The sequence below is a fragment of the Georgenia sp. H159 genome, from assembly GCF_035607575.1.
Lineage (GTDB): Bacteria > Actinomycetota > Actinomycetes > Actinomycetales > Actinomycetaceae > Oceanitalea.
Genome location: NZ_JAYDZY010000009.1, coordinates 1 through 57,166, shown reverse-complemented (window position 1 = coordinate 57,166; position 57,166 = coordinate 1). Strand labels below are relative to the sequence as shown.

Here is a 57,166-nt window from a genome sequence, read left to right as displayed (position 1 = left end):
GCGCTGGCCGAGGAGCTCGTGGCCGCCGACCCCGCTCGCGCCGACGTGCTCGCCGCCGCGGGGCTCAGCGCCCTCGTGCAGGCGGGCGCCGCCGGTCTCGACGGCGCGGCCCGTGCCGTGCGGGCGATCGTCCCGGGTGAGGACGTCGTCGCCCGGGTGGCCCGTGACCTCGAGGAGACGGCCACCGCCGTGGTCCGCGAGGAGGTCGGCCCCTACCTCGACCGCCTCGCGGCCCTCGGGCTCCGCGCCGACGCCGGCGCCGGGCTCCGCCTGCGGGCCAGCGAGCTGAAGGGACACCGATGAGCCACGCGTCAGTGCCCGACCTCGACGAGGAGCGGCTCGCCGCGCGCGTCGAGGCCATCGCCACCGGCCTGGAGCGCGCCGGTGACGAGGTCGACCCCGAGCTCGTCCGGTCCGCGCACACGGACATCGCCCGGGTCGAGGAGCGGCTGGCGCTCGGCGTGGACTGGACCGTCGTCGCCCTCGTCGGTGGCACCGGCTCGGGCAAGTCCTCGCTGTTCAACGCCATCTCGGGGCTGCGTTTCGCCGACGTCGGGGCGATCCGTCCGACGACCGACCGCGCCGCCGCGTGCGTGTGGGGCGGCACGGCCACCGAGCTGCTCGACTTCCTCGCCGTCGCCGAGAAGCGGCGCATCGAGCGGGAGAGCGTGCTCGACGCCGACGACGAGCGTGCCCTGCACGGGCTCGTGCTCCTCGACATGCCCGACCACGACTCCGTCGCGGAGACCCACGCCGACCAGGTGGACCGGCTGCTGCCGCTCGTTGACCTCCTCGTCTGGGTGGTCGACCCACAGAAGTACGCCGACAACGCCCTCCACGCCCGGTACCTCCGGGGGCTCGCGGGCCGGCAGGACGCGATGCTCGTGCTCGTCAACCAGGTGGACACCATCCCGCGTTCGGCCGTCCCGCGGGTGCTGGACTCGGTCCGCGACCTGCTCCGCGCGGACGGGCTGCCCGGCGTCGAGGTCATCACGACCTCGACCGTCACCGGTGACGGCATCGACGACGTCCGTGAGGTGCTCGCCCGCGCCGTCGCCCGCCGCTCCATCGCGGCGAGCACCGCCGAGGCCGAGATCGAGGCGGTCGCCGGGCGGCTGCGCGTGGCGGTCGCGGACCGTGAGCCACCGGTGGGTGAGGCCGAGGTCGGCGCCGCGACCGAGGAGCTTGTCCGCGCGGCCGGCATCGGCGCCGTCGCCGACTCGGTACGCGCGGCCGCTGCTCGCGTCCGCCGGGGAGCGCTGGCACGCCCCGAACCGCCGGCGGCCGGGACCGTCGAGGCGGTCCGCGGACGCTGGCTGGCCGCCTCGACCGCCGGGCTCCCCGAGCGGTGGCGGCACGCGGTCGACCATGACGTCGCCTCCGGGGAGGACCTGCGCGCCTCCGCCAGGGCCGCAGTGGACCGCGTGCCCCTGCCGGAGGTCGCGCAGCGTGGCGCCGTGGCGCTGCACGTCGCCGGACTCGTCCTCGCCGGCCTGGGGATCGTGGCACTGGTCCTGGGGCTGGTCGGACTGCTCGGTGGCGGCGACCTCCCGGGCGCGCCGTTGCTCGGTGTCGGCGGGGGGCTCCTCGCGCTGGGGGCCGCAGGGGTGCTCGCCGCGCGTTCCTGGCGCCGGTCGCGCGCGGATGACCTGTCGGCGGGGTACCGGAAGGACGTCACGGAGGAGGTGCGAGAGGTCGTGGTCCGCGGGCTCGGCGCGCCGACCGCCGCGGTGCTCGACCGGCACCGGGCGCTGCGTGAGGCGCTCGCCGGTGCCGCACAGCACGCCTGAACGGGTCACCTCTCCACAGTCCTGCCGGGCGGCGCCGACGCATGACGGTGCGGACCGGCATCGTCGTGCTCGACCGCCGGCACCCCGCCGGCGTCGAGCAAGGGACGTGCGAGATGAGCGACAGCAACCAGATCACCGTGCGGGGGAGGGTCGGGACCGACCCCGACGTCCTCGTCACCGGTAACGACAGGCAGATGACGAAGTTCCGCCTCGGCTCCACCCGCGGCTACCGGGACACGGCGACGGGGGAGTGGCGGGAGACCGGGACGGAGTGGTTCACCGTCAAGACGTGGGGGGCGGGCGGTGCGGCCGTCATCCAGTCGATCAGGCGGGGCATGCCCGTCATCGTCCAGGGCTTCCTCAGCTCCGAGGAGTGGGACTCGGGCGAGCGGCGCCACCACACCAACGTCATCACCGCCACGGCCATCGGCGTGGACGTCAAGTACGGCCTGGTCACCTACGCCAAGGTGCTGCGCCGGGCGCCCGCCGAGGCGGACCCGGCGGGCACCGGGCAGGGCGGGCACGGCCAGGCGCGGCGGGAGACCGGCCTGGCGGAGGCGGACGCGCCGGACGAGGACGGCCTCGAGCCCGAGGAGGACGCCGGCGGTTCCGACGCCGTGGCCGACCCGCAGCTCGCTCCCGACCCGGTCGACCCCAGGTCGTGGGAGAAGGTGGTGACCACCTGAGCCGCCGCGGGCGGGGAGCTCAGGACGCCGTCGCGCTGAGGTAGCGCTGGAGGTACAGCGGCCAGCCGTGCTGCGCCGAGACGCCGTCCCGGACGGACTGCCAGCCCCCACCGTGACCCCGCGATCGCCGCGAGCGAAGGGGCACCGGCGACGGACGCCGCGCGCGTGACCTACCCTGGAGGACGCAAGCGGCCGGGCACCCGGCGGCACCCTCGAGCACTTGGGAGAGTTGTGGCCGAGTACATCTACTCGATGGTCAAGGCACGCAAGGCGCACGGCGACAAGGTCATCCTCGACGACGTCACCATGGCCTTCCTGCCCGGCGCCAAGATCGGCATGGTCGGCCCGAACGGGGCCGGCAAGTCGACGATCCTCAAGATCATGGCGGGCCTGGAGCAGCCCTCGAACGGCGAGGCGCGGCTGAGCCCCGGCTACACCGTCGGCATCCTCCTGCAGGAGCCGCCGCTGGACGAGACCAAGACCGTGCTGGAGAACGTCCAGGAGGGCGTCGCCGGCATCAAGGGCAAGCTCGACCGCTTCAACGCCATCGGCGAGGAGATGGCCAACCCGGACGCCGACTTCGACGCGCTGATGGCCGAGATGGGAACGCTGCAGACCGAGATCGACGCGGCCAACGCGTGGGACCTCGACTCCCAGCTCGAGCAGGCGATGGACGCGCTGCGCCTGCCCCCGCCGGACGCCGACGTCAGCGTGCTCTCCGGTGGTGAGCGCCGCCGCGTCGCGCTGTGCAAGCTGCTCCTCGAGGCGCCGGACCTGCTGCTCCTCGACGAGCCCACCAACCACCTCGACGCCGAGTCGGTGCAGTGGCTCGAGCAGCACCTGGCCAAGTACGCCGGCGCCGTCATCGCCATCACCCACGACCGGTACTTCCTCGACCACGTCGCCGAGTGGATCGCCGAGGTGGACCGCGGCCGCCTCTACCCCTACGAGGGCAACTACTCCACCTACCTGGAGAAGAAGTCGGCCCGCCTGCAGGTGCAGGGCAAGAAGGACGCCAAGCTGCAGAAGCGCCTCAAGGACGAGCTCGAGTGGGTGCGCTCGAGCGCCAAGGGCCGCCAGGCCAAGTCCAAGGCACGCCTCGCGCGCTACGAGGAGATGGCCGCGGAGGCCGAGCGCACGCGCAAGCTCGACTTCGAGGAGATCCAGATCCCGCCCGGCCCGCGCCTGGGCTCGGTCGTCATCGAGGCCAAGGACCTGGAGAAGGGGTTCGACGGGCGCACGCTCATCGACGGGCTGTCCTTCTCGCTGCCACCCAACGGCATCGTCGGCGTCATCGGCCCCAACGGTGTCGGCAAGACGACGCTGTTCAAGACGATCGTCGGCCTCGAGCCCCTCGACGACGGCGAGCTCAAGATCGGTGAGACGGTCAAGATCTCCTACGTCGACCAGAGCCGCGGTGGGCTCGACCCGAAGAAGACCCTGTGGGAGGTCGTCTCCGAGGGACTGGACTTCATCCAGGTCGGCAACGTGGAGATCCCCTCGCGGGCCTACGTCTCCCAGTTCGGCTTCAAGGGCCCCGACCAGCAGAAGCCGGCTGGGGTCCTGTCCGGTGGTGAGCGCAACCGTCTCAACCTCGCGCTGACCCTCAAGCAGGGCGGGAACCTGCTGCTGCTGGACGAGCCCACCAACGACCTCGACGTCGAGACCCTCGGCTCGCTGGAGAACGCGCTGCTCAACTTCCCGGGCTGCGCCGTCGTCGTCTCCCACGACCGCTGGTTCCTCGACCGCGTGGCGACCCACATCCTGGCCTGGGAGGGCACCGAGGAGAACCCGTCCCAGTGGTACTGGTTCGAGGGGAACTTCGCCTCCTACGAGGAGAACAAGGTCGAGCGGCTCGGTCCCGACGCGGCTCGCCCGCACCGGATGACCTACCGCAAGCTCACCCGCGACTGATGGCCCGGCTGACCGTCCCCGTCAAGCTCCGCTGGTCGGACATCGACGGCTACGGGCACGTCAACAACGCCGCGATGCTCACCCTCCTCGAGGAGGCGCGCATCGCCGCGTTCTGGGCGGGTCCCGACGACGACGGCGTCACCGGCGGCAGGATCCTGGCCGCCGGTGACGGCGCCGACACGGCGACGTTCATCGCCCACCAGGAGATCGAGTACGCCGCGCCGCTCGCGTACTCGACGGCACCCCTCCAGGTGGAGATGTGGCTCGCCCGCATGGGCGGGGCGAGCATCGACGTGTGCTACGAGGTCCCCGGCCCCGACGGCGTCGCGGTCCGAGCGATGACGACGCTCGTCCTCGTCGACCCGGTGACCGGGCGCCCGCGCCGGATCACCGACGAGGAGCGCGCCGCCTGGAGCGAGCTCGTCGAGGCCCCGGTGAGCTTCCGCCGCAACCTGTCCCGCTGAGGGGCCGGCGCCACCCGCCGGGTCGGCGCACGAGATCAAGGAGCAGGAGATGGCGAGCACCCGCATCCCGTTCGACGAGGCCTACACCGTGGTCCGGAGCGCCACCGAGCGTCTCGGGATCACCGGTGACCGCGGCGACCTGTGCGCCCGCCTGTTCGTCGAGGCGACCCGCGACGGGGTGTACTCCCACGGGATGGAACGCTTCCCCACGTTCGCGCGCGCCGTCGCGGACGGGCTGGTCGACGTCACCGCGCGGCCGAGGCGCGTCTCGGGCGGTGGAGCCATCGAACGGTGGGACGGGTGCCGCGGGCCCGGGAACCTCAACGCCTGGTCCGCGATGGACCGGGCGATGGCCCTGGCGCGTGAGCACGGCGTGGGCGCGGTGTCCCTGGGGAACACCAACCACTGGATGCGGGGCGGCTCCTACGGCTGGCAGGCCGCCGACGCCGGCCTGCTCGCCCTGTGCTGGTCCAACACGCTGCCCAACACGTCCGCGGCGGGCGAGCCGCCCGCCGTCGGGAACAACCCGCTCGTCGTCGCCCTGCCCCGCTCCGCCGGGCCGCTCGTGCTCGACATGGCGCTGAGCCAGTTCTCCGTCGGGGTCATGACCGGCTACGCCCAGCGTGGTGAGCGGCTGCCGGTGCCGGGCGGCTTCACCGCGGCCGGTGAGCTCACCGACGTCGCCGCGGACGTCGTCGGCGGTGGGCACGGCGCGGCGATCGGCCGGTGGAAGGGCTTCGCGCTCGCCGTCGTGCTCGACGCGTGGGCGGCGATGCTCTCCGGCGGGCGGGCGACGCACGAGCTCGGCCAGGACCCTGCCCGGGAGAGCGGTCAGACCCAGTTCTTCCTGGCCGTCGACCCCGACGCCGTCGGTGCCCCGGGGGAGCGTGAGCAGATGGTCGACGGCATCGTCGCCGCGCTCAAGCAGGCGCCGGGCGCCGACGGCAGCGAGCTGCGGTACCCCGGTGAGGGGACCTTCCGCACCCGCGCCGAGAACCTCGCGCACGGGCTTCCCGTCCGCCGCGCGACGTGGGAGGCGCTGACGTCAGCCGGCGCGCCGCCGGCGCAGGGCACCGAGGACGGCGGCGCCCAGGGCCAGTAGGCCGGCGAGCGCGAACCACGTCCCCTCAGGGCTGAGCGTCCCCGCAGGGGGCGGCGCGCCGCCGGCGGCGCCCACCGTGGCCGCGTCCTCGCCCGCGCCGCCGTCGTCCACCGTCGGACCGCGCGGAGGCACCGGCATCGGCTCGTCGACCGAGGCCAGGGTCAGCACCGTGAGCGAGGCCGTCCACCCCAGGGTGGCGACGGCCGCCGGCTGCCCGGCGGGGTCGACCTTCTCCGGGAAGGCCCCGACCTCGGTGCGGTGCTCGTCCAGCCAGTCCACCAGCGCCGTCGCCCTGGCCTCCTGCCCGCCGTTGGCCCACGCGAGGGCGAAGAACATCGTCTCGGGCGTCCACGTCATGGCGTCGCCCCACCGCTCCCCGGGCTGGACACCGCCGGTGTCCTGGACGAGAGCGTCCCACGTGATGTCGAGCTCGGTGCGGACGCCCCTGTCCGCGGGGTTGAACGGCGGCGCCAGCCACGCCACGGCGGAGTCCTTGCCGCTGCCGCGGACGACGGTGCGCTGGTAGCCGATCGACCCGAAGGACATGTCGATGCCCCGCTGGAGGTGCGCGGCGGCGGAGAACCACCGCGCCGCGTCGTCGTCCTCACCCGCAGCCTCGGCGATCGCACCGGCCGAGCGCAGTCCCGCCAACAGCGGTGCCACGGTGCCGAGGTTCGTCGCCGGGTAGGAGCTCTCCCAGTAGTCCGGCCGCGCCGGTGGCAGCCCGTTCTCGTCCAGGCTCGCGGCGGCGAAGTCGGCGGCGGCGCGGACGGTGGGGTAGAGCTCGTCGAGGGCGGCCGCCCGCTGCTCGTCCGGGGCCACCTGGAGGTACTGCCAGGTGGCCCACGGGAACCAGCCGTTGGCGTCCAGCTGCCACGGCCGGCTGTCCGGGGGACCGGAGCCGTCCAGCAGGGTGCGCGCCTCCCAGGTGCCGTCCGCGCGCTGCGTGCCCGCGGTGAAGCGCAGAATCCGGTAGGCCTCCTCGAGGAAGCCGGCGCGGGCGAAGGCGACCGCGGTGAACGCCGAGTCCCGCGGCCACGAGTACCGCCAGATCGAGTGCCACGCGGCCGCGACGCTGCCGTTGTCCTGCAGCAGCAGCCGCAGGTCCAGCAGCGCGCGGGCGGCCATCTCCCGCTCGTCCTGCGTGCGCCCGGGGACCCGGCCGGAGGCGAGCCACCGGCGGCTCTCCTCGACCTGGGCGGCCGCCCCGGGATCGTCCGCGCCGACGACGACGGGTCGCTCCGCCCCGGCGGGCAGGTGGAGCAGGCGACCGCTCGCGAGCTCCAGCACGCTCGAGCCGGGGACGAACCGGGCTCCGACGGTCTCGAAGCCGGACAGTGCGTACGGCCGGCCGGGCGTGCCGAGGATCCCGGCAGGCTGGACACCGAGCTGGGCGGGCGTCACCTCCCGCCAGCAGGTGTTGTCGGCCGCGCAGCTGCTCACGCCGCGCGCGTCGTTGACGTAGAAGGCGAGGTGCCAGTCGGCGAACCGGGCCGCCGCGCCCCGCCCGTACTCCACCCAGCCACCCCAGTGGTCGCGGTCGTGGTTCCAGCTCGGCAGGGCTCCCTCGACAGCGGACCTGCTGCCCCACCACTGGACGGCGCCGTCGGTCCCGTGGGCCTGAAGGACGAGGACGTACTCCTCGCCCGGGACCACCGCGACGCCGTCGAGGTCGAACTCCAGCCACCCGAGGCCGGTCCCGCCGCGGGCGCCGATATCGACGACGGCGGAGGCGATCTCCGTCGTCGGGTCCTCCAGCTCGGTGCGCACCGAGGCGGTGACCTGACCGCTCGCCGACTGGCTGACCACCCACGCGCCCACGGTGTGCAGCTCGTCGTCGTCGGTGACGAAGGACTGGGCGCCCGCGTGGCCGTCCGCCCGGATGGAGAAGTTCGCGTGGGAGTGGACGGCCTGCGCCTCGTAGGTGGCCGGCTCCGCGGTCGCCGTGCGGTCCGTCGGCCCGGGGGTGGGCACCCCGGCGGCCGCGCCGACGGCGAGGGCGGCGGTCGTGAGCGTGGCGAGGAGCGCGCGCGTCATCGGCGCTCCTCACCGGTCCACGGGCCGTGCTGGTCCACCGGTCCACCTTACGGCGCGGCGCGCTCAGGAGAGCAGGTCGAGGACCGCCTGCTCGGCCGGTGCCAGTCCGGTGCGGACCCGGACCTCCCCCGGTGCCTGTGCCGTCGGCGGGATCGTCTGCCCGCGCTCGAAGGCGTCGATGACCTGCGGGTCGATGTACGAGGCGCGGCTGACCGCCGGGGTGTTGCCCAGGTCCTGCGCCACCCGCTTGACGGCCTCGCGCACCGCGGCCTGGCGCCTGCGCACCGTCGTGACGTCCTCCGCCCGCGCGAGGCTCACCGCCGCGAGCACCGTCCCCCGCCAGGTGCGGAAGTCCTTCGCGCTGGCGTCGGGGCCGAGCAGGTCCTTGATGTAGGCGTTGATGTCCGCGGTCGACAGGTCCACCCAGCCGCGGCCGTTCCGGTAGGCGAGCAGCTCCACGCCACCCCCGCGCCGCCGCCGCAGCGTGGTGAGCGGGACGGTGAGGTCCTCGTCGCGCAGCTCGAGGAAGCGGGGCAGGCCCGACTTGGCCCGGTACTCGAAGGTCAGCGTGCCGTCGCCCCGGATCCGCAGGTGGTCCTTGCGCAGGGTGGCCAGACCGTAGGTCTCGTGCCGGGCGGCGTAGGTCTCGCCGCCGATCCGGAACGCGCCGCGGTCGAGCAGCCGGAAGGCGACGGCCAGCGCGCGTTCGCGGGTGAGCCGACGGTCGGAGAGGTGCTCGAGCACCTGCTCGCGGGCGTCGGGCAGCCGGGAGGCGACGTCGAGCACGTGGCGGTACTTGGCTCGCTCGCGGCGCTGGCGCCACACCTCGTGGTAGAGGTACTGGCGCCGGCCCGCGTCGTCGATCCCCACGGCCTGGATGTGCCCGGCGGGGTCCGGGCAGATCCACACCTCGCGCCACGCCGGTGGGATGACCAGCGCCTTGCACCGGTCGATCACCTCGGGGTCGGTGACGCGCCGCCCGTCCGCGTCGAGGAAGACGTACCCCCGCCCCGCACGACGGCGGCTCAGGCCGGGGGACTCGACGCTCACCTTGCGCAGCCTCACCATGCTTCCCTCACGGGGCACAGTCTCGGGTCTGCTCGCGGATCCCGCGCGTCAGGACCGCTGCGGGGGCAGCCGGTGTGAGGCGGTTCTCAGTGCTCCTCGTGGACCCGGATCATGCCCTCCTGGGCGAGGGACGCCACGAGGGTGCCGGCCTGGTCGTAGACCTTCGCCAGCCCCAGGCCGCGGCCGCCCTGGGCGCTGGGAGCGTCCTGGACGTAGAGCAGCCACTCGTCCGCCCGGACGTCGCGGTGCCACCACATGGCGTGGTCCAGGCTCGCCACCGACAGGCCGGGGGACGTCCACACGAGCTCGTGCCGACGGAGCACGGGCTCGAGCATCACCTGGTCGCAGGCGTAGGCCAGCAGCGCGCGGTGCAGCAGCTGGTCACCCTCGATGCGGCCACGGGAGCGCATCCACAGGGCCTGCCGGCTGAGCGGGGAGCGGCCGCGCGGCACGTAGATGGACCCCTCGACGTGCCGCATGTCGAAGGCACCCGTGCGGGAGAAGAACCGGGCGGCCGGGTGGTCGTAGCGCGCGAAGAGGTCCGCGGAGCTCTCCAGCCCCTCGGGGCCGGGGACCTCCGGCGGCTGGTCGGCGTGGTCGAGGCCCGGCTGGTCCTCCTGGAAGGAGGTCGTCATCGCCAGGATCGGCTTGCCGTCCTGGATGGCGTGGGTGCGCCGGGCACTGAAGGACCCGCCGTCACGCAGGCGCTCGACCTCGAAGGTGATGGGCCGGTCGAGCTTCCCCGGGCGCAGGAAGTACCCGTGGACGGAGTGGGGGAGCCGCTCGGCGGGCAGCCCGGCGTCGGCCACCGTCTGCGCGGCCGCCACGATGGACTGGGCGAGCACCTGCCCGCCGTACACCCGTCCGCTGAGGTGGTCCATCGAGGTGCCCGTGCACGTGTCGTGCCCGGTCCGCTCCAGGCGCAGGAGGTCGAGCACCGAGCTGAGCGCCTCGGTCGGCTCGCCGGCGTCGGGCACGCTCGGGGCGTCGGTCGTGCTCACGGCGCCTCCATCGTGTTGACCATCGAGTACGCCGCCCGCTGGAGGTAGTCCCACAGCATCGTCTCCAGGTCCGCGGGCAGGCCGAGCTCGTCGACGCCGTCGCGCATGTGCTGCAGCCAGCGGTCACGGGCCAGCGGCGTGACCGCGTAGGGCATGTGCCGCATCCGCAGCCGAGGGTGCCCACGCGTCTCGGAGTACGTCGTCGGGCCACCCCAGTACTGCTCGAGGAACATCGTCAGCCGCTCGGTGGCGCCGTCGAAGTCCTCCTCGGGGTACATCGGTGCCAGCACGTCGTCGGTGCGCACGCCCTGGTAGAAGCGGCGGACGAGGCGCTCGAAGGTCGCGCGGCCGCCCATGGCCTGGTAGGCGGTGACGGCGTCGGTGGGGCGGGCGCTCACAGGCCGAGCTCGTCGAGGACCGGCAGCTGGCCGCGCACGAGCGCCCTGGCCTGCTCCGCGGACTCGGCACCGAGGGCGAGCCGGGCGAGCTCCTGGCAGCGCTGGAGGCTGGTCGCCGCGAGGACCGCCGCGACGTCGGCGAGCGAGCGCGGGGACATCGACAGCGACGAGACGCCCAGGCCGACGAGGACGACGGCGATGGCGGGGTCCGCCGCCGCCTCCCCGCACACGCCCACGGGCCGGCTCTGCTGGTCGCCACCGCGGCACGTCTCCTCGACCATCCGCAGGACGGCGGGGTGGAAGGCGTCGGAGAGGGACGCGAGCGAGCCGAGCAGCCGGTCGGCGGCCATCGTGTACTGGGTGAGGTCGTTGGTGCCGATGGAGGCGAAGGCCGCGCGCGCGAGGATCGGGCCCGACATGAGTGCGGCGCTGGGCACCTCGACCATGACGCCGGCGGTGTTCAGGCCGTGCTTGGCGCAGGCGGCGACGAACTCCTCGGTCTCCGCCACGGTGGCGACCATCGGCGCCATGACCCACACGTCGGCGCTCTCCGCCGCGGCCGCCTCGGCGATGGCGGTCAGCTGGTTGTCCAGGATCTTGGGGTTGCGCCACGAGGTGCGCAGTCCCCGCACACCCAGCGAGGGGTTCGGCTCGGCGGTGTCGGTGAGGAAGGGCATCGGCTTGTCGGCGCCCGCGTCGAGCGTGCGGACGACGACCTTCTTCCCCGGGAAGGCCGCGAGCACGCGGCGGTACTCCTTGACCTGCTCGGCGATGCTCGGCTCCTCGGCACGGTCGAGGAAGCAGAACTCGGTGCGGAACAGGCCCACGCCCTCCGCGCCGGCCTCCGCGGCCTTGCCGGCGCCCGCCGGCTCGCCGACGTTCGCGAGCAGCTGGATGTGCTTGCCGTCGCTCGTGCGGCCGTGGCCGTCGAAGGTGCGGACCTGCGCGGCGAGCGCCTCGGCCGCGGTGACCTCCTCGGGGGTCGGGTCGAGCACGGCGGTGCCGGCCGCGCCGTCGACGAGGACCATCCGGCCCTCCTCGAGGACCTCGACCGCGCCGGAGGCCCCGACGACAGCCGGGATTCCGAGGGAGCGGGCGAGGATCGCCGTGTGGGACGTCGGCCCGCCCTCGGTGGTGACGATGGCCCGCACCTTGGCGGGGTCCAGCAGGGCGGTGTCCGCCGGCGCGAGGTCGAGCGCGACGAGCACGAAGGGCTCCTCACGCTGCGGGATGCCCGGCATGGGCAGGTCCTGGAGGCTGGCGACGACCCGGTCGCGCACGTCCCGCACGTCGCGGGCACGCTCGGCCATGTAGCCGCCCAGCGAGCCGAGCTGCTCGGCGACGGCGTCCGCGGCCTCCCAGACGGCGAGCGCCGGGCTCGTGCGCTGATCGCGCACCTTGGCCTGGGCCGCCTTGACGAGCGTCGGGTCGGCGGCCATCTGCGCGGTCGTCGTGAGGATCTCGGCGGCCTCCCCCTCGGCGGACTCCGCGAGCGTGTTGAGCTGGTCCGCGACCGCGGCGGCGTGGGTGGCGATCGACTCGGCCGCCGCCTCGACGTCCGCGTCCTCGGCGAGCCGTTCACCCTGTGGGGGTGGGTCGATGGCCCCCGCGAGCTGGGCCACCGGTCCGGCGGCGCGTCCCGGGCTCACACCGATGCCCCGGACGTTGGTGCGGTTGGCGTGCTCAGTGCTCAAGGTGGGTGCTCCCGTCACGTGGTGCCATGCTGTCCTATTGTGCGCCCTCGCCCAGGGTGCTCGTGCCCGGCCGTCCCGACGACCCGGGTGCTCGGGGTGCGTGGGTGCACCTGCTGTCCAGCCGGCCCGCCGCCTCGACCATATCGTCCGCGCCGCTGGAGCGGGCGCGGCCGGGACGCGGGATCCCCGCTCTGTCTGGCAAGATCACGCGGAAGGACCGGATGCCTCAGGCAGCCGAGACGCCAAGCCCGAGGAGCAGCTGAGCACGTGAACACGACACCGTCGCCGGCGCAGGTCACCGACCTGCCGAGCGAGGACCTCCAGCGGCTGGCGGCAGCGTACGGCGTGGCGACCGACTTCTGGGACTACACGGGTGAGCACCGCACCGTCCCCGCCTCCACGATCCGCGGCGTCCTCGCCGCGCTCGGCGTCGTGGTCGAGGCGGAGGAGGACGTGGCCGCGGCGCTCGCCGCCGTCGAGCTCGCACCCTGGCGCTCGGTCCTGCCGCCCAGCGTCGTCGTCCGCCAGGGCCGGGAGCAGCGGCTGCCCGTCCACCTCCCCGACGGCGCAGCCGTCAGCGTCCACGTGTCCCTCGAGGACGGTGGACGGCGCGAGCTCGAGCAGCTGCCCGTGTGGGTCGACCCGCGCGACGTCGACGGGGTCCGCACCGGGCAGGCGACCTTCGCGGTCCCGGCGGACCTGCCGCTGGGCTGGCACGAGATCGTCGCCGTCGTCGAGGGGCAGGACGCCGCACGCTGCACCCTGGCCGTCACGCCCGACGCACTGACGGCGCCCGCCCACGTCCCGGACCGGGCGTGGGGAGTGATGGCCCAGCTCTACTCCGTGCGCTCGCGGACGTCGTGGGGCGTGGGCGACCTCGCCGACCTCACCGAGCTCGTCAGCTTCTTCGGGACCGAGGGCGCCGACTTCCTCCTCATCAACCCGCTGCACGCGGCCGAGCCGGTCGGGCCGATGACGCCGTCGCCGTACCTGCCGGTGACCCGGCGCTTCGTCAACCCGCTCTACGTGCGCCCGGAGGACATCCGCGAGGCGGCCTACCTCCCGGGCCCGCAGCGGGCGCTGGTGGAGTGGGCCGCCGAGGACGTGCGCCCCGCGGCCGGCGACCCGAGCCCGATCGACCGCGACGCCGCGTGGTCGGCCAAGAGCCAGGCGCTCGAGGTCATCTACGCGGCAGGCCGCTCACCGGCGCGCCAGCGGCAGCTCGACGCGTTCCGGGCCGAGCAGGGACAGGGCCTGGAGGACTTCGCGCTGTGGTGCGCGCTCGTGGAGAAGTACGACGGCGGTGACTGGCCGGCGGAGCTCGACGACCTGTCCTCCCCGGCCGTCTACCGCGCGCGGGTCGAGCTGGCGGACCGCGTCGACTACTACGTGTGGCTCCAGTGGGTGGCCGACACCCAGCTCGCCGAGGCGCAGCGCACGGCCCGCGAGGCCGGGATGGCGATCGGGATCATGCACGACCTCGCCGTCGGGGTGCACCCGAGCGGTGCCGACGCGTGGAGCATGAGCGAGGTCCTGGCACGCGGCATCGGTGTCGGCGCCCCGCCGGACATGTACAACCAGCAGGGCCAGAACTGGTCCCAGCCCCCGATGCGCCCCGATGCGCTGGCCCGCGCCGGCTACGCCCCCTTCCGCGACATGCTGCGGACGGTGCTGCGTCACGCCGGCGCGCTGCGGGTGGACCACATCCTGGGTCTCTTCCGGCTCTGGTGGATCCCCGACGGCCACGGTGCGGGCGAGGGCACCTACGTGCGCTACGACCACGAGGCGATGGTCGGCGTGCTGCTCCTCGAGGCCCAGCGCGTGGGCGCCGTCGTCATCGGCGAGGACCTCGGCACCGTCGAGCCGTGGGTGCGCGACTACCTCGCCGAGCGCGGCGTGCTGGGCACCTCCGTCCTCTGGTTCGAGAAGGAGGACGGCGAGGCCCCCCTGCGCCCGGAGCGGTACCGCGAGCTCGTCCTGGCCACCGTCAACACCCACGACCTCCCACCGACGGCGGGGTACCTCGCCGAGGAGCACGTCGACCTGCGGGAGCGGCTGGGCGTGCTCACCGAGCCCGCACCCATCGTGCGCGCCGCGGCCCGCCGGGAGCGCGAGCGGATGGTCGGCCGCCTGCGGGAGTACGACCTGCTGCCGGACAGCCCCACGGAGCGTCAGCTGGTCGAGGCGCTGCACGCCTACGTCACGCGCACGCCCTCGCGGCTCATCGGCGTGGCGCTCGTCGACGCGGTGGGGGAGCGGCGGGCGCAGAACCAGCCGGGCACCGACACCGAGTACCCGAACTGGAAGCTGCCGCTGGCCGACGGCTCGGAGAACGTCGTGCTCGTCGAGGACCTGCCCGGCGTCGCGCGGCTGCGCTCGCTGGTCCGCGTGGTCCGTCAGGAGCTCGCCGACCACCACTGACCCCGGTTCGGCTGGGACGCGGAGGGGCCCGGCACCTGCTGGTGCCGGGCCCCTGGCGTGCCCGCGGTGGTCCGCGGAGGGTGCTGCTAGCGGTCGCGCCGTGACTCGGGGAGCACGGTGCCGGTGTCGCGCTTGTCGCGCGCCTCCTCGGGGAGGGCCTTGCCCGGCTCCCTCGCGGCGTCGCCCGCCTCGTCCTCGGCGGCACGCTTGCCGGTGGAGACGGCGGCCGCCTCCTGTGCCTCGTCGAAGATCGACGGCCCGGAGGCGCCGTCCTCGCCGTCGTCCTCACGACCCGGGGTCTTGAGGTTGAACTTGGTGATGATGAAGCGGAACAGGAAGTAGTAGATGACCGCGTAGACGAGCCCGATGACGATGATCATCAGCGGCTGCTCCGCGATGCGGAAGTTGAGCAGGTAGTCGATCGCACCGGCGGAGAAGGTGAACCCACTGCGGATGTCGAGCGCGTTGACGATCGCCAGGGACGAGCCCGTGAGCAGCGCGTGCACCACGTACAGCGGGAACGCCACGTAGGCGAACGCGAACTCGAGCGGCTCGGTGATACCGGTGAGGAACGCCGTGAGGGCGACCGACACCATGATGCCGCCGGTGACCTTGCGGCGGGAGGGCTTGGCGGTGTGCCAGATCGCCAGCGCGGCGGCCGGCAGGGCGAACATCATGATCGGGAAGAAGCCCGTCATGAAGATGCCCGCGGTCTCGTCGCCCGCGAGGAAGCGGAAGATGTCGCCTCGGGCGACCTCGTCGGTCCCCGGGATCTCGTACTCACCGAACTGGAACCACGGCAGGTTGTTCAGCAGGTGGTGCAGCCCGAACGGGATGAGCAGCCGGTTGACGGTACCGAAGACGAACCCGCCGAGGACCGAGTTGCCCGGGTTGGTCACCCACTCGCCGAAGCCGGTGATGACGGCGTTGAACAGCGGGTAGATGAAGGCGAAGATCACCGCGATGAACACCGCGGTGAAGGCGGTGACGATCGGGACGAAGCGCCGCCCGCCGAAGAACGCGAGGTAGGGAGGCAGCTTGATCCGGTAGAAGCGCTGGTACAGGAGCGCGGCGACGATACCGATGACGATGCCGCCGAGGACGCCGTAGTTGATCGTCTCCTCGCCCTCGGCGCCGCCTCCGAACGTGCCACCCCAGGGGGCGCTCATGGGGGCGAGCACGGTGAGCACCTCGACGAGGACGAGGTAGCCGATCACGGCCGCCAGCGCGGTCGAACCGTCGGACTTGCGGGCGAAGCCGACCGCCACACCGACGGCGAACAGCAGCGCCAGGTTGGCGAACAGGGCGTTGCCGGCGGCGCCGAGGACCGCGGCGACAGGCTCCATCCAGCCCATGCCCGACCAGCCCGCGACGCCGTCGGTGCCGAGCATGTCGGGCTGACCGAGGCGCAGGAGGATGCCGGCGGCGGGCAGGGAGGCGATGGGCAGCATGAGGGACCGGCCCACACGCTGGAGCTGGGCGAAGCCGGGGATGGGCTTCTTTTCCTTCTTGGCCGGGGCCGAACCGGCACCGGCGGTGGCTGCAGTCACGTCAGGCTCCTCGTCGAGGGCGACGGCGGGGGGTGCCGTCGCGAGCATTCCTGTCCCGGGCGGTGCCCGGGACGACCCGGTGTGGACGTCCCGTGGAGGATGTCTGGACCAGTTGTGCATACTGAATCCTCATATGATCGTGCGTGTCAAGCACCGCGCGGGCGCGCCATCGCGGCGGTTTGTCACGATCCGGTGACGGGAAGGTGGGACGGCCAGTGAAGTACCTCACCGTGCGTGACCACCTCCGCGGACTCATCGCCGGCGGCCTCGCGGTCGGGGCGGCGATCCCCTCCGAGCGCGAGCTGTGCGAGCAGTTCGGCGTCTCCCGGATGACGGTGCGCCAGGCGGTCGACGCGCTGGTGGTCGAGGGGCTGCTCGAGCGGGTCCAGGGCCGGGGCACCTTCGTCGCTCAGCCCAAGGTCGACCTCCAGCTGCGCCTCGTCTCCTTCCCCGAGGAGATGCGACGGCGGGGGATGGAGCCGTCCCTGCGGGTCCTCGCCGCGGACCGCACGGCGGCATCCGCGCAGCTCGCCGACGCGCTCGACCTCGCGCCCGGTGCCGAGGTGTTCTACCTCCGCAGGCTGCGCCTGGCCGACGGCCTGCCGATGGCCGTCGAGGAGAACTGGGTACCGGCCGGCCTGGCGCCGGACCTGCTCGACCTCGCCCCTGCTCCCAGCGTCTACGACGCACTGACCGACCGCGGCCTCGCCCCGACGTGGGGGGAGGACGTCATCGAGGCCGTCCAGCTCGAGCCGGAGGTCGCCGGCCACCTCGGGCTGGAGGCGGGCACGGCCGGACTGCAGATCCGGCGGCGGACCTTCAGCGGTGACCGCGCCGTCGATTACGCCGTCTCGATCTACCGGTCTGACCGATACTCGCTGTGGGTGCCCGTCAGCGCGCCGGGGCCCACCCTCGTGCCGTCACGGCGCCGCCTCGACCCTGTCCGCGCGCGGGCACACCGACCGACCCCCGAGGAGGGACTGGCGTGAAGGACATCCACGCGATGCTGGCCGGGCTCGGCGGCATCGACAACATCCGCGAGCTCGAGTCCTGCGTCACGCGGCTGCGGGTGGAGGTCGAGGACCCCGACCAGGTCGACGCCGGGGCCCTGCGGGCCGCGGGGGCGCACGGGTCGGTCCAGCGCGGCCACGTCGTCCAGGTCGTCGTGGGCCCGGAGCTCGACGCCCTGCTCGGCGAGCTGAGCGAGGAGTCCTGGCGTCACGTCGACGACGCGTGAGGTCACCACGCCGGGCACGTCTGGACCAGTTAAGGTTTCCCTACGCGACGGCGCAGCGCGCGCCCGTCATCGACACACGGCCGCGGCCGTGGATGAGGAGCAGATCATGAGCAAGGCAGAGTCCATCCTCGCGGCCCTCGGTGGGAACGAGAACATCGTCGACCTTGAGGCGTGCATCACCCGTATCCGCGTCGAGGTCGAGGACTCCAGCAAGGTGGACGAGGCGGGGCTGCGCGCCGCCGGGGCCTTCGGCGTCGTCCAGCAGGGCAGCGCCGTGCAGGTCGTCGTCGGCCCCGAGGCGGACAACATCGTCGAGGACATCGAGGACCTTCGGTGAGCGTGCGGGTCCTCGCACCCGTCGCCGGCACCGTCGTCGCCATGACCGACGTCCCCGACCCCGTCTTCGCGGGGTCGATCGTCGGCCCGGGGATCGCCATCGACCCCGACGGCGCAGGCGAGGTCGACGTCGTCTCCCCGGTCGACGGCACGATCGTCAAGCTGCACCCCCACGCCTTCGTCGTGGTCACCGCGGACGGCAAGGGCGTGCTCGTGCACCTCGGACTGGACACCGTCCAGCTCGAGGGCCAGGGCTTCACCCTCCACGCGCAGGAGAAGGACACCGTCACGGCGGGCCAGCGGCTCGTCAGCTGGCACCCCACCGAGGTGAAGACCGGCGGCCGTTCCCCGGTGAGCCCCGTCGTCGCGCTCGAGGGGACGGAGGAGTCCCTCTCCCTCGCCGTCGAGCCCGGTGCGCAGGTGGTCGCCGGCGACGAGCTCTTCACGTGGGGCTGACTGCCCCCGAGGACCTGCGGTCCCGGGTCGGCGCGTTCCTCCGCCGGCCCGGGGCCGCGGTCCTGCTCGACCTCGACGGCACGCTGGTGGACTCCGAGCCCATGCAGCGTGCCGCCTTCGCGGCGTACTTCGCCTCGCGCGGCTGGGACGTGCCCGAGGACGTGGTCCGCCAGTTCATGGGCCGCCGCGGCTACGAGTCCTTCGCCGCCATCGACGGCCCGTGGCGCGGGGAGGACCCCGTCGCACTCACCGAGGCGGTCATCGAGCACGTCGACCCCGTCGCGGCGCCGCCCACCGCGGTGCCCGGTGCCGCCGAGGCGATCCGCGGGTGGCGCGAGCAGGACCTGCCCGTGTCGCTCGTGACCTCCGCGTTCCGCCCGTGGGCGGAACAGGCACTGGAGCTGCTCGGCGTCGCCGACCTCGGCGTCCGGCTGGTGACCGCCGAGGACACACCCGTCGGCAAACCCGCGCCGGACCCCTTCCTGCGCGGCGCCGAACGCCTCGGTGCCGCTCCCGCCGAGTGCCTCGCCGCGGAGGACTCCCTCGCCGGGCTGGCGTCCGCACGCGGTGCGGGCGTCGGGCTCGTCGTCGGGGTGACCACCAGCCTGGGCGCCGGCGCGCTCACCCGGGCGGGTGCCGACGCGGTCACGGCGGACCTCACCGCGCTCGCCCCTCAGCGGTCCCGCTCGTAGCGCAGGAAGAGCATCCGCTCGCCGGGGAGCACGTGCCCCAGGCGCATCCGCCGGCCGACGGCGTGGCTGCCGTGGGCGACCCGGACGGCGTCCCCGCCCTCGAGGGTCGGGGCGAGGCTGAGGCACAGCTCGTCGACGACGTCCGCCTCGAGCAGCGCGGCGAGCAGCCGCGGCCCTCCCTCGGTGAGGATCTGCGACATCCCGCGGGCCGCGAGCTCGGCGAGCAGCCGCTGCGGCTCCACCTCGTGCTCGCCGCAGACGACCACCTCCGCCACGCCGCTGAGCCGCTCGCGCCGGGGCGCCGGTGCGTCGCCGTGGGTGACGACGACCGGCCGTGGGCCGGGCGCGGTGAACACCTCCGCGCCGGGCTCCAGGTTGAGCGCCGAGGACACGATGACGAGCGGCGGCACGTCGCTCAGGCCCTGCGAGCGGCGCCAGGCCACGGCGGCCTCGTCCAGCCCGAGACCGCCGTAGCCCTCGGTGCGTACGGTGCCGGCACCGACGACGACCGCGTCGGCCAGCCGGCGCAGGGTGCGCAGCAGGAGCTGGTCCTCGGCGTCCCCGAGGGGGCCGGCGAACCCACCGCGCGTGGCCGCACCGTCCAGGCTGGCGACGACGTTGGCCCGCACCCAGCGGCGCGAGCGGTCCCGGCCGTAGGCCGCGAGAAGGTCCTCGACCCCGAGCATGCTCCTCCTCAGACGTTGTGCCGCAGGTAGGCCGGTTCGCGCAGGCCGAGCACGGCCTCGGTGAGCCGGACGGCGTCGACCGTCGCGGCCACCTGGTGGGTGCGGACCACCCGTGCGCCCGCAGCGACGGCGAGCGTGGTGGCGGCCAGCGACCCCGGCAGGCGGTCGCCGGGCGGACGGTCGAGCGTCTCGCCGATGAAGTCCTTGTTCGACACGGCCGCGAGCACCGGCAGCCCGATCGAGGTGATCTCGGGCAGCCGGCGCAGCAGCTCGAGCGTGTGCGCGGTGTTCTTGTTGAGGTCGGGGCCGGGGTCGATGAACAGCCGGTCGGCCGGGATGCCCGCCGCCGTGAGCGCGTCGACCCGCTCGCGCAGGAACGTCGCGACCTCGCCGACGACGTCCCCGTAGCGTGGGCTCGGGAGGTGCGTGTGCGGGGCGGCGAGGGAGTGGGTGACGACGACAGCGGCCCGCCCCTCGCTCAGCAGCTCGACCATCGCGGGGTCCCGGACCCCGTTCGTGTCGTTGACGACGCTGGCCCCGGCCGCGATCGCCGCGGCGGCGACCGGCGCGCGGGTCGTGTCGACGGAGATGACGACGTCGCTGCGCTCGGCGATCGCCGCGACGAGCGGGACGACCCGGTCGCTCTCCTCGGCGACGGAGACCTCGGGGGTGTCCGGGGAGAACGGCACCCCTCCGACGTCGACCCAGTCCGCGCCGTCGTCGACGGCCGCGAGGGCGGCGGAGACGGCGCGGTCGAGGGCGAAGGTCGCCCCCCGGTCCCAGAAGGAGTCCGGCGTCCGGTTGACGATCGCCATGACGGCGACCTGCCGGGAGAAGTCGAACTCCCGGCGTCCGACCGTGCGGCGGGCGGCGAGCAGCGCGGGGAGCGCCGGTGTCACTGCCGTGCCGCGCGGTCGGTGTCCTGCGCGGCCAGGGCCCGGCGGACCGCGTCACGGTCCTCGGTCACCAGGCGCACGAGGCCGGCGGGGGCTTCGGGGTGCGCCGCGAGCCACTCGTCGGTCCGGGCCAGCACGTCCACCCCGTGCTCGTCGGCGAGGCCGGCCAGCGCGAAGGGGTACAGGCCGGTGACGATGTTCTGGGCCATCTCGTTGGTCCGCTCACGCCACACGCGCTCGAGGGAGTCGAAGTAGCGGTCGACGAAGGGCACGAGCAGCGAGCGGTCGTGGACGTCGGCGAAGCCGCTGATGACGGCGTCCTGCAGGGCGTTGGGCAGCCGCTCGTCCTCGACGACCGACTGCCACACGCTCTCCTTGGCCTCCCGGGTGGGGATGATGGCCCCGGCGCGCGCGCCCGCCTGTCGGCCCGCCGCCGTCGCGTCGCGCCGCGACTCCTCCGCGATCTGCTCCTCACCGGCGCGCCCGCCCGCGGCGAGTGCCGTGAGGAGGGCCCAGCGCAGGTCGGTGTCGACCTCGAGGCCCTCGAGCGTGGAGCTGCCCCCGAGCAGCCCGGCGACGGTGTCGAGCTGCTCGTCGGTCGCCGCCTCGTCGGCGAAGGCCCGCACGAGCTGGAGCTGCGCGTCGGAGCCCGGCGCGGCCGTGCGGGCGAGCTCCCACAGCCGGTCGACGACGCGGGGTGTGAGCTCGCGGCGAGTCTCCGGGGCGGTGTAGGCGCGCAGCGCGAGGCTGAGCTGGCGCAGGAGGACGAGCAGCACGGTCGAGTCGGTCTGGGACGCGACGTTGCCGAGGACGAGCTCGATGTACTCGCGGGCAGGGAGCTCGCCGTCGCGGGTCATGTCCCACGCGGCGCCCCACACGAGGGAACGGGTGAGGGAGTCCTCGAAGTCGGCGAGGTGCGCGACGGCGGTCCGCAGGGACTGCTCGTCCAGCCGCACCTTGGCGTAGGCGAGGTCCTCGTCGTTGACGAGGAGGAGGTCGGGCCGCCGCCGCCCGACGAGCTCGGGGATCTCGGTGCGCTCGCCGTCGACGTCGGTCTCCACGCGGACGGTGCGCTCGAGGCGGGTGGTGCCGTCGCGCTCGACGACGTCGTACCCGCCGACGACGAGGCGGTGCGGGCGCTGGACCGGGTGCTCGGCGGGCACCTCCTGGGTGACGGCGAAGGAGGTGATGACGCCGTCGTCGTCGGTGGCGACCTCCGGTCGCAGCAGGGTGAGGCCGGCCTCCTCCAGCCACACCCGCGACCACGCCGACAGGTCACGGCCGCTCGTCGCCTCGAGCTCGGTGAGCAGGTCCCGCAGCTCGGTGTTGCCCCACTCGTGGGTGGCGAAGTACCGGCGCACCCCGGCGAGGAACGCGTCGCGGCCGACCCACGCGACGAGCTGCTTGAGCACCGAGGCGCCCTTCGCGTAGGTGATGCCGTCGAAGTTGACCTCGACGTCCTCGAGGTCACGGATCTCCGCGACGATCGGGTGCGTCGAGGGCAGCTGGTCCTGCCGGTAGGCCCAGGACTTCTCCAGCGAGGAGAAGGTCGTCCACGCGTCGCTCCACTCGGTGGCCTCGGCGGTGGCGAGGGTGGACATGAACTCGGCGAAGGACTCGTTGAGCCACAGGTCGTTCCACCAGCGCATCGTCACGAGGTCGCCGAACCACATGTGGGCGAGCTCGTGCAGGATCGTCACGACCCGCCGCTCGCGCGTCGCCTCGGGCACCTTGGAGCGGAAGACGTAGTTCTCCAGGAAGGTCACCGCGCCGGCGTTCTCCATCGCGCCGGCGTTGAACTCCGGGACGAAGAGCTGGTCGTACTTCTCGAACGGGTAGGGACGGTCGAAGGCCTCCTCGAAGAAGGCGAAGCCGGACCGGGTGGTGTCCATGATGTTCTCGGCGTCGAGGTGCTCGGCGAGCGACGCGCGGCAGTACACGCCCAGCGGGATCGTCCGGCCGTCGGAGCTGGTGAGCTCCCCGCCGACCCGGTGGTAGGGCCCGGCGACGACGGCGGTGACGTAGCTGGAGATCCGCGGCGTGGGCGAGAAGGTCCAGACGGCCGCGCCCGGTTCGCCCGCGACGGGCTGCGGCTCCGGGGTGGGGGAGTTGGACACGACGGTCCAGTGCTCCGGGGCCCGCACGGTGAAGCGGAAGCTGGCCTTGAGGTCGGGCTGCTCGAAGACCGCGAAGACCCGGCGCGAGTCGGCGACCTCGAACTGGCTGTAGAGGTAGACCTCCTCGTCGACCGGGTCGACGAAGCGGTGCAGCCCCTCACCGGTGTGCATGTAGCGGGCGTCCGCCACGACGAGCAGCTCGTTGCGCTCGGCGAGCCCGTCGACGGCGATGCGCGCGCCGTCCCACGCCCGGGGGTCCACCTGGCGGCCGTTGAGCTCGATCTCGTGGACGGCGTCGGCGATGAGGTCGACGAACGTGCTCGCGCCCGGCTCGGCGGTGAAGGTGATCATCGTGCGGGAGGCGAAGACCCGTGTCCCGCGGGTGAGGTCGAGGTCGACGTCGTAGGACTCGACGGCGACGAGCGCGGCCCGCTCCTCGGCCTCCTGGCGGGTGAGGTTCTCTCCGGGCACGGTCTCTCCTTCGGCGGTGGTGATCGGCCGGGTGGGGCCGCCTCGATCCTGCCACGCCGGTCACGGCGGACACACGTCGATTCCCCTGCCGGCGAGAGCCTGGTCGTTCACCGGCGGGGGCCCGTCCGGCAGGCCCCGCCCGGTGCCATGCTGGTGGGCATGCGCTGGCTCTGGCTCCCGATGCTCGGCGGCACCGTCCTCCTCGTCGTCGACGCCCTGGCGGACGGCGGCGTCGCGGCAGCCGCGGTCTACGGCCTGGTGGGGCTGGCCCTCACGTGGTGGCTCGGCCCGTGGCAGGGCGGGGGAGGCGCGCGGCACGCGCAGGTCATGGAGCGGCCGCCGGGCGAGTGGGGGGTCGTCGTGTACTGGCGCCCGGGATGCGTCTTCTGCGCACGGCTCAGGGCTCGGCTCGGCCGCGCCGGGCACCGCGCGACCTGGGTGGACATCTGGCGCGACGCCGAGGCCGCGGCCTTCGTCCGGAGCGTCAACGAGGGGAACGAGACCGTCCCGACGGTCGTGGTCGACGGCCGGGCACTGACCAACCCGGACCCGGCGCACGTCCGTGCCCTGCTCACGGCCCGGTAGCGGCGGCGTCACGCGCCGCCCGCGGCTTAGGCTGCACGAGGCGGCGCGCGGACGCCGGCGTACCCAGACCGAGGAGGAGTACATGAGCGAGGACAGGACCACCAGGGACGTCGCGGACTTCTGGTTCGACCCGACCTGCCCGTGGGCGTGGATGACGTCGCGGTGGATGGGTGAGGTCGAGCAGGTCCGGCCGGTGACCGTGCGGTGGCACGTCATGTCGCTCTCCGTGCTCAACGAGGGGCGCGACCTCCCCGAGGGCTACCGCAGGTCGATGACCAAGGCCTGGGGCCCGGCACGCCTCGTCAACGCGGCCCGCGAGCTGCACGGCCAGGACGTCGTCAAGCCGCTGTACGACGCCCTCGGCACCCGCTACCACCCGGGCGGGCGGGACACCGGGGACGTCTCGGTGTTCACCGAGGCGCTCGCCGAGGTCGACCTGCCGGAGGAGCTCGTGCGCTACACGACCTCCGACGAGCTCGACGACTCGCTGCGCGCCTCCCACCGGGAGGGGATCTCCAAGGTGGGCGAGGACGTCGGCACCCCAGTCGTCGCCTTCAACGACGTCGCGTTCTTCGGACCCGTCATCACCCCCGCGCCCAAAGGGGAGGCCGCCGGCAGGCTGTGGGACGGCTGCGTCCTCGTCGCCGGGACGCCCGGCTTCTTCGAGCTCAAGCGCACCCGCACGCAGGGCCCGGTCTTCGACTGACCAGCGCCCCGCTCCCGGCGCGCACAGGGTCGCGCGCCGGGAGCGGGACCGTCAGCCGGTGAGCTCCTCGAGGACGCGGGCGGCCTCGGCGCGGTAGCGCTCGAGGACCTCGGGGGTGGGCTCGGCCGTGAGCGTGCGGGTCGCGCCCGTCGCCCACGACGGCGGCTCCTCGGACCCGGCGAGCACCCACGCCGCCTGCCGGGCAGCACCGTCGGCGACGTACTCGCCCGGCTCGGGAAGCTCGACGTCCTGCCCGAGGACGGCCGGCGCGATGCGCTGGACCGCCTCCGAGCGGGCCGCGCCGCCGATGAGGCTGATCCGTCGGACCTCGACACCCTGCGCCTGCACCGCCGCCATGCCCTCGGCGAGATGGCACAGCATGCCCTCGACGGCGGCCCGCGCCAGGTTCTCCCGGGTCATCGAGTCCCGGGTCATCCCGCGCAGGGACCCGGTCGCGTCCGGCAGGTTGGGGGTGCGCTCGCCGTCGAGGTACGGGACGTGCACGAGCCCTCCGGCGCCCGGCGGGGCGGCCAGGGCGAGCTCGCTGAGACCGGCGTGGTCGACGCCCAGGAGCCGGGCGGTCGCGTCGAGCACGCGCGAGGCGTTGAGCGTCGTGGCCATCGGCAGGAAGTTGCCCGTGGCGTCCGCGAAGCCGGTGACGAGGCCGCTCGGGTCGCGCACCGGGTCGGTGGCGACGGCGGAGACGACGCCGGAGGTGCCCAGCGAGATGGTGACGTGACCCGGGCCCATGCCCACCCCGAGCGCCGCGGCGGCGTTGTCGCCCGCCCCGGGGCCGAGCAGTGCACCCGTCCCGTCGACCTGACCGGCGGAGGCGGAGGGGCCGAGCACGCGGGGCAGCACGACGTCGGCCGCACGGCGCAGGGCGCGGTCGAGCAGGTCGCGGCGGTAGGTGTTCCCGGCCGGGTCGAAGTAGCCGGTGCCCGACGCGTCCGACCGGTCGGTCGCGAGGTCCTCCAGCACCCCGGTGCCGGCGAGGCGCCAGGTCAGCCAGTCGTGAGGCAGCGCGACGGCCGCGAGCCGCGCCGCGTTGTCCGGCTCGTGGTCGGCGAGCCAGCGCAGCTTGGCCACGGTGAGCGACGCGACCGGAACCGACCCGATGGCCTCGACCCACGCGCGCCGGCCGGCCACGACGTCGCCCTCGCCGAGCTCCGCGACCAGGTCGGCGGCGGCCTGCGCGGAGCGGGTGTCGTTCCACAGGAGGGCCGGACGGATGACCGCGCCGGCCTCGTCCAGGGCGACGAGCCCGTGCTGCTGGCCGCCGACGGCGACGGCCGCGACGTCGCCCAGGCCGCCGGCCTGGGCGAGCGCCTTCTGCAGTGCCTGCCACCACGCCTCGGGGTCGACCTCGGTGCCGTCCGGGTGCTTCGCCTGCCCGGAACGGACGAGCTCACCGGTGTCGGCGTCCCTGACGACGACCTTGCAGGACTGGGTCGAGCTGTCGATCCCGGCGACGAGCCGGCGGGAGGACGGGGAGGACATGACGCCACCTCTTCGGGACGAGATTGTTATCTCGTAAACCTTAACCAGCCCTCGGTCGGTATGGTCAAGACATGACGGCCGCCGACGACACGCGCCGCGACTCGCTCGCGCCCCTCACCGCAGGTGTCGGGCAGGCCTCCCTGCGCGACCAGAACCTCTCCGTGGTGACGACGCTCGCCTTCGCCGCCGCGGAGCCAGTCTCCCGGGCTGCGATCGCCGCTGCAAGCGGGCTCACCCGGTCCACCGTCTCGAGACTCGTCGACGAGCTCCTCGCCGGTGGGGTGCTGCGCGAGCTCCCGCCCCAGATCGTGGGCCGCGGGCGGCCGGCGACCCCGCTGACGCCCGCGCGGGGCACCCTGGCCGGCCTGGGGCTGGAGGTCTCTCCGCGCTACCTCGGCGCACGGCTCGTCGACCTCAGCGGCGCGGTGCTCGCCGAGCTGGTCGTGCCCGAGCACCTCGAGGGGAGCGACCCCGCGCAGGTGCTCGGCCGCCTCGGCCACCTCGCCAGGGACCTGCTCGATGCGAGCGCCGGTCGCTGGTCCGCGCTCGTCGGGGCGCGGCTCGCCGTCCCGGGCCTCGTCGACTCGGGCGGACGGGTGCTGCGGGCGCCCAACCTCGGCTGGCGCGAGGTCGAGCCGGGCGGGTACCTCGCCCTCGGAGCTCCCCTCGTCGTCGGGAACGAGGCCGACCTGGCCGCGCTGGCCCACGCCCTCGAGGCGCCGGGCAGGCCCGCGGGCAGCCGCACGTTCTACTACGTGTCGGCGGACATCGGCATCGGCGGGTCCTCCGTCGTCGACGGTGTGCCGGTGTGCGGCCGGCACGGCTGGGCGGGGGAGATCGGGCACACGCTCGTCGACCCGGCCGGCCCGCGGTGCACCTGTGGCGCCACCGGCTGCCTCGAGCAGTACGCCGGCCGCGACGCGCTGCTGGCGGCGGCCGGCCTGGACGCCGACTCCCCGGTCCGCGCGCTCGTCGACGCTGCCAGGGCCGCCGGGCCGGCACGGGATGCGGTCGAGCGGGCGGGGCGGGCTCTCGGGGTGGCGCTGGCGAACGTCGTCAACCTCCTCGACGTCGACGACGTCGTCCTCGGCGGGCAGTTCATCTCCCTGCTCCCGCTCCTGCGGCACTCCCTGGAGGGAGAGCTGCACCGGCGCGTGCTCGCCTCGCCGTGGCTCGACGTCGCGATCCGGCCCGGCCTCGCCGGCGAGCCGGCGCTCACGGGTAGCGCTTACGCTGCCCTCGGGGACGTCGTCGCCGCGCCGAGCGCGTGGCTCCCGGTGGCTTGACAGCCCCCGCCGTCGCCATAAAATTGCGCTACGAAACAAAACCCGCTCGACGAGGAGTCACCATGGTTCGCAAGCCCACCCCCGACGACCGCTTCTCCTTCGGCCTGTGGACCGTCGGCTGGCCCGCCCAGGACCAGTTCGGCGGAGCCAGCCGCCCCGTGCTCGACCCCTGGGAGTACGCCACCAAGCTCGGCGAGCTCGGCGCCTGGGGCATCACCTTCCACGACGACGACGTCGTCCCCTTCGGCGCCGACGACGCCGAGCGTGAGCGCATCCTCACCCGCTTCAAGCAGGCCACGGACGACGCCGGCCTGACCATCGAGATGGTCACGACCAACACCTTCAGCCACCCGATCTTCAAGGACGGCGGCTTCACCGCCAACGACCGCTCGGTCCGCCGCTTCGGCCTGCGCAAGGTGCTGCGCAACGTCGACCTCGCCGCCGAGCTCGGCGCCACCACCTTCGTCATGTGGGGCGGGCGAGAGGGCAGCGAGTACGACGGCGTCAAGGACGTCAACGCGGCGCTGGACCGCTACCGCGAGGGCATCGACACCGTCGCCGGCTACATCAAGGACAAGGGCTACGACCTGCGCATCGCGCTGGAGCCCAAGCCGAACGAGCCCCGCGGCGACATCCTCCTGCCCACGGTGGGCCACGCGCTCGGCTTCATCGCCGAGCTCGAGCACGGCGACATCGTCGGTCTCAACCCCGAGACCGGGCACGAGCAGATGGCGGGCCTCAACTACACCCACGCCCTCGCGCAGGCGCTGTGGTCGGGCAAGCTCTTCCACATCGACCTCAACGGCCAGCGGTCCATCAAGTACGACCAGGACCTCGTCTTCGGTCACGGCGACCTGCTCTCCGCCTTCTTCACCGTCGACCTCCTCGAGAACGGCTTCCCGGGCGGTGGCCCCCGCTACGAGGGCCCCCGCCACTTCGACTACAAGCCCTCGCGCACCGAGCACATGCAGGGCGTGTGGGACTCGGCCGAGGCGAACATGGCGATGTACCTCATGCTCGCCGAGAAGGCCACGGCCTACCGCGCCGACCCGCGCGTCCAGGAGGCCTTCGAGGAGTCCGGCGTGCTCGAGCTGTCCCAGCCCACGCTGGCCGACGGCGAGTCGCTCGAGGGCTTCCTCGCCGACCGCAGCACCTTCGAGGACTTCGACGTCGACGCCGCCGCCGCGCGCGAGTACCGCTTCGTGCGCCTCAACCAGCTCGCCATGGAGCACCTCATCGGCTGACCCCTCAAACGTCACCCGAAAGCGGAGGCCGACCCCTCGCACATTCACGCCGAGAGCGGAGTTGTTGCTGAAACAACTCCGCTCTCGGCGTGAACGAGGGGGGGCGGGCGGGGTGGGTCAGAGGCCGATGAGGGCGCCGAGCTCGGAGCGGATGCGCTCGAGGCGCTCCGCGGCCGCCCTGCGCGTGGCGGGCAGCCGGTCGGCCTCGGTGACCGGCTCGATGACCTCGAGGTAGCACTTGAGCTTCGGCTCCGTGCCGCTGGGCCGCACGACGGCCCGGTCCCCGCGGGCGGTGAGGTACACCAGGCCCTCGGTCGGTGGCAGCCCGTCCTCGCCCGCGCTGAGGTCGATGGTCCGGACGACCGGGGAGCCCGCGAGCGACGACGGTCCCTGCTCCCGCAGCCGCTCCATCGCCTGCGGGATGACCGACAGGTCCGACACCCGCAGCGTGAGCGGGGCCGTGGCGTGCAGCCCGTACTGGAGGGCGAGCTCGTCCAGCGCGTCGGAGAGCGTGAGCCCCTTGTCGACGAGCTGGGACGCGAGCAGCGCGACCCGCACGGCGGCGCTGATGCCGTCCTTGTCGCGCACGGCCTCCGGGTCGACGCAGTAGCCCAGTGCCTCCTCGTAGCCGAAGACGAGGCCGGGGACGCGGCTGATCCACTTGAAGCCGGTGAGCGTCGTGCGGTGCTCCAGGCCGTGCGAGGCCGCGATCCGCTCGAGCAGCCGCGAGGAGACCACCGAGCTGGCGAGGACCCCCCGGCCGGCGACGGCCGCGGTGATCGCGGCCTGCTTGCCCAGCAGCGCGCCGACCTCGTCGCCGGTGAGCTGGCGCCAGCCCTGCGCCGCGGCGGTGTCACGTACGGCCACCGAGCAGCGGTCGGCGTCGGGGTCGTTGGCGATGATGAGGTCGGCGTCCTCCTGCCGTGCGAGCACGTAGGCGAGGTCGAGTGCCCCGGGCTCCTCGGGGTTCGGGAACGCGACCGTCGGGAAGTCGGGGTCGGGCTCCGCCTGCTCGGCGACGACACGGACGTCGGGGAACCCGGCGCGGTCGAGGGCGGCGACGGCGACCTTCGCGCCGACCCCGTGGAGCGGGGTGTAGACGATGCGCAGGCTGCGGGCGTAGCCGTGGGGCACGAGGGACGCGACGCGGGCGATGTAGTCCTCGGTGATCGTGCCGTCGAGCACCTGCCAGCCGTCGGCGGGGAGCGGGACGGCCGAGGCGGACGGGGCGGCGTCGATGTGGGCGGCGATCTCCGCGTCTGCCGGTGAGACGAGCTGGGCGCCCTGTCCCGAGTCGGTGACGACCCGCCCGCCGAGGTAGACCTTGTAGCCGTTGTCCTCCTTCGGGTTGTGCGAGGCGGTGACCATGACACCGGCGTCGGCGCCGAGTGAGCGCACGGCGTAGGCGAGGACCGGCGTGGGTCCCGGCTCCGGCAGCAGCATCGCCTCCCCGCCCGCACCCGTGACGACGGCGGCGACGTCCTGGGCGAAGCGCTCCGAGCCGTGGCGCGCGTCGTAGCCGACGACGACGCGTGGGGCGACACCGGCGAGCCGCTCGGTGAGCCACGCGGCCAGTCCCGCGGTGGTCCGGATGACGACGGCGCGGTTCATCCGGTTGGGTCCGCCGCCGACCGCTCCGCGCAGCCCGGCGGTCCCGAAGGCGAGGGGACCGGAGAAGCGGTCCTCCAGGTCCGCGCGCGCCTCGTCCGCCTGTGGCCCGCCGCTGGTGGCGCGCTCGAGGAGCATGCCGAGCTCGTTCGCGGTCCGCGGGTCCGGGTCCTCGGCGATCCAGCGCCGGATGACCTCGACGTCCATTGTGTGATCCTTCCTCGATGCGACAGGCGTGCTAGATGCGGCGGACGATCTGCGCCAGCAGACCGGAGATGCGCGGGCCGGCCTCGCGGCCCGCCGCGATGACCTCCTCGTGGGAGAGGGGGTCGGGGCTGATGCCGGCCGCGTGGTTGGTGACGAGCGAGAGGCCGAGGATCTCCAGGCCGACGTGCCGGGCCGCAATGGCCTCCAGTGCCGTCGACATGCCGACGAGCGTGCCGCCGAGCAGCGCGGTCATCCGGACCTCGGCCGGGGTCTCGTAGTGCGGCCCGGGCAGCTGGACGTAGACGCCCTCGGTGAGGGTGGGGTCGACCTCGCGCGCGACGGCACGCAGCCGCGCGGAGTACAGGTCGGTGAGGTCGACGAACGTCGCACCCTCGAGCGGTGACGCCCCGGTGAGGTTGATGTGGTCGGAGATGAGGACGGGCGTCCCCGGCACCAGCGCCGGGTCCAGGCCCCCGCAGCCGTTGGTGAGCACGAGCCGCTGGACGCCCGCGGCGGCCGCGGTGCGCACCCCGTGGGCGACGGCCCGCGTGTCCCGCGACTCGTAGTAGTGGGTGCGTGACCCGAGGACGAGCGCGTACCGGTCCGGTGCGCCGTCGTCGCCGTCGATGCGGACGGAGCGGATCGAGGCGCCGTGGCCCGCGACCACCGGCTTGTGGAAGCCGGGGACCTGCTCGGCCGGGATCTCGGCGACCGTGTCCCCGAGGAGGTCGGCGGCACCTCCCCAGCCGGAGCCGAGCACGAGCGCGACGTCGTGCCGAACCACGCCGGTGAGCTCGGCCAGGCGCTCGGCGGCCTGCTGGGCCAGCGCGAACGGCGCGTGCGGATCCGGTGCGTCGACGGGGGAGACCATGCCCTGACGTTACCGCCCGCGCGTGTGGGCGGGCACGGCGCGGGACAAAGGCGGCACAATGCCACCTGTGACCACAACGACCGACGAGCACCAGCCCGCCGGGGACCGCCCCGAGCCGCCCGCCCCCGCCGAGGGGCGCCGCACCCAGGAGGCCGCCGGTCAGTCGCCGGTGCGCGCCGGCAGCCGCGTGGTCATCATCGGCGGGGGTCCCGGGGGCTACGAGGCCGCCCTCGTGGCCGCGCAGCTCGGCGCCCGGGTCTGCGTGGTCGAGTGCCAGGGCATGGGCGGGGCCGCCGTGCTCACCGACGTCGTCCCGTCCAAGACGCTCATCGCGACCGCCGAGTGGATGACGACGAGCAACGACGCCGCCGAGCTCGGGATCCGCGGCGGCGCGGAGGGCACCTCCGTGGACATGGCGGCGGTCAACCGCCGCGTGCTCGACCTGGCCGGGCGCCAGTCCCACGACATCCGCGCCCGGCTGGAGCGGGAGGGCATCCGGGTCGTCGACGGCACCGGCCGGCTGGCCGGTGACCTCCGCAGCGACGGGACCCGCCCCGTCCACGTGACGACGGACGACGGCGAGGAGGAGCTCGTCGCAGAGATCGTGCTCCTGGCCACCGGCGCCCACCCCCGGGTGCTGCCCGACGCGCAGCCCGACGGCGAGCGCATCCTCACCTGGGCCCAGATGTACAACCTCACCGAGCTGCCCGAGCACCTCGTCGTCGTCGGCTCGGGCGTGACCGGCGCCGAGTTCGCCAGCGCCTACAACGGCCTCGGCGTCCCCGTCACCCTCGTGTCCAGCCGCGACCGCGTGCTCCCCGGTGAGGACGAGGACGCCGCCGAGCTCATCGAGACGGTCTTCCGCCGCCGCGGGATGACCGTGCTCTCCCGCTCGCGGGCCGCGGCCGTGCACCGCACGGACACGGGCGTCGCGGTCACGCTCACCGACGGCCGGGTCATCCCCGCCTCCCACTGCCTGCTCGCCGTCGGCGGCGTCCCCAACACCGACGGGCTCGGGCTCGAGGACGTCGGTGTGGCGGTCACCGAGCGCGGCCACATCCGGGTCGACCGGGTCTCCCGGACGACGGCGGTGCGCGTCTACGCCGCCGGTGACTGCACCGGGGTGCTGCCCCTCGCGTCGGTCGCCGCCATGCAGGGCCGGGTGGCGATGTGGCACGCGCTGGGCGACGCCGTCTCCCCGCTCGACCTCGACGCCGTCACCGCGAACATCTTCACCGCGCCGGAGATCGCCACCATCGGGGTCACCGAGCGTGAGGTGCAGGACGGTGAGGTCGACGCCGTCGTCACCCAGCTGCCGCTGGCCCGCAACCCGCGGGCGAAGATGCTCGGCATCCGCGAGGGCTTCGTCAAGGTCATGGCCGACCGGCACTCGGGCGCGGTCATCGGCGGTGTCGTCGTCGCGCCGCGTGCGAGCGAGCTCATCTTCCCGCTCGCCGTGGCCGTCACCCAGCGGATCACGGTCGACCAGCTCGCCAACGTCTACACGATCTACCCCTCGCTCAGCGGGTCGATCGCCGAGGCCGCCCGCACGCTGCACCAGACGGGGCGGTGAGGGAGGTGCACATGACCCGGCCGACGGGCGCCGTGACGCTGCCGGACCTGCGCACCGCCGACGTCGTGGACCTCACGCGGGCGCTGTGCGACATCCCGTCGGTGTCCGGTGACGAGGGGCCGCTGGCGGACGCCATCGAGGCGGCGCTCGCGCCGCTGGGGCACCTCGAGGTGCTGCGGGACGGGGACGCCGTCGTCGCGCGCACGCACCTGGGCAGGGCACGCAGGGCCGTGGTGGCCGGGCACATCGACACCGTGCCGGTCCAGGGCAACCTCCCCAGCGAGCTGCGTCAGGTCGACGGGCGAGAGGTGCTGTGGGGGCGGGGCAGCGTCGACATGCTCGGCGGCGTGGCCGTCGCCCTGCACCTCGCCGCCCGTCTCACCGACCCCGCCTGGGACGTCACCTGGGTCTGCTACGACAACGAGGAGGTCGAGGCCGACCGCAACGGCCTCGGCCGTCTCGCGGCCACCCACCCCGAGTGGCTCACCGCCGACTTCGCCGTGCTCGGCGAGCCGAGCAACGGCGGCATCGAGGGCGGCTGCAACGGCACCCTGCGGGTCTCCGTCACGACGACGGGGCGCGCCGCCCACTCCGCGCGGGCCTGGCGCGGGGTCAACGCGATCCACCTCGCCGCCCCTGTCCTCACCCGCCTGGCCGGGTACGAGCCGCGGGCCGTCGAGGTCGACGGCCTCGTCTACCGCGAGGGGCTCAGTGCGGTCGGCATCACGGGGGGCATCGCCGGCAACGTCGTGCCCGACGCGTGCGAGGTCACGGTCAACTACCGCTTCGCGCCGTCGCGGTCGCTCGCCGAGGCCGAGGCCCACGTCCGGGAGGTGTTCGCCGGCTACGACGTCACCGTCCTCGACGGCGCGGCCGGGGCCAGGCCGGGCCTCGACGCCCCCGGGGTCGCGGACTTCATCACCGCCGTCACCGCCGTCACCGGCGGCGGGCCGGCACCGAAGTACGGGTGGACGGACGTGGCCCGCTTCGCGGCGCTCGGCGTCCCTGCCGTCAACTTCGGGCCCGGGGACCCGTCCCTCGCCCACGCCGACGACGAGCACTGCCCCACCGACCAGATCCGCGCCTGCGCCACCGCACTGGAGGCCTGGCTCACCGAAGGAGCTCCATGACCCGGTCCTACAACAAGAACGGCCACGCCCAGTCCGCAGGCGCCGCCGGTGGGCCGCCGCACGTCCGCGACGGGCGCGACGCCGACGTCTACCGCAAGGGCCCGGTCAGCCTGCGCGGCGCCCAGATCCCCGAGGAGACCTCCGACGAGCGGCTCCTGGCCAAGGACGGGGACGCGGAGTGGGTGCACTCCGACCCGTGGCGCGTCATGCGCATCCAGAGCGAGTTCGTCGAGGGGTTCGGGGCGCTCGCCGAGCTCGGTCCGGCCATCAGCGTCTTCGGCTCCGCGCGCAGCGGCCCCGACTCCGCCGCGTACCGCATGGGCGAGGAGGTCGGCCGCCGGCTCGTGGAGGCCGGCTACGCCGTCATCACCGGCGGCGGGCCCGGCGTCATGGAGGCGGCGAACAAGGGTGCGTGCGAGGCGAAGGGCGTGTCCGTCGGCCTCGGCATCGAGCTGCCCTTCGAGCAGGGCATGAACGAGTGGGTGGACCTCGGGGTCAACTTCCGGTACTTCTTCGCCCGCAAGACGATGTTCGTCAAGTACGCGCTCGGCTTCATCGTGCTGCCCGGCGGCTTCGGGACGATGGACGAGCTGTGGGAGGCGCTGACCCTCGTCCAGACGGGCAAGGTCCGCTCCTTCCCGATCGTCCTCGTCGGCAGCGAGTACTGGGGCGGCCTGCTCGACTGGGTGCGCACGACGATGGTCGACGCCGGGACGATCTCGGCGGTCGACCTCGACCTCATCCAGGTGGTCGACACCGCGGAGGAGGCGGTCGAGCGCGTCCAGGGGCACCTGGCCCTCATGCGGGACGAGGCCGAGTCGCGGGAGCGGACCGCGGAGGAAGCGGCGGGGGCCGCCGAGTGACCGCCGGCAGCGCCCCGAGCCCGCTTTCGGGACGGGGGTGCACCGGTGCCCGCAGCGCCCCGACCTGCGCAGTTGCCGCTCGGGGCCCCACCGCACGTCCGGGCGGTGGACTAGACTAGCCCTGGTGTGTCGCGGACCAAGCGGCACGACATCGAACTGGAATGGGGTGCCACATGGCTGCGATGAAGCCGAGGACCGGGGACGGGCCGATGGAGGTCACGAAGGAGGGACGCGGCATCGTCATGCGTGTTCCTCTCGAGGGCGGCGGCCGCCTCGTCGTCGAGCTGACGCCCGCCGAGGCCGGCGAGCTCAGCGAGGCCCTCAGCGCCGTCGCCTCCTGACCACCGCATGGCGTCCCTGAGTGAGCTCGGCCTCATCGAGCTGCCCGAGGTCCACGGCGCGGCCGGGACCTTCGCCGGTGACCAGCACTGGCTGGCGCAGGCCGACGCGGTCGTCGTCGCGGTCGCGCCCCCCGGACCCGGTGAGGACGGGATCGACCCGCGGCCGGGTGCGGCGGACGTCGCCGCGCGCTACGGCATCGACCTCGTCGACCTCGCCGCCCGCCACCGGCTGAGCGGCAAGGCCGGCGAGTCGGCCGTCCTCGACCTCCCGCGGCCGCTCCCCGGGCGGGACTTCGGCTGGGGAGACCTGCCCGGCCGGCTCGTCGTCCTCGGCGTCGGTGACGCCGGCCCTGCCGCCATGCGCAAGGTCGGCTCCGCCCTCTGCCGGGCGACGGTCGGGCTCGGCACCGTCGTGACGACGGTGGGCACGCTCGCCGGGCGCACCGGCCTCGCGGCCCTCCTCGAGGGCTTCTGGCTCACCGCCTACCGCGGGCCGTGGCGCGGGCAGTCCACCCGTCCCGGCACACCGGCCGCGTCCCGCCTCGTCCTCCTCGGCAACGACGGCGACGACGACGCGATCGCCGCCACCCGCACCGCGGCCACCGCCACGGTACGGGCCCGGTTCCTCGCTGCCACACCCTCCGACGTCAAGACCCCGCAGTGGCTGGCCGAGCAGGCGCTCGCGCTGGCCGCCGGGCTCCCCGGCGTCTCCGTCGAGGTGCACGACGACGCGTGGATCCGTCGGCAGGGGATGGGCGCACTGCTGGCCGTCGGGTCGGCCTCGGCCACCCCGCCCCGGCTGGTCACCGTCACCTACGCACCCTCGTCGCGCGGCAGCGGCCGCACGGTCGCGCTCGTCGGCAAGGGCATCACGTTCGACACCGGTGGCATCTCCATCAAGCCGCGCGACGCCATGGTCGGGATGAAGACCGACATGGCGGGCGCCGCGGCGGTACTCGCGACGGTCCTCGCCGCCGCGGAGCTCCAGCTCCCGCACCGGGTCGTCGGTGTGCTCGCACTGGCCGAGAACGCCGTGGGCGCGAGCTCCTACCGTCCTGGCGACGTCGTGCGGGCGTACGACGGCACGACCATCGAGGTGTCGAACACCGACGCCGAGGGCCGGATGGTCCTCGCCGACGCCATGGCCTGGGTCCGGGACACGGAACGTCCCGACGTCCTCGTCGACGTCGCGACCCTCACCGGTGCCGTCACCCTCGGCCTGGGACGGACCCACGCCGGGCTCTACAGCACCGACGACGCCCTCGCCGCCGCCCTGGAGGCTGCCGGTGAGCACAGTGGCGAGCGGGCCTGGCGGCTCCCGCTCGTGGAGTCCTACCGGGCGGGTCTCGACTCATCGGTCGCCGACATCTCCCACCAGTCCCGCGACCCGCACGTGATGGGCGGGTCGATCACGGCGGCGCTGTTCCTCCAGCACTTCGCGGGGGACACCCCGTGGGCGCACCTGGACATCGCGGGGGCGGGGCGCGCGACCAAGGCGCGCGACGAGATCCCCGAGGGTCCCACCGGGTACGGCGCCCGCATTCTGCTCCGCTGGCTCGCCGACCTCACGTAGCCCGTCCCCGTAACGCCGAGAGCGGAGTTGTTGCGTGCAACAACTCCGCTCTCGGCGTTACCCCGGGGAGGGGGTCAGTCCTCGACGACGAGGGGGTAGACCCCGTTCTCGTCGTGGACCTCCCGGCCGGTCACCGGCGGGTTGAACACGCAGACGGTCCGGATCTGCGTCCGGGGCCGGACGACGTGCTTGTCGTGCTCGTTGAGCAGGTACATCGAGCCGGGGGCGAGCTCGTGGGTCTCACCGGTGCCGAGGTCGGTGATCGTCCCCTCGCCCTCGACGATGAAGACGGCCTCGATGTGGTTGGCGTACCAGAACTCGTTCTCCGTGCCGGCGTACAGCGTCGTCTCGTGGAGCGAGAAGCCGACCTTGTCGCGGGCGAGGATGATGCGCTTGGAGCGCCAGTTCGGGGTCTGGATGTCGAACTCGGTGTCGTCGAGGTCGCTGATCTTGCGCACGATCATGAGTGGTCTCTTTCGTCGGGGTGTGCCGTCGGACGGCCGGGCGGTGGTGCGGTGGTACAGGGCTGACCCCGGCCGGATTGTGCTCCCCGGCCGGGGTCAGCGACAAGAGGTCAGCCGAGGACGACGGCGACCGACTCCTCGATGATCGTGAGCCCGCGGTCGAGCTCCTCGTCGGTGAGCGTCAGCGGAGGCAGCAGCTTGACGACCTCGCTGTCGGGTCCGGACGTCTCCACGAGGAGGCCGCGGTCGAAGGCCTCCGCGCACACGGCGCCGGCGAGGTCACCGGAGCCGAACTGCAGACCGCGGGCCATGCCCCGGCCCTTGGCGACGAGCCCGTGGTCGGGGTACCGGGCAACGAGCGCGTTGAAGCGGGCCTCGATCTGCAGCCCCTTGGCGATGGTGCTGCGCTCCAGCGTGTCGTCGGACCAGAACCGGCGGATCGCCTCGGCGGCCGTGGCGAACGCCGGGCCGATGCCGCGGAAGGTCCCGTTGTGCTCGCCCGGCTCCCAGATGTCCAGCTCGGGACGCACGAGGGTGAGGGCCATCGGCAGACCGAAGCCGCTGATCGACTTCGACAGCGTGATGATGTCCGGGACGATCCCGGCCTCCTCGAAGCTGAAGAAGCTTCCGGTGCGGCCGCAGCCCATCTGGATGTCGTCGACGATGAGCAGGATGCCGTGGCGCTTGCACAGGTCGGACAGGCCGCGCAGCCACTCGGCGCGTGCGGTGTTCATCCCGCCCTCGCCCTGGACGGACTCGACGATGACCGCGGCGGGCTCGTTCATGCCGCCGCCCGCGTCGGTGAGCAGCCGCTCGAGGTAGAGGAAGTCGGGGATGTCGCCGTCGAAGTAGTCGTCGTACGGCATCGGGGTGGCGTGGACGAGCGGGATGCCTGCGCCGCCACGCTTCATCGCGTTGCCCGTGACCGACAGGGCGCCCAGGGTCATGCCGTGGAAGCCGTTGGTGAAGTTGACGACGGCCTCCCGGCCGGTCACCTTGCGGGCGAGCTTGAGCGCCGCCTCGACGGCGTTGGCGCCGCCGGGGCCGGGGAAGATCACCTTGTGGTCCAGGCCGCGGGGCGCCAGGACGGTGTCGTGGAAGGTCGTGAGGAAGTCCTCGCGCGCCGGGGTGAACATGTCGAGGGAGTGCACGACCCGGTCGCTCGCGAGGTAGTCGAGGACGACCTTCTTCAGCTCGGGGTGGTTGTGCCCGTAGTTCAGGGCTCCCGCCCCGGCGAAGAAGTCGAGGTAGGCGCGACCGTCCGTGTCGTACATCGTGGCGCCCGTGGCGCGGTCGAAGACGGTGGGCCAGGACCGCGAGTAGCTGCGGACCTGGGACTCCAGCTCGGAGGTGGTCATGGGGGAGGTGTCCCTTTCATCAGTGGTGGCCGCAGGGGCGGCCGTCTTTGGTGTTTCCCGGGCAGGGGTGGACGTGGGGCGGTGGCTAGCGGTCAAGCGGACCGATCCTCACCAGCCCTTCGGTCTCGTGGCCGGCGTCGGGGAAATCGGTGGAGGAGAAGAAGTCGGCGCGCTCCAGGGCGACCCCGCGCTCCTGCGCGAAGCGCTCGAAGAGCCGCTGGGAGGCGGCGTTGTCCGCGGTGATGGACGCCTCGACGAAGCGGACGCCGGCGCTGACGTCGGCGAGCAGGCGCCCGGCGAGCTGCCGTCCGCGCTGCGCCGGGTCCACGGCCACCTGCCACACGAACAGCGTGTCCGGTGCGTCGGGCCGCCGGTAGCCGAGGACGAAGCCCGCGACCTCGCCGTCGACGACGGCTACCCGGCAGGTGCGGGAGAAGTCGCGGGCAAAGAGCAGGTAGGCGTAGGAGGTGTTGAGGTCCAGCGCGCCGGAGTCACGGGCGAGGCGCCACATGTGGCCGCCGTCCTCGAGCGTGGCAGGCCGCACGGCGATGTGCGGCCGGGTGGCCGGCCCGGTGGCCGGCTCGGAGTCGGACAGGGCGCGGGGTGTCGCTGATGTCGTCGGGGGCATACGTCGTGACACGTTAACGAGATCTGGCGTCGTCCGACACCCGTGAACGGGCCGGACACGACCGTCCGCCCGGGTGGCGGGCAGGGGAGCGACCCGCGGTATCGGTTGCCACCGCGCGAGAAGGTCGGCCTGACTCGCGGGTGGTTTCGGGGGCCGTGAATTGCGTCCGTATGCTGAGACGATCTGGGTGATCGTGACCTGGGCCACGGTCGATCCGACGGCTCAGGCAGGGGCGGACTCGCGCTCCGCGCGCCGCCTCGCCCGCTCGAGGGCGCGCTGCCGCGCGTCACGGGCCTCGTCCTCGAGCGTGGACGCGCGCTCCTCGCTGCGGGTGAGGTTGTCCCCGGACTCCGGGTCGAACACGTGCATGGACGCCGGGTCGAACCAGAGCTCGGCGGGCTCCCCGGGGCGGACCGCACTCGCGGCGTCGAGGGCGATGATGAGCTGGGAGCGCATGCCCTCGCCGTCGAGCTCACGGTCGAGCTCCTCGAGCTGGTCCTTGACGGCCTCGTGGGTCTCGAACGGGATGTACGCGTAGAGCACCTCGCCGAGCCACTCCGTGACGTCGACGTCCACCTCGAAGGTCACCCCGCTGCGGACCCGGTCGCCCTCGAGGGTGTCGACGTCCTCGAAGGCGTCGGGGCGGATCCCGACGATGACGATCTCGCGGTCCCCGACGGCGGTGCGCAACCGGTCGTCCATCGGCACGTCGACCACCGGGAGGCGCAGGACGTCCCCCTCGACGATCCCGGGCAGGAAGTTCATCGGTGGCGAGCCGATGAAGCCGGCGACGAAGAGGTTGAGCGGCTGGTCGTACAGGCCGCGGGGGCTGGCCACCTGCTGCAGCTCGCCCCGGCGCAGCACGGCGACGCGGTCGCCGAGGGTCATCGCCTCGGTCTGGTCGTGGGTGACGTAGACCGTCGTCGTCGCCAGGTTGCGCTGCAGGCGGGCGATCTCGGTGCGCATCTGTCCGCGGAGCTTTGCGTCCAGGTTCGACAGCGGCTCGTCGAAGAGGAAGGCCTTGGCCTCGCGGACGATGGCACGCCCCATGGCGACGCGCTGCCGCTGACCACCGGAGAGGTTGGCGGGCTTGCGCTCCAGGTGCTCGTCGAGCTCCAGCAGCGCCGAGGCGCGGCGCACCTTCTGCTCGATCTCCTCGTCGCTGAACTGCCCCTTGTTGAGGCGCAGCGGGAAGGCGATGTTCTCGTAGACCGTGAGGTGGGGGTAGAGCGCGTAGTTCTGGAAGACCATGGCGAGGTCACGGTCGCGCGGCGCCTTGTCGTTGACCACCTCGTCGCCGATGCGGAGCTCGCCGTCGGTGATGTCCTCGAGCCCGACGATCATCCGCAGCAGCGTGGACTTCCCGCACCCCGACGGGCCGACGAGGATGACGAACTCGCCGTCGGCGATGTCGAGGTCCACGCCCTTGATCGCGGTGAAGCCGTCGGGGTAGGTCTTCACGAGCTGGTTGAGAGTGATGGACGCCATCTGGACTTCTCCTTCGGGTCGAGGCGGGTGCTGGCGGGCTCAGCCCTTGACGGCGCCCTGGGTGAGGCCGGAGACGATGCGCCGCTGGAAGAGCACGACGACGATGATCACCGGGACGGTCACGACGATCGCCGCGGCGGAGATCGACCCGGTGGGCTCCTCGAACTGGGACGCCCCGGTGAAGAACGCCAGCGCCGCGGGCACCGGCCGGGCCGCCTCGGTGGAGGTGAGCGAGATGCCGTACACGAAGTCGTTCCACGCGATGAAGAACGCGATGATCCCGGTGGTGAACACGCCGGGGGCGGCGAGCGGCACGACGGCCTTGCGGAAGGCCTGGAACGGTGTCGCACCGTCCACCTGGGCCGCCTGCTCCAGCTCCCAGGGGATCTGCTGGAAGAACGCCGAGAGCGTCCAGATCGAGATGGGCAGCGTGAGGGACAGGTAGGGGATGATGAGGCCCGGCCACGTGTCGTACAGCCCGATCGAGCGCCACAGGTTGAACAGCGGCGTGACGATGGAGATGACCGGGAAGATCGACACCGCGAGCGACGTGATGAGGATGAGGCGACGTCCGGGGAAGTCGAGCCGGGCGATGGCGTAGGCGGCGAAGGTGGCCAGGATGACGGCGATGAACGTGGCGATCAGCGTGATGCCCACGGAGTTGCGCAGCGCGCTGAGGAAGAGGTCCTGGGCCGCGCCGCTCGGCAGCAGGATGGTCCCGTAGTTCTCCAGGGACCACTCCGGCGGCAGGAACGTCCCGGAGTCGACGTCGGAGGGCTTCTTGAGCGACGTCATGAGAATGGAGAGCACGGGGAACAGCGCCCACACGAGGACGACGATCGTGATGAGCACCCAGGCCAGGCGCTGCTTGCCGCTCAGTGCACGACCCATGTCATTGCCCTCCCGTTCGGGCCAGGTCCACCTTGAAGCCCTTGACCGTGCCGATGGCGATCCCGATGACGCACAGGAACAGCAGGACCGAGATCGCCGAGCCCATGCCGATCTCCAGCCTGCCGATCGAGGTGTTGTAGGCGAGGAGCGACAGGGCGCGGGTGTTGTTCGCCCCGCCGGTCATGATGAAGATGTTGTCGAAGATGCGGAAGGCGTCCAGCGCGCGGAACAGGACGGCGACCATGATCGCGGCCTTCATGTTCGGCAGGATGACCTTGCGGAGCACCTGCCACGGTTTGGCGCCGTCCACCTTGGCGGCCTCCTCGTAGTCCCCGGAGACCTGTGCCAGTCCGGCGAGGAGGAGGAGGGAGATGAACGGCGTCGTCTTCCACACCTCCGAGGCGATGATGACGAAGAGTGAGGTGCCGGTCCCGGCGAACCAGTTGAGGTCCTCGTTGAAGCCGGGGATCCACGACAGCCAGTTGTTGACGTAGCCGGAGTTGATGTCGAAGGCGTAGAACCACGCGAAGGCCGAGACCACGGTGATGATCCCGTAGGGGATGAGGATCGCGGTGCGCAGCATGCCGCGCAGCTGCCGGATGGCGCGGTGCATCACCATGGCGAGCGCGAAGCCGAGGACGAGCTCGAGCAGCACCGTGACGACGGTGATGAACACCGTGACGAGCATGGAGATCCAGAACTGGACGTCGCTGAGGACGACGCCGTAGTTGGCGAGGCCGACGAACTCGCGCGCCTCGGGGTCGGTCAGCCGGTAGCTGAACAGCGAGTCGATGAACGCCTGGACGATCGGGTAGACGGTGACCGCGAGCATGATGACGAACGCCGGGCCGGCGAGCATCCAGCCCAGGCGCGCCTCCGCCCGCGCGCGGTCGGTACGGCGGCGGCGCCGTCCCGGGTGGTTCGGGGGAGTTCCCTCCCGGGCGGCGTCGGCGACGACCTGCCCGTCCGGGGCTGTCGAGCTCACAGCAACCGCTCCCCTCGAAGGACCCCGGTGATGAGGTCGGTGGCGACCTCGGGACTGCGCTCCGGGTCGATGTCGGACATGGGGTACCACGTCTCCTGCAGGCCGATGGAGACCTCGTTGTAGTAGGGCGTCTGCGGGCGGGGCGCCGCCTCCTCGAGGGACTCGCGGAGGAGGTCCGCCATCGGGTACGCCTCCTGGATCTCGGGGCGGTCGTACACCTCGGCGTTGACCGGCACGTTGCCGCTGCGCTCGACGAACAGCGCCTGGTGGTCCGGGCTGCGCAGGCACTCGACGGCGTCCCACGCGAGGTCCGGGTGCTCGGTGAACGCACCCACCGCCATGTTCAGGCCGCCGACCGGCGGGGCGCTGGGGGTGTCGGGGTCCACCCGCGGGTAGCGGGCCCAGCCGATGTCCTCGACGACGTCGGGGGCGGTCTCGTTGGCGGCCGGCCAGGCGAAGGGCCAGTTGACCATGAACGAGCCGTTGTCCCCGAGGAACTCACCGACCGAGGCGTCCTCGTTCTCCGTGGGCATCCCCGGTCCGCCGAGGCCCTCGGAGGCGATGGTCGACATGATCTCCGCTGCCTGCTGACCGGCCTCGCTGTCGAGGTTGACCTCGAGCTCGTCGGCGGGGACCTCGGGGTTGGGCAGGATCTCCTCGCCCTGGGAGGCGACAAGCGCGTTGACCCACACGGTCAGCGACTCCGCCTTGGTGCCCTGGACGCCGAGGTAGGTGCCGGTGTCCCGGGCGGCCTCGATGAGCTGCTCCCAGGTGACCGGCTGGCTCATGTCGAGCCCCGCCTCCTCCGCGACCGACTTGCGGTACCAGAGGAGCATCGTGTTGCTCAGGTACGGGGCGGCGACCACCTCGCCGTCCCACGTCGCCGAGTCGACCGCGCCCTGGACGACGTCGCCCGTGAACGTCTCGACGAGCTCCTCCGGCACCGGGGCGAGGAAGCCGGGCTCGGAGAGCTCGGGGATGAAGGGCGGGTCGACGCTCATGATGTCGATCGAGGAGTCCTCCGCGGCCAGGCGGCGGGCCAGCTGCTCACGCTGGCTGGCGGCGTCGTTGGGCAGCAGGGAGATCTCCACGCGGTAGGCCCCGTCGGACTCCTCCGTGCAGTTGCGGGCCATCTCCACCTGGGCGCCGCCGCCGTCGGGGATCGTGTACCAGGTGAGGGTCGGCGGACCGGACTCCGCGGAGCAGGCGACGAGGCCAGTGCTCAGCGCGAGCGCCAGTCCGACTGTCAGTGTCGAGCGTCGTCGCACGAGGGTCCTCCCCGGTTGAGGTTGGGCCCCATGGAACACCGAGGTCCGGGTGCGCGCCACCGCAGACGGCTCAGGAGTCGACGGACACCGTGCGCCGGCGTCGCGCGCCGCCCACAATGGCGCCATGGCTACCAGCAGCGCCGACCGGCCCGACTCCCTGCGCCCGGCGGCCGCGCACCCCGCTGCCGTGGTCCAGGGCGAGACGTACCGGTTCACGGTGCTCACCACCCGCCTCCTGAGGATGGAGTACTCGCCGGACGGCGTCTTCGAGGACGCCGCGACCCAGCTCGTCGTCAACCGCAGCTTCCCGGTGCCCGAGTTCACCGTCGAGGAGACCGACGAGGCCCTGGACATCCGCACCGAGCACCTGCACCTGAGCTACACCAAGGGGCCGTTCAGCGCCTCACGCCTGTCGGTGACCATGCGCGGGAAGGTGCAGGACTCCCACCGCACCCGGTGGCACCACGGGGACCCGCAGCCCGAGCCGGGGTGGCGGCTGAACAACCTCGGCGGCACGGCGCGCACCCTGGACGACGTCGACGGCCCGATCGAGCTCGAGCCGGGCCTCCTCTCCTACAACGGGTACGCCACCGTCGACGACTCCGCCTCCCTGCTCCTCACGGAGGACGGCTGGGTGCGGCCCCGGCGCGCCACGGCCGAGGACCTGTACTTCTTCGGCCACGGCCGCGACTACGCGGCAGCGCTGCGTGACTTCTTCACGCTGACCGGCCCCAGCCCGCTGCTGCCCCGCTGGACCCTGGGCAACTGGTGGAGCCGGTACTACGCCTACTCCGACACCGAGTACGTCGAGCTCATGGACCGCTTCTCCGAGGCGGGCATCCCCTTCTCGGTGGCCGTCCTCGACATGGACTGGCACCTCGTGGACATCGACCCGAGCCTCGGCTCGGGCTGGACCGGGTACACCTGGGACACGGACCTGTTCCCCGACCCTGCCGCGTTCCTCGAGCGGCTCCACGACCGCAACCTGCGGGTGACCCTCAACGTCCACCCGGGCGACGGCGTGCGGTCCCACGAGGCCGCCTACGCCGACGTCGCCCGGGACCTCGGCCTGGACCCCTCGACCGGCCACGAGATCGTCTTCGACATCACCTCCCGCGCCTTCGTCGAGTCCTACCTGCGGCGGCTGCACCACCCCCACGAGGCCATCGGTGTGGACTTCTGGTGGCTGGACTGGCAGTCCGGCACCGCCTCCCGCATCCCCGGGCTCGACCCGCTGTGGCTGCTCAACCACGTCCACTACGGCGACTCCGGGCGCGACGGGCGGCGGCCGCTCACCTTCTCCCGCTACGCGGGGCTGGGCAGCCACCGCTACCCGGTGGGCTTCTCCGGCGACACCGTGGTGAGCTGGGACTCGCTGCGGTTCCAGCCCTACTTCACCGCGACCGCTGCCAACGTCGGCTACTTCTGGTGGAGCCACGACATCGGCGGCCACCTCGGCGGCGCCAAGGACGACGAGCTCGCGACGCGGTGGTACCAGCTCGGCGCCTTCTCCCCGGTCAACCGGCTCCACAGCACGCGCCACGCGTTCAACTCCAAGGAGCCGTGGCGGTTCGGGCAGCGCGCGGAGCAGGTGATGACGCGCTACCTGCGCCTGCGCCACCGGCTGGTGCCCTACCTGTACTCGGCGATGTGGGCCGCGCACACCGACGGGACGCCCCCGGTCCGGCCGATGTACCACGACCACCCGCAGCGGCACGAGGCCTACGAGGTGCCCAACCAGTTCGCCTTCGGACCGGACCTGCTCGTCGCCCCGGTCACCGAGGCGACCGAACCCGCGACCCACCTGGCCCGGGTGGACGCGTGGCTCCCGGAGGGCCGGTGGTACGACGTCCTCACCGGGCGCCGCTACTCCGGCGGCGGGAGGCGCGCGCTGTACCGGCCCCTCGACGACATCCCCGTGCTCGCCCGCGCGGGCACGGTGCTCCCACTTGCCTCCGACGTCATGGCGGACCCGGGCCGCAACCCGGAGGCGCTCGACCTCCTGGTCTTCCCCGGCGCCGACGGCACCTGCACGCTCATCGAGGACGACGGGGAGGCGGCGCCCACCGACCGGCACGAGACCCGCATCGAGGTGGTGTGGGGCGAGGGGGCCACGTCCGACCTCGACGCCACGCTCACCGTGCACCCGCCCACCGGCACCGGCGCCCTCCGGCACCGGGAGCTGACCGTCGTGCTCGTCGGGGTCGAGTCGGTCCGCGCGGCGCGCCTGGACCCGGGTCAGCGACCGCACGACGTGCGCCGGGACGACCGGGGCCTGATCGCGGTGCCGCTCGGGCGGACCGACCTCGGCGAGGGGGTCGTCCTCCACCTCGAGGGTGTGCGTGAGACGACGCCGGACCTGCCGCAGGAGAGCTTCGCGCTGCTCGACCAGGCCGAGATCGCCTACGACACGAAGTCGACCGTCCAGGAGCTGGTCGAGCGGCTGGAGGGCAGTGCGCTCCTCGCGGCACTCCACTCGCTCGACCTGCCGGGACACCTGTACGGGGCGCTCGTCGAGCTGGTCACCGCGCCGGAGTGACGGTCCGGGCCGCCGCCCCCGCGCACCGGCTCAGGCAGCCCGCGCCGCGGTGTGCAGGTGGAGCAGCAGACCCGCGGTCAGGCAGGTGACGGCGACGACCCCCAGGCCGGAGCCTCCGTACGCGACGAGCAGCGTGGCACGGGCGTCCGCGGGCGCCGTGCCGAGTGACGTGAGGGCCAGGGCGAGGACAGCGAGGCCGCCCGTACCGGCCGCCGCGGCGAGGAGCAGGCGGGAGGTCACCCGGTTCGCCCGCCCGTCCGGCGGTGCCTCCCGCGCGCCGAGGACGAGCTCGGCCAGCGCCCCCCATGCGAGGACGACGAACACCGCGGCGACGACGTCCGAGGCGCGGTGCCAGCCGTTGACCATCGTCGCGAGCCCCGTGCCCCCGGCGTAGGCCCACCCGACGAGGGCGACGACCCAGCGCCAGCGGGGCGGGCTGACGAGGACGGCGACGGCTGCCGCGCTCGCCGCGACGGTGGTGTGCCCGCTGGGGAGCGAGTTGACGTGTGCGGCCGAGACCCCGAGGTCCGGACGGGAGAAGACCTCGTACTTCAACAGCTGGGTCGTGACGTTCGCCCCACCGACGACGAGCGGGACGGCCAGGGCGGTGAGCCACTGCCTGCGGAGGAGTGCGACGCTCACACCGACGAGGATGACGAGCGCGAGGAACGACACGGACACGACGTCCAGGACGCTGCGTGTCTCCTCCGCGATCCGCCACCGCCCGATCGCCGACCCGGTGAGCGCCGTCTCCTCGGCACGCTGACCGGCCGTCGTGGTGACGAAGACGCCCCACGAGACCACGACTCCCACGACGGCGAGCACGACCGACAGCGCGGCGGTTCGGCGGGAGGTGAGGCTGGTGCGGTCGCTCACGCGGTCCACGATACGTGCGGCGGTGCGGCGTGGAGTGCGCCTGTCTGCCTCCTCGCTACGACGACGTACGCGGACGGCCGCGGGTGGGCTCGTCGTGGTCGGTGCCGGGCTCGCCGGCGGCCTTCTCGTCGGCGGCCGGCTCGCCGTGGTCGGTGGCGGGCTCGGCCGGCTCGTCGGCCGGCTCCTGGTCGACGAGCTCCGGGTCGACGCGCTCCTGGTCGAGGGGCTCCTCGTCGGTGGCCGGCTCGTCGGCCGACAGGGCCGGCAGCTCCACGGTGGCGCTCGGGTCGTCGGGCTCGTCGCCTGGTCCGGCGTCGTGGCCGTCCTCCCAGTCCTCGCCCCGTCCGGGGACCACGACGGGTTCGCGGTGGCCGATCGGCTCCGCGTCGCGGACCTGGTCGGCGAGATCGGTGAGCATGTGGACCGCGTCCGCGACGACGTCGTCGTTGGAGGTGTTGACCCCGTGCATGAGCCACCGGGCCAGGGCGAGCTCCCCGACGAGCTGGGCGCGGTCGAGGAGGTGGCCGTCGGCGTTCTCCGGCCGGGCGAGCGCGTAGGCTTCCTCGATCGCGTCGAGGCAGTCCTCCGGCGCGCTGGCGAGGAGCCAGGCGAGGTCGACGGCGGGGTCGCCGACGTGGGCCTCGGAGAAGCTGATGACCGCGCTGACCTCCCCGTCGAGCACGAGGACGTGCTCCTCGGCGAGGTCGCCATGGACAGGGGTGGTGCGGAAGCGCCACAGCGCGACGTCCTCCAGCGCCTGCTCCCACCGCTGGAGGACGACGGTCGGCACGTGACCGGTGCGGGCCGCGGCGTCGACCTCGGCGAGGCACCGGCGACGGTACTCGTCGGCGTCGTAGCTGGGCAGGCCCGCGTCCTCGACGACGCCGGTGGGCAGCTCGTGGAGCGCGGCGAGGCACCTGCCGAGGTCGGCCGCGAGCCCGGGGCCGGGACCCAGCCGCTCGAGGTCGAGCGGGCGCCCACGCAGCTGCCGGTAGACCATCGCCCGGCCACCCTCGGGCAGGGGGGCGAAACCCGCCGGCTCGGGGACGGCGAAGGGCAGTGCACCGCTACGGACGTGCGGCGCGAGGTTGGCCAGCAGCTCGACCTCCGCCTCGAGCGAGGCGCCCGCGGAGGCGTGCAGCGGGCTGCGCACGACCCACTGCCGACCACCCGAGTCAAGGACGCCGGTCACCTGGAAGTCCGCCGTCGTGCTCTGCGGGGAGCGGGTCGCGACGACGTCGAGCCCCGGCACCGCGGCAGTGGCGAGTGCCGCCAGGGCGAGGGGAGATCTGCGCGTCACGGACCCACCGTAGTCGCCGACGTCCGCCGGGCACCCTCCCGGTCGCGGCGCGCCTCAACTTCGGGCTCGGATACGGTGCCCGGGTGGTCCTCACCAAGCTGCCCCTCGCCCGCACGACGATCGACGCCGACGGCGTCGCCCGAGCCCGACCAGGCCTCCTCGGCGACCTGCGGGCGGACGCGGCGACGCGGGTGGTGGTCGTCCACCGCGGCCTCGTCGGCGCGGGCGAGGAGAGCCTCGTGCTGCTTCCGACGAGTGACGTGCCGGCCGCAGCGTGGACGGCCGGGCAGGTGCACTACCTCGGCCGGGAGGGGGCGGAGCGCTTCGTCGCGCTCGTCCTGCCGGACCACCTCGGTGCCGAGCGGGACCTCGACGGCGCTCCCGTCGACACCGACGCGCCACTCGTGCGCCTGGCGGCCGGGGTCGACTTCCAGCACGTGCGGGAGGTGGGGGACCGCCTGAGCGACCGGGACGCGGGCCTCGCGACGACCGCGGTCGCGCTCGCCGCGTGGCACGAGCGCAACCCGCGCTGCCCGCGGTGCGGCGAGGCGACCGAGGTCGTCGAGGCCGGCTGGGTGCGCCGCTGCGTCGTCGACCACTCGCTGCACTACCCCCGCACCGACGCGGCCGTCATCATGGCCGTGGTCGACGGGGAGGACCGGTTGCTGCTCGGCCACGCGGCCCACTGGCCCGAGCGCCGCTTCTCCACGCTCGCCGGCTACGTCGAGCCCGGCGAGTCCCTCGAGGCGGCGGTCCGACGCGAGGTGGCCGAGGAGACCGGGGTCGTCGTCGGGGAGGTGCGCTACGAGGGAAGCCAGCCGTGGCCCTTCCCGTGCTCGCTCATGACGGCGTTCCGGGCGGAGGTCGCCGCCGACACCGGTACCGACGTCGTCGTCGACGGGGTGGAGCTCACCGACGCCCGGTTCTTCAGCCGGGCGGAGCTCGGTGCCGCCGTCGCCGGCGGCACCGTGCACCTGCCGATGCGGTCCTCGATCGCGCGTGCGCTCATCGAGGACTGGTACGGCGGCCCGCTGCCGGTGCCCGGCGGCTGAGCCGCAGGTGCTCAGCCGAGCCGGGTCCGCACGTCGGCGAGCGAGGGGTTGGTGGCGGCCGAGCCGTCCGGGAACAGGACGGTCGGGACGGTCTGGTTGCCGCCGTTGACCTCCTCGACGAAGGTCGCTGCCTCGGGGTGCTCCTCGATGTTGACCTCGGTGTAGCCGATGCCCTGCCCGTCGAGCTGCTTCTTCAGCCGCCGGCAGTAGCCGCACCAGGTGGTCGTGTACATCGTGATCGTGCCGGGCGCGGGCGTCGTCGTGGTCAAGACGTCTCCTTCGGAGGTCGGGCGGTTCCTGTACCGACGGTAACGCGGCAGGAGTGGTGAGTATTTCGCCACCTGTCGGCTGCGGCGCGGGACGCTGGGGACATGACGGTGCGGTGTCGGCGGCGACTGAGACACTGGCGACGATGAGCAGCACCACCGTCCCCAGCAGCGAGGAGCTCCTCGCAGCCCTCGACGACGACCAGCGAGCCGTCGCCCAGCACCTCACCGGCCCGCTGTGCGTCCTTGCCGGCGCCGGCACCGGCAAGACCCGCGCCGTCACCTACCGGATCGCCCACGGGGTGCGCTCGGGCGCCTACAACCCGACGGCGGTGCTCGCGGTGACCTTCACCGCCCGGGCGGCGGGGGAGATGCGCTCCCGGCTGCGTGACCTGGGCGTCGGTGGTGTCCAGGCCCGGACGTTCCACGCGGCCGCGCTGCGCCAGCTGTCCTACTTCTGGCCGGCGGCGATCGGCGGGGGCCTGCCCAGGATCCAGGAGCACAAGGCGCCGCTCGTCGCGGAGGCGTCCTCCCGGCTCGGTCTCACGGTGGACCGCGTGACCATCCGCGACCTCGCCGCCGAGATCGAGTGGGCCAAGGTCTCCCTCGTCACCGCGGAGGACTACGCCGTGCGGGCGGCCGCCGCCGGCCGTGAGGAGGCCGCCGGCCAGGACCGTGCCACGATCGCCCGGCTCGTCGAGCTCTACGAGGACGTCAAGACCGAGCGCGGGGTCATCGACTTCGAGGACGTCCTGCTCCTCATGGTCGGGATCCTGGAGGAGCGGGAGGACGTCGCCGCCGAGGTCCGGCGGCAGTACCGGCACTTCCTCGTCGACGAGTACCAGGACGTCTCCCCGCTGCAGCAGCGGCTGCTGGACCTGTGGCTGGGGGAGCGCACGGAGCTGTGCGTCGTCGGCGACGTCTCCCAGACGATCTACTCCTTCACCGGCGCGACGCCCCGGTTCCTCACCGACTTCCCGCGCCGCTTCCCCACGGCGGGCGTCGTGCGACTCGCGCGTGACTACCGCTCCACCCCGCAGGTCGTGTCCCTGGCCAACCGCGTGCTCGAGCGAGCCGGTCGTCACCGGTCCAGCGCCGCCGTCCACCTCGTCGCCCAGCGGCCGTCCGGGCCGGCGGTGCGCTTCGAGGCGTTCGACGACGACGTCGCGGAGGCCGCCGGCGTGGCCGCCCGTATCGCGGCGCTGGAGAAGGCCGGCGTCGCCCGCGGTGAGATCGCGGTGCTCTACCGCACCAACGGACAGGCCGAGGCGCTCGAGCAGGCGCTCGCCCAGGCGGACATCGGCTACCTCGTGCGGGGCGGGGAGCGGTTCTTCTCGCGTCGTGAGGTGCGCGAGGCGGTCGTGCTGCTCCGTGGAGCCGCCCGCACGATGGCGGGGCACCCGGTGCCCGAGGCCGTGCGGGACGTGCTCGCCGGCGCCGGGTGGACCCCCGAGCCACCCGCCGCGCGCGGTGCCGTCCGCGAGCGGTGGGAGTCCCTTCAGGCTCTCGTCGCGCTCGCGGACGACCTCGCCGCCACCCGCGGGGCGGACCTCGCCGGACTCGTGGCAGAGCTCGAGGAGCGGGCGAGCGCCCAGCACGCCCCCACGATCTCCGGCGTGACCCTGGCCTCGCTCCACGCCGCCAAGGGCCTGGAGTGGGACGCCGTCTTCCTCGTCGGGGTGAGCGAGGGTCTGCTCCCGATCTCGTTCGCGGAGACGGAGGAGGCCGTCGCGGAGGAGCGGCGACTCCTCTACGTCGGGATCACGCGTGCCCGGGAGCACCTCATGCTGTCCTACGCGCGCGCCCGCACCGTCGGCGGCCGGGCCAGCCGCAAGCCGTCGCGCTTCCTCGACGGACTGTGGCCGGAGGACGACGCGGGCCACCGGCGGTCCACCCCGCGCAGGCAACGGCAGGACCGTGCCGCCGAGCTCGCCGAGAGCGACCCCGAGGGCGCGGCGCTGTTCGAGCGGCTGCGCGCATGGCGCGCACAGGTGGCGACGGCAACCGGCAAGCCGCCCTACACGGTGCTGCACGACACCACGCTCGCGGCCGTCGCCTCCGCGCGCCCCAAGGACCTGCGGCAGCTCGGTTTCCTCCGCGGTGTCGGTGCGGCCAAGCTCGAGGCCTACGGGCCCGCCGTGCTGGCGATCGTCCGCGGCGAGGAGGTCCTCGTCGAGCCTCCGGGCGCCTGAGACCTCCGGGCATCCGCCCACGCCGTTGCAGGTGTTTTCCCGGTTCGGGATGCGAACCGAAAGATTTGTCCCAAAATGCCTTGCCCCCGATCTCGCGGCGGGCGTACCGTCTTCCTCGTCCGTGACCGAAGCGGGACCCGTGCCTAGCCAGCACGCGAGGGTCCCCTGTGCGAAGGGGAGGTGAACCGCAGTGATCAACATCCGACTGGATGTCGCCGGCCGACCCATGGCCGCGCGAGCCGACCTGCCCGGGTTCACCGGGCCCAAGGTCCGCCTCCGCCCAGCGCCCGTCGCTTATCCCCTGGGCAGCTCGCTCCGGACGCAGTAGAACCGCACCCGTTCTCCGCCGGACCGCGCCGCCTTCGACAGCGGTCCACCCCTCCCGGGGAATGCCGCAAGTCGCATCCCGACCCGGCTTCGCACTCACGGAGACACTTGTGCAACTCACCACCCTTCTCGATCGACTGACCCAGGGGTCCTCGCAGACGTGGCCGCTCCCCGAGGAGCTGGACGCGTACGCCCTGGTCGAGCCGACCGCGGTCGCCCCGTGCCAGGGGGCCGAGGACCCCGACCTCTGGTTCGCGGAACGCCAGGCCGACGTCGAGTTCGCCAAGACGCTGTGCCGCACCTGCCCCGTCCGCGAGGCCTGCCTCGCCGGCGCGATCGACCGTGCCGAGCCGTGGGGCGTGTGGGGCGGCGAGGTGTTCATCGGCGGTGAGGTCGTCGCGACCAAGCGTGGGCGCGGGCGGCCTCGCAAGCACCAGCCCGCCGCCTGAGCGAGCTAGGCACGGGCGGCCACCGCCCGTGACGCTGCAGGGAGGCCGGTGCACCCGCACTGCGGGTGCACCGGCCACTGCTGTGTCCGGGGGACCGGCCGCCGGGCGTCGACGCTCAGGCTGGTGCCGGCGGCCGCGACGGGGCGCCCGTCGAGGTACGCCAGCACCTGCCCGACGGCGGTCCCGGCCGCGAGCAGGGCGGTGCAGGCCTCCACACCGCGCGCAGGTGAGCCCAGCAGCTGGGTGGCGAGGGCCGGCCAGCGGCTGTCGCCGTCGGTCCGGTGGAGCTCGACGCACCGCCCGCACGGGCCCCGCCCGGGGGTGACGAGCGGGCCGACGACCACGTCCACCTCGCGGGCGACCACGAGCAGGTGGGCGACGTCCTCCCGCACGAGCGGACGGAGCCGGACGGGGTCACTGACGTCCTGCTCGACGAGGACGACGAGGTCCGGGCGGGTCCGCGGCGGTGCCGAGGTCCGCAGGTGCGGGTGGGTGAGCCGGAGGACGCCCCTCGCCCGCTCCCCGCGCTGCCCACCCACGTCCCGCAGCGTGTAGCCGCCGAGGCCGACGTCGTCCCTGCGTACACGGCCCCTGTCCTCGACGAGGAGCGTGCCGACGCCCGCCGCTGCCGCACCGGAGGCGACGAGCAGCCCGAGCCGCCCCAGGCCGAGCACCGCGACCACGGCGCCGCGGCGCCGGGCGAGGAGCTCGTGAGCGTCGTGCCGGGCGACGCGGGACCAGTGGTCGAGCTCGGCGGCCAGCCCGTGGTGGTCGACCGTCGGGTCGCGCTCATGCTCCAGCGCGCCGGACGCGTCCAGCATCCCGAGCAGCTCCCGCACGCGCGGGGGACGGATGCCGAGCTCGCGGCCCCGGGCGAGCAGCCCCTGCTCGCTCAGGTCACGCTCGAGCCCGTCGAGGAGGCGTTGCTCCTCGAGCGTCAACCCGTCCAGCACGACGGTGAGACGCGGGTCGGCGTGGACCTGGCTGCTTCCCTCGCGGCGCCACAGGATGTGCGTGCCTGGCCGTACTCGCATCGCTCTGCCCTCCAGCGCCGAGGATGCCAGCACGGTGCCTCCCTCGGTAGGCGGGGTGCCCGCACCTGTGGACAGCCCGTCCTGCCCAGCACCTGTGACCCGCGCCGGCCGCGGAGGTGGCGGCTCACGTGGGGCAGCTGTGTGCCGGCCGTGTGGGATACGGGGAGACTCGCTGTGGACAGAGCGGGCACGGCGCCGCGGCGTCATACATTGGGGGCATGTCGGAGATCGAGGTCAGGCGCAGCCGCCGACGCACCAAGACGGTCCAGGCCTTCCACGAGAACGGGCGGACCGTCGTCGCGATCCCCGACCGCTTCACCCCCGAGGAGGAGCGCGAGTGGGTGGACCGGATGGTCGACCGCCTCGAGCGCAGCGGTCGCCGGCGCCGCCCGTCCGACACCCAGCTCACCGCCCGTGCACGGGTGCTCTCGGAGCGCTTCCTCGACGGCCGGGCACGGCCGCAGACGGTGGCGTGGGTGGCGAACCAGAGCACACGCTGGGGCTCGTGCACACCGGCGACCGGCACGATCCGGGTCTCCGACCAGGTCAAGGGCATGCCCGGCTGGGTGCTGGACTACGTCCTCGTCCACGAGCTCGCGCACCTGCTCGAGGGAGGGCACGGACCCCGGTTCTGGGCGTGGGTCGAGCGCTACCCGCACACGACCAGGGCGCGCGGGTTCCTCGACGGCGTCTCCTTCGCCCGCCGGGAAATCGGCCAGGCGGCCCCCGAGCCCGAGGACGCGCCCTGACCGGCTGAGGGCTACCGGGACTCGTCCTCGTCCGGGGCGTCGCCGTCCGGCCGGGTGTCGTCGTCGCTGTCGTCGGACTGCTCGGCCTCCGCGAAGATGCTCGCCAGCGCGGCGTCGACGTCACCCTCGGCCGTCGCCGCGGCGTCACGGCCCGCCACGAAGCCCCGCGGGTCGTCGAGCTCCTCGGCGCTCGGCATGAGGTCGGGGTGGGACCACAGGGCGTCGCGGGCCGCGTCGCCGCGCTCCTCGGCGAGGTGCGTCCACAGGGTGGCGGCCTCCCGCACCCGACGTGGCCGCAGCTCGAGCCCGACGAGCGAGGAGAACGTCTGCTCGGCCGGACCCCCGGCGGCGCGCCGCCGGCGGATCATCTCTCGCAGGGGCACGGCGTGTGGGAGGTGGGGTGCGACGGCCTGTCCGGCGACGACCTCCACCCAGCCCTCGACCAGCGCCAGCGCGGTCTCCAGACGCACGAGCGCGGCGCGCTGCGTGTCACTCTGCTCGAGCACGAACACGCCACCGGAGAAGGCCTCGCGCAGCGCCTCGGGGTCGCTGGGGTCCAGCGACCGCACGGCCTCCTCGATGGCGCCGGTGTCGATGGAGATCTCGCGGGCGTAGGCCTCGACGGCACCGAGTAGGTGGGAGCGCAGCCACGGGACGTTCGCGAAGAGGCGCGCGTGGGCGACCTCGCGGACGGCGAGGAAGAGCCGGACCTCCTCGGCGGGGGTGTCCAGTCCCTCGGCGAAGGCGGCGACGTTCGCCGGCACCAGGCTGGTGTGCGGGCCCTCGATGAGCGGCAGCCCGGTGTCCGAGGTGCCGAACGCCTCCCCGGCGAGCGTCCCGACCGCCTGGCCCACCTGCATCCCGAAGACCGCCCCGCCCAGCTGGCGGATCATCCCGGCACCGCTGCCGAGACCGAGGCCGGCGGCCATGGGGTGCTCACCGAGCTCCCGGGTCTGCTCCTCGAGAACGTTCTCCAGCGCGCGCGCCACCGAGGTCGCGATCGGCTCCGCGAGCCGCTTCCACGTCGGCAGGGTCTGCTCGGCCCAGTCGGACCGGGACCACGCACGCGTGCGGCCACCGCCCGGGCCGAGCTCGGTCGCGGCGTCGAGCCAGAGGTCGGCGACGTGGAGCGCCTGCGTCACCTCGGCCGCCTGCGCGGCCGTCACCGTGGGGTCGCCGGCCTGGCGGACCACCTGGGAGGAGATGTCACCGGCCAGCGCCCAGTTGACCGGGTCCTCGCCCCCGGCCGCCAGGACCTGCTGCATCTGGTTGAGCATCATGGCGAGCTGGTTCCGGTCCTGCGGCAGGCCCGCCGCGTTGGCCATGGCCTCCGGGTCGAGACCGGCCGCACGCATCGCGGACATCGCCTCCTCGGCGGCCTCCGGGCCCAGCATGGACCGCAGCAGGGCCTCCCAGTTCTCGTCGCCGGGGCGACTCGGGTCCTCGCTCATCTCCGCAGCTCCAAGTCCTCGGGGAGCACCACGGTAACCCTGCACCCGCCCGCGCCCGGTCGACGGCCGCACGGTTTCGCCCAGGGCGTGACGCCGGCGGTTCGGCACAGCGGGCCGGTCGGGTGATGATGAGGCGGTGCGCCCTCGCCCCGACCAGCCACCCGCCGAGCCCCACTGGCTGGGCTCCGACGACGACCGGCCGCTGCTCACCCCCCGGACGGTGACCGCCGCGGTCGCGTGCGCGCTCACCTTCGTGCTCGCCCTGGTCATGCTCTTCGTCACCCCTCCCTACGCGGTCCAGAGCCCCGGGCCGACGGTCGACACCATCGGTGAGGTCGAGGAGGACACGCCGCTCATCACGGTCGAGGGTGCCGAGACCTACCCGACCGAGGGGGAGCTCCGGCTCACCACCGTCTCCACCCGCGGAGGACCGGGGTACCCCGCGACGGCGGCGCAGGTGATCGGCGGGTGGCTCTCCGAGACGACGACGGTTCTCCCGCGGGAGACGGCCTTCGACCCGGCGCAGACGCCCGAGGAGGTCGAGGAGGAGTCCACCCTGCAGATGAGCTCGTCCCAGACGAACGCCACGGTCGCCGCGCTCACCCAGCTCGGCTACGACGTCCCGATGGAGCTCCGGGTGGCGGGGACCGCTCCGCACGGAGCGGCCCACGGAAGGCTCGAGACCGCCGACCTGCTCGGGTGGATCTCGACCGACGCGGGCGGCCGCACCGAGCTCACCTCCTTCGCCGTGCTCACCGAGGTGCTGGCGGCCACCGACCCCGGGTCGACGGTGACCCTCGGGGTCGTGCGGGGCGGGGAGGAGGTCGAGGTCGAGGTCGTGACGGACGACGACGGCGACGGCGGCAGCCTCCTCGGGGTGATGATCTCGCCGGATGTCGACATGCCGCTGGACGTCGAGTTCGCCATCGAGAACATCGGTGGACCGAGCGGCGGGCTCATGCTGACCCTCGGGATCATCGACATCCTCACCCCGGGCTCGCTCACGGGTGGCGAGGTGGTCGCCGGGACGGGGACGGTGGACCTCGCGGGGGACGTCGGCCCGATCGGCGGCATCCAGCAGAAGATGGCCGGGGCCGTCCGCGACGGCGCCGCCTGGTTCCTCGCGCCGGTCGAGAACTGCGACGAGGTCACCGGGGCGGTCCCGGACGGCCTGGAGGTCGTCGCCGTCGACACCGTGGAGGACGCGACCGCGGCCCTCGAGGCACTGACCGGCGGGCGTACCGCGGACCTGCCGCGCTGCCCGGCGCCCTAGACGGTATGGCGTGACCGGCTCGTCGTGAGGCGGTTGCGGGCCGGGGCCTCGCTCACGAGATTCGTGGGTTACC

50 protein-coding genes and 1 pseudogene (1 of these 51 cut by a window edge) are annotated in these 57,166 nt (G+C 73.5%); 27 read left to right on the top strand and 24 right to left on the bottom strand.

From position 1 onward, the window contains the following. The 6 genes from VR894_RS13860 to VR894_RS13835 form a co-directional block, all read left to right on the top strand. Window positions 1–303: the end of a hypothetical protein gene (locus tag VR894_RS13860; protein WP_324652454.1), read on the top strand. 1,323 nt of this gene lie to the left of the window's left edge; only the last 303 of its 1,626 coding nucleotides appear in the window; its start codon lies off the left edge, out of view; the stop codon is at window positions 301–303. Continuing rightward, on the top strand, window positions 300–1,790 hold the full coding sequence (locus tag VR894_RS13855) for a GTPase (protein WP_324652453.1): 1,491 nt from the start codon (window positions 300–302) through the stop codon (window positions 1,788–1,790). The genes VR894_RS13860 and VR894_RS13855 overlap by 4 nt, the downstream gene beginning before the upstream one ends. A gap of 41 nt (window positions 1,791–1,831) precedes the next feature. After that, on the top strand, window positions 1,832–2,476 hold the full coding sequence (locus VR894_RS13850; RefSeq protein WP_324652452.1) for a single-stranded DNA-binding protein: 645 nt from the start codon (window positions 1,832–1,834) through the stop codon (window positions 2,474–2,476). A gap of 231 nt (window positions 2,477–2,707) precedes the next feature. Beyond that, window positions 2,708–4,390 carry an energy-dependent translational throttle protein EttA gene (ettA, locus tag VR894_RS13845; protein WP_324652450.1) on the top strand — a complete coding sequence of 561 codons (1,683 nt, stop codon included), beginning with the start codon at window positions 2,708–2,710 and terminating at the stop codon, window positions 4,388–4,390. Then, complete coding sequence (locus tag VR894_RS13840; RefSeq protein WP_324652448.1) at window positions 4,390–4,854, top strand: thioesterase family protein; 465 nt, start codon at window positions 4,390–4,392, stop codon at window positions 4,852–4,854. The genes ettA and VR894_RS13840 overlap by 1 nt, the downstream gene beginning before the upstream one ends. 49 nt (window positions 4,855–4,903) lie before the next feature. Continuing rightward, window positions 4,904–5,956, top strand: a complete 1,053-nt coding sequence (locus VR894_RS13835; protein ID WP_324652446.1) for an Ldh family oxidoreductase — start codon at window positions 4,904–4,906, stop codon at window positions 5,954–5,956. On the opposite strand, the gene VR894_RS13830 is transcribed toward VR894_RS13835, so the two are convergent. The 5 genes from VR894_RS13830 to ptsP all read right to left on the bottom strand — a co-directional run bounded on the left by VR894_RS13830 (window position 5,900) and on the right by ptsP (window position 12,154). After that, window positions 5,900–7,993, bottom strand: coding sequence for a glycoside hydrolase family 15 protein (locus VR894_RS13830; protein WP_324652444.1), 2,094 nt, complete (start codon window positions 7,991–7,993; stop codon window positions 5,900–5,902). The genes VR894_RS13835 and VR894_RS13830 overlap by 57 nt on opposite strands. 63 nt (window positions 7,994–8,056) lie before the next feature. Then, entirely contained in the window at window positions 8,057–9,061 is a 1,005-nt protein-coding gene (locus tag VR894_RS13825) for a DNA topoisomerase IB (RefSeq protein WP_324652442.1), read from the bottom strand. Between the two features lie 86 nt (window positions 9,062–9,147). Beyond that, window positions 9,148–10,062 carry an acyl-CoA thioesterase II gene (locus VR894_RS13820; protein ID WP_324652441.1) on the bottom strand — a complete coding sequence of 305 codons (915 nt, stop codon included), beginning with the start codon at window positions 10,060–10,062 and terminating at the stop codon, window positions 9,148–9,150. Continuing rightward, on the bottom strand, window positions 10,059–10,418 hold the full coding sequence (locus VR894_RS13815) for a globin (RefSeq protein WP_416380847.1): 360 nt from the start codon (window positions 10,416–10,418) through the stop codon (window positions 10,059–10,061). Before VR894_RS13815 ends, VR894_RS13820 begins: the two co-directional genes overlap by 4 nt. Before the next feature lie 38 nt (window positions 10,419–10,456). Further along, window positions 10,457–12,154: a phosphoenolpyruvate--protein phosphotransferase gene (gene ptsP / locus VR894_RS13810; RefSeq protein WP_324652437.1), complete on the bottom strand. Its 1,698-nt coding sequence runs from the start codon at window positions 12,152–12,154 to the stop codon at window positions 10,457–10,459. Window positions 12,155–12,421: 267 nt separating this feature from the next. Here ptsP and malQ point away from each other — a divergent pair, with 267 nt between their 5' ends. Then, the gene (gene malQ, locus VR894_RS13805; protein ID WP_324652435.1) at window positions 12,422–14,575 is read left to right on the top strand and encodes a 4-alpha-glucanotransferase; all 2,154 of its coding nucleotides are present in this window, start codon (window positions 12,422–12,424) and stop codon (window positions 14,573–14,575) included. An 86-nt stretch (window positions 14,576–14,661) separates the two neighbouring features. On the opposite strand, the gene VR894_RS13800 is transcribed toward malQ, so the two are convergent. Further along, complete coding sequence (locus VR894_RS13800) at window positions 14,662–16,173, bottom strand: PTS transporter subunit EIIC (protein WP_416380845.1); 1,512 nt, start codon at window positions 16,171–16,173, stop codon at window positions 14,662–14,664. 167 nt (window positions 16,174–16,340) lie between these two features. On the opposite strand from VR894_RS13800, the gene VR894_RS13795 reads away from it, so the two are divergent. From VR894_RS13795 to VR894_RS13775, 5 genes and pseudogenes are all read left to right on the top strand, one after another. Next, the gene (locus VR894_RS13795) at window positions 16,341–17,114 is read left to right on the top strand and encodes a GntR family transcriptional regulator (RefSeq protein WP_324652433.1); all 774 of its coding nucleotides are present in this window, start codon (window positions 16,341–16,343) and stop codon (window positions 17,112–17,114) included. Beyond that, window positions 17,111–17,362, top strand: coding sequence for a PTS transporter subunit EIIB (locus VR894_RS13790; RefSeq protein ID WP_416380844.1), 252 nt, complete (start codon window positions 17,111–17,113; stop codon window positions 17,360–17,362). Before VR894_RS13795 ends, VR894_RS13790 begins: the two co-directional genes overlap by 4 nt. Before the next feature lie 79 nt (window positions 17,363–17,441). Further along, window positions 17,442–17,699: pseudogene (locus VR894_RS13785) on the top strand (glucose PTS transporter subunit EIIB); the annotation flags it as partial. Continuing rightward, window positions 17,696–18,154: a PTS glucose transporter subunit IIA gene (locus VR894_RS13780; protein WP_324652431.1), complete on the top strand. Its 459-nt coding sequence runs from the start codon at window positions 17,696–17,698 to the stop codon at window positions 18,152–18,154. The pseudogene VR894_RS13785 and the gene VR894_RS13780, both read left to right, overlap by 4 nt. Continuing rightward, window positions 18,145–18,846, top strand: coding sequence for an HAD family phosphatase (locus VR894_RS13775; RefSeq protein WP_324652429.1), 702 nt, complete (start codon window positions 18,145–18,147; stop codon window positions 18,844–18,846). Before VR894_RS13780 ends, VR894_RS13775 begins: the two co-directional genes overlap by 10 nt. On the opposite strand, the gene VR894_RS13770 is transcribed toward VR894_RS13775, so the two are convergent. Genes VR894_RS13770 through pepN form a run of 3 tightly spaced genes read right to left on the bottom strand, consistent with a single transcriptional unit; the run spans window position 18,828 to window position 23,016 of the window. Continuing rightward, the gene (locus VR894_RS13770) at window positions 18,828–19,532 is read right to left on the bottom strand and encodes a pyrimidine reductase family protein (RefSeq protein WP_324652427.1); all 705 of its coding nucleotides are present in this window, start codon (window positions 19,530–19,532) and stop codon (window positions 18,828–18,830) included. The genes VR894_RS13775 and VR894_RS13770 overlap by 19 nt on opposite strands. A gap of 8 nt (window positions 19,533–19,540) precedes the next feature. Next, window positions 19,541–20,431 carry a dihydropteroate synthase gene (gene folP / locus VR894_RS13765; protein WP_324652426.1) on the bottom strand — a complete coding sequence of 297 codons (891 nt, stop codon included), beginning with the start codon at window positions 20,429–20,431 and terminating at the stop codon, window positions 19,541–19,543. Beyond that, window positions 20,428–23,016 carry an aminopeptidase N gene (gene pepN / locus VR894_RS13760; protein WP_324652425.1) on the bottom strand — a complete coding sequence of 863 codons (2,589 nt, stop codon included), beginning with the start codon at window positions 23,014–23,016 and terminating at the stop codon, window positions 20,428–20,430. The genes folP and pepN overlap by 4 nt, the downstream gene beginning before the upstream one ends. A gap of 159 nt (window positions 23,017–23,175) precedes the next feature. On the opposite strand from pepN, the gene VR894_RS13755 reads away from it, so the two are divergent. Continuing rightward, window positions 23,176–23,601, top strand: coding sequence for a glutaredoxin family protein (locus tag VR894_RS13755; protein WP_324652423.1), 426 nt, complete (start codon window positions 23,176–23,178; stop codon window positions 23,599–23,601). A gap of 82 nt (window positions 23,602–23,683) precedes the next feature. Continuing rightward, a complete protein-coding gene (locus tag VR894_RS13750; RefSeq protein ID WP_324652422.1) occupies window positions 23,684–24,307 on the top strand; it encodes a disulfide bond formation protein DsbA in 624 nt (207 codons plus the stop codon). Window positions 24,308–24,358: 51 nt separating this feature from the next. Here VR894_RS13750 and xylB read toward each other — a convergent pair whose 3' ends face one another. After that, window positions 24,359–25,807: a xylulokinase gene (gene xylB / locus VR894_RS13745; RefSeq protein ID WP_324652421.1), complete on the bottom strand. Its 1,449-nt coding sequence runs from the start codon at window positions 25,805–25,807 to the stop codon at window positions 24,359–24,361. 71 nt (window positions 25,808–25,878) lie between these two features. Here xylB and VR894_RS13740 point away from each other — a divergent pair, with 71 nt between their 5' ends. Both VR894_RS13740 and xylA read left to right on the top strand, forming a co-directional pair. Beyond that, on the top strand, window positions 25,879–27,093 hold the full coding sequence (locus VR894_RS13740; protein WP_324652420.1) for an ROK family transcriptional regulator: 1,215 nt from the start codon (window positions 25,879–25,881) through the stop codon (window positions 27,091–27,093). A gap of 62 nt (window positions 27,094–27,155) precedes the next feature. After that, window positions 27,156–28,337, top strand: coding sequence for a xylose isomerase (gene xylA / locus VR894_RS13735; protein WP_324652419.1), 1,182 nt, complete (start codon window positions 27,156–27,158; stop codon window positions 28,335–28,337). A 117-nt stretch (window positions 28,338–28,454) separates the two neighbouring features. Here xylA and VR894_RS13730 read toward each other — a convergent pair whose 3' ends face one another. Both VR894_RS13730 and VR894_RS13725 read right to left on the bottom strand, forming a co-directional pair. Next, the gene (locus tag VR894_RS13730; protein ID WP_324652418.1) at window positions 28,455–30,152 is read right to left on the bottom strand and encodes a phospho-sugar mutase; all 1,698 of its coding nucleotides are present in this window, start codon (window positions 30,150–30,152) and stop codon (window positions 28,455–28,457) included. A 31-nt stretch (window positions 30,153–30,183) separates the two neighbouring features. Further along, window positions 30,184–31,023, bottom strand: coding sequence for a purine-nucleoside phosphorylase (locus VR894_RS13725; RefSeq protein WP_324652417.1), 840 nt, complete (start codon window positions 31,021–31,023; stop codon window positions 30,184–30,186). 169 nt (window positions 31,024–31,192) lie between these two features. Here VR894_RS13725 and VR894_RS13720 point away from each other — a divergent pair, with 169 nt between their 5' ends. The 5 genes from VR894_RS13720 (at window position 31,193) to VR894_RS13700 (ending at window position 36,503) form a co-directional block, all read left to right on the top strand. After that, window positions 31,193–32,596, top strand: a complete 1,404-nt coding sequence (locus VR894_RS13720; protein ID WP_324652661.1) for an NAD(P)H-quinone dehydrogenase — start codon at window positions 31,193–31,195, stop codon at window positions 32,594–32,596. A gap of 11 nt (window positions 32,597–32,607) precedes the next feature. Then, window positions 32,608–33,726 (top strand): succinyl-diaminopimelate desuccinylase, encoded by a 1,119-nt coding sequence (gene dapE / locus VR894_RS13715; RefSeq protein ID WP_324652416.1) that lies wholly within the window; start codon window positions 32,608–32,610, stop codon window positions 33,724–33,726. After that, a complete protein-coding gene (locus VR894_RS13710; RefSeq protein WP_324652415.1) occupies window positions 33,723–34,589 on the top strand; it encodes a TIGR00730 family Rossman fold protein in 867 nt (288 codons plus the stop codon). Before dapE ends, VR894_RS13710 begins: the two co-directional genes overlap by 4 nt. Window positions 34,590–34,762: 173 nt before the next feature. After that, window positions 34,763–34,930 (top strand): DUF3117 domain-containing protein, encoded by a 168-nt coding sequence (locus VR894_RS13705; RefSeq protein ID WP_139071077.1) that lies wholly within the window; start codon window positions 34,763–34,765, stop codon window positions 34,928–34,930. Between the two features lie 7 nt (window positions 34,931–34,937). Next, a complete protein-coding gene (locus VR894_RS13700; RefSeq protein WP_324652414.1) occupies window positions 34,938–36,503 on the top strand; it encodes a leucyl aminopeptidase family protein in 1,566 nt (521 codons plus the stop codon). 74 nt (window positions 36,504–36,577) lie between these two features. On the opposite strand, the gene VR894_RS13695 is transcribed toward VR894_RS13700, so the two are convergent. From VR894_RS13695 to VR894_RS13665, 7 genes are all read right to left on the bottom strand, one after another. After that, window positions 36,578–36,967 (bottom strand): ectoine synthase, encoded by a 390-nt coding sequence (locus VR894_RS13695; protein WP_324652413.1) that lies wholly within the window; start codon window positions 36,965–36,967, stop codon window positions 36,578–36,580. Between the two features lie 110 nt (window positions 36,968–37,077). Then, complete coding sequence (gene ectB, locus VR894_RS13690; protein ID WP_324652412.1) at window positions 37,078–38,325, bottom strand: diaminobutyrate--2-oxoglutarate transaminase; 1,248 nt, start codon at window positions 38,323–38,325, stop codon at window positions 37,078–37,080. An 85-nt stretch (window positions 38,326–38,410) separates the two neighbouring features. After that, window positions 38,411–38,953 (bottom strand): diaminobutyrate acetyltransferase, encoded by a 543-nt coding sequence (gene ectA, locus VR894_RS13685; protein ID WP_324652411.1) that lies wholly within the window; start codon window positions 38,951–38,953, stop codon window positions 38,411–38,413. Window positions 38,954–39,175: 222 nt separating this feature from the next. Beyond that, window positions 39,176–40,441: a sn-glycerol-3-phosphate ABC transporter ATP-binding protein UgpC gene (locus VR894_RS13680; protein WP_324652410.1), complete on the bottom strand. Its 1,266-nt coding sequence runs from the start codon at window positions 40,439–40,441 to the stop codon at window positions 39,176–39,178. A gap of 39 nt (window positions 40,442–40,480) precedes the next feature. Next, window positions 40,481–41,332 carry a carbohydrate ABC transporter permease gene (locus VR894_RS13675; RefSeq protein ID WP_324652409.1) on the bottom strand — a complete coding sequence of 284 codons (852 nt, stop codon included), beginning with the start codon at window positions 41,330–41,332 and terminating at the stop codon, window positions 40,481–40,483. 1 nt (window position 41,333) lies between these two features. Continuing rightward, entirely contained in the window at window positions 41,334–42,317 is a 984-nt protein-coding gene (locus tag VR894_RS13670) for a sugar ABC transporter permease (protein ID WP_324652408.1), read from the bottom strand. Further along, window positions 42,314–43,585, bottom strand: coding sequence for an extracellular solute-binding protein (locus VR894_RS13665; RefSeq protein WP_324652407.1), 1,272 nt, complete (start codon window positions 43,583–43,585; stop codon window positions 42,314–42,316). Before VR894_RS13665 ends, VR894_RS13670 begins: the two co-directional genes overlap by 4 nt. A 124-nt stretch (window positions 43,586–43,709) precedes the next feature. Here VR894_RS13665 and VR894_RS13660 point away from each other — a divergent pair, with 124 nt between their 5' ends. Next, window positions 43,710–46,124, top strand: coding sequence for a glycoside hydrolase family 31 protein (locus VR894_RS13660; RefSeq protein WP_324652405.1), 2,415 nt, complete (start codon window positions 43,710–43,712; stop codon window positions 46,122–46,124). Between the two features lie 30 nt (window positions 46,125–46,154). On the opposite strand, the gene VR894_RS13655 is transcribed toward VR894_RS13660, so the two are convergent. Continuing rightward, a complete protein-coding gene (locus tag VR894_RS13655) occupies window positions 46,155–47,000 on the bottom strand; it encodes a phosphatase PAP2 family protein (protein ID WP_324652403.1) in 846 nt (281 codons plus the stop codon). Window positions 47,001–47,055: 55 nt separating this feature from the next. Next, window positions 47,056–48,300: a phosphotransferase gene (locus tag VR894_RS13650; protein ID WP_324652402.1), complete on the bottom strand. Its 1,245-nt coding sequence runs from the start codon at window positions 48,298–48,300 to the stop codon at window positions 47,056–47,058. A gap of 83 nt (window positions 48,301–48,383) precedes the next feature. On the opposite strand from VR894_RS13650, the gene nudC reads away from it, so the two are divergent. Beyond that, window positions 48,384–49,352 (top strand): NAD(+) diphosphatase, encoded by a 969-nt coding sequence (gene nudC, locus VR894_RS13645; protein WP_324652400.1) that lies wholly within the window; start codon window positions 48,384–48,386, stop codon window positions 49,350–49,352. An 11-nt stretch (window positions 49,353–49,363) separates the two neighbouring features. Here nudC and VR894_RS13640 read toward each other — a convergent pair whose 3' ends face one another. After that, window positions 49,364–49,585 (bottom strand): mycoredoxin, encoded by a 222-nt coding sequence (locus tag VR894_RS13640; protein WP_324652660.1) that lies wholly within the window; start codon window positions 49,583–49,585, stop codon window positions 49,364–49,366. 179 nt (window positions 49,586–49,764) lie between these two features. Here VR894_RS13640 and VR894_RS13635 point away from each other — a divergent pair, with 179 nt between their 5' ends. Together VR894_RS13635 and VR894_RS13630 are read left to right on the top strand one after the other, a co-directional pair. Next, complete coding sequence (locus tag VR894_RS13635) at window positions 49,765–51,810, top strand: ATP-dependent DNA helicase UvrD2 (protein ID WP_324652398.1); 2,046 nt, start codon at window positions 49,765–49,767, stop codon at window positions 51,808–51,810. 437 nt (window positions 51,811–52,247) lie between these two features. Beyond that, window positions 52,248–52,586, top strand: a complete 339-nt coding sequence (locus tag VR894_RS13630) for a WhiB family transcriptional regulator (RefSeq protein WP_324652396.1) — start codon at window positions 52,248–52,250, stop codon at window positions 52,584–52,586. A gap of 5 nt (window positions 52,587–52,591) precedes the next feature. Here the strand turns inward: VR894_RS13630 and VR894_RS13625 are convergent, their stop codons facing one another. Next, the gene (locus tag VR894_RS13625; protein WP_324652395.1) at window positions 52,592–53,620 is read right to left on the bottom strand and encodes a thiamine biosynthesis protein ThiF; all 1,029 of its coding nucleotides are present in this window, start codon (window positions 53,618–53,620) and stop codon (window positions 52,592–52,594) included. Between the two features lie 218 nt (window positions 53,621–53,838). On the opposite strand from VR894_RS13625, the gene VR894_RS13620 reads away from it, so the two are divergent. Continuing rightward, window positions 53,839–54,369, top strand: coding sequence for a M48 family metallopeptidase (locus VR894_RS13620; RefSeq protein ID WP_324652393.1), 531 nt, complete (start codon window positions 53,839–53,841; stop codon window positions 54,367–54,369). Window positions 54,370–54,380: 11 nt separating this feature from the next. Here the strand turns inward: VR894_RS13620 and VR894_RS13615 are convergent, their stop codons facing one another. Continuing rightward, complete coding sequence (locus tag VR894_RS13615; RefSeq protein WP_324652392.1) at window positions 54,381–55,820, bottom strand: zinc-dependent metalloprotease; 1,440 nt, start codon at window positions 55,818–55,820, stop codon at window positions 54,381–54,383. Between the two features lie 136 nt (window positions 55,821–55,956). Between VR894_RS13615 and VR894_RS13610 the strand changes: the two genes are divergently transcribed. Continuing rightward, the gene (locus VR894_RS13610) at window positions 55,957–57,093 is read left to right on the top strand and encodes a PDZ domain-containing protein (RefSeq protein WP_324652390.1); all 1,137 of its coding nucleotides are present in this window, start codon (window positions 55,957–55,959) and stop codon (window positions 57,091–57,093) included. Window positions 57,094–57,166: the final 73 nt, after the last annotated feature.

Bases quoted from the DNA above. Each gene is read 5' to 3' on its own strand.
- VR894_RS13855 (WP_324652453.1), top strand. From the start codon at position 300: ATGAGCCACGCGTCAGTGCCCGACCTCGACGAGGAGCGGCTCGCCGCG.
- VR894_RS13850 (WP_324652452.1), top strand. From the start codon at position 1,832: ATGACGGTGCGGACCGGCATCGTCGTGCTCGACCGCCGGCACCCCGCC.
- VR894_RS13840 (WP_324652448.1), top strand. From the start codon at position 4,390: ATGGCCCGGCTGACCGTCCCCGTCAAGCTCCGCTGGTCGGACATCGAC.
- VR894_RS13835 (WP_324652446.1), top strand. From the start codon at position 4,904: ATGGCGAGCACCCGCATCCCGTTCGACGAGGCCTACACCGTGGTCCGG.
- VR894_RS13830 (WP_324652444.1), bottom strand. From the start codon at position 7,993: ATGACGCGCGCGCTCCTCGCCACGCTCACGACCGCCGCCCTCGCCGTC.
- VR894_RS13825 (WP_324652442.1), bottom strand. From the start codon at position 9,061: ATGGTGAGGCTGCGCAAGGTGAGCGTCGAGTCCCCCGGCCTGAGCCGC.
- VR894_RS13815 (WP_416380847.1), bottom strand. From the start codon at position 10,418: ATGGGCGGCCGCGCGACCTTCGAGCGCCTCGTCCGCCGCTTCTACCAG.
- VR894_RS13800 (WP_416380845.1), bottom strand. From the start codon at position 16,173: ATGCTCGCGACGGCACCCCCCGCCGTCGCCCTCGACGAGGAGCCTGAC.
- VR894_RS13770 (WP_324652427.1), bottom strand. From the start codon at position 19,532: ATGCTCGGGGTCGAGGACCTTCTCGCGGCCTACGGCCGGGACCGCTCG.
- VR894_RS13755 (WP_324652423.1), top strand. From the start codon at position 23,176: ATGCGCTGGCTCTGGCTCCCGATGCTCGGCGGCACCGTCCTCCTCGTC.
- VR894_RS13750 (WP_324652422.1), top strand. From the start codon at position 23,684: ATGAGCGAGGACAGGACCACCAGGGACGTCGCGGACTTCTGGTTCGAC.
- xylB (WP_324652421.1), bottom strand. From the start codon at position 25,807: ATGTCCTCCCCGTCCTCCCGCCGGCTCGTCGCCGGGATCGACAGCTCG.
- VR894_RS13740 (WP_324652420.1), top strand. From the start codon at position 25,879: ATGACGGCCGCCGACGACACGCGCCGCGACTCGCTCGCGCCCCTCACC.
- xylA (WP_324652419.1), top strand. From the start codon at position 27,156: ATGGTTCGCAAGCCCACCCCCGACGACCGCTTCTCCTTCGGCCTGTGG.
- VR894_RS13730 (WP_324652418.1), bottom strand. From the start codon at position 30,152: ATGGACGTCGAGGTCATCCGGCGCTGGATCGCCGAGGACCCGGACCCG.
- VR894_RS13725 (WP_324652417.1), bottom strand. From the start codon at position 31,023: ATGGTCTCCCCCGTCGACGCACCGGATCCGCACGCGCCGTTCGCGCTG.
- dapE (WP_324652416.1), top strand. From the start codon at position 32,608: ATGACCCGGCCGACGGGCGCCGTGACGCTGCCGGACCTGCGCACCGCC.
- VR894_RS13710 (WP_324652415.1), top strand. From the start codon at position 33,723: ATGACCCGGTCCTACAACAAGAACGGCCACGCCCAGTCCGCAGGCGCC.
- VR894_RS13705 (WP_139071077.1), top strand. From the start codon at position 34,763: ATGGCTGCGATGAAGCCGAGGACCGGGGACGGGCCGATGGAGGTCACG.
- VR894_RS13700 (WP_324652414.1), top strand. From the start codon at position 34,938: ATGGCGTCCCTGAGTGAGCTCGGCCTCATCGAGCTGCCCGAGGTCCAC.
- VR894_RS13695 (WP_324652413.1), bottom strand. From the start codon at position 36,967: ATGATCGTGCGCAAGATCAGCGACCTCGACGACACCGAGTTCGACATC.
- ectB (WP_324652412.1), bottom strand. From the start codon at position 38,325: ATGACCACCTCCGAGCTGGAGTCCCAGGTCCGCAGCTACTCGCGGTCC.
- ectA (WP_324652411.1), bottom strand. From the start codon at position 38,953: ATGCCCCCGACGACATCAGCGACACCCCGCGCCCTGTCCGACTCCGAG.
- VR894_RS13680 (WP_324652410.1), bottom strand. From the start codon at position 40,441: ATGGCGTCCATCACTCTCAACCAGCTCGTGAAGACCTACCCCGACGGC.
- VR894_RS13675 (WP_324652409.1), bottom strand. From the start codon at position 41,332: ATGGGTCGTGCACTGAGCGGCAAGCAGCGCCTGGCCTGGGTGCTCATC.
- VR894_RS13660 (WP_324652405.1), top strand. From the start codon at position 43,710: ATGGCTACCAGCAGCGCCGACCGGCCCGACTCCCTGCGCCCGGCGGCC.
- VR894_RS13640 (WP_324652660.1), bottom strand. From the start codon at position 49,585: ATGTACACGACCACCTGGTGCGGCTACTGCCGGCGGCTGAAGAAGCAG.
- VR894_RS13635 (WP_324652398.1), top strand. From the start codon at position 49,765: ATGAGCAGCACCACCGTCCCCAGCAGCGAGGAGCTCCTCGCAGCCCTC.
- VR894_RS13625 (WP_324652395.1), bottom strand. From the start codon at position 53,620: ATGCGAGTACGGCCAGGCACGCACATCCTGTGGCGCCGCGAGGGAAGC.
- VR894_RS13620 (WP_324652393.1), top strand. From the start codon at position 53,839: ATGTCGGAGATCGAGGTCAGGCGCAGCCGCCGACGCACCAAGACGGTC.
- VR894_RS13615 (WP_324652392.1), bottom strand. From the start codon at position 55,820: ATGAGCGAGGACCCGAGTCGCCCCGGCGACGAGAACTGGGAGGCCCTG.